Raw genomic sequence first — 43479 nt, forward strand, 5'->3', positions numbered from 1 at the left:
CCTTTTTTGGAGAAATGATGGATAACGCGTCATTTCTACAATAAAGGAGCTTTAATGCGTTTGGCTACGAGAAAACAATCATAATATTCCTTATACAGGTAATTATGGAGATCGTTTTTTTCATGTTAGGTTTGATGCATGACTAGTGACATTCTTGGCCTTCACTCCATAGCTTGGGCAGCATCAAGGCACTTTCTTGGCCTTCACTCCGCTGCTTGGGCCGCATCAAGGCACTTGGCCGGAAACGTAATTTTCAAATATACTCCTACTTCTGATTTCATCTGACACATGGACAATGGTTCTCCAGCCTGTATCGATTGTTTGCCCTAATTGCCAACTGCCCTTTACTGGTTATATCGTCATCTCACAATAAAACGTTACTCCCCTTCCCCGAGCCGCCCTGCAATTTTCGCGTCCCGATAGTATAATGAACAAAGGAAGGGGACTCGACAAATTATGAAAACATTGGTATTGGCGGAAAAGCCGTCGGTCGCGCGCGAGATCGCACGGGTGATGGGCAGCCATAATAAAAATAAGAGTTATATCGAAGGACCGAAATACGTCGTAACCTGGGCCCTGGGACATCTCGTCGGCTTGGCCGAGCCGGAGGACTACGATTCCAAGCTTGGAAGCTGGGCGCTGGAGGATTTGCCGATTCTGCCTGAGAGCATGAAGCTGAAGGTACTGCGCGAGAGCAGCCACCAGTTCAAGGCGGTGCAGCAATTGATGCGCCGACCGGATATCGGAGAGCTGATTGTGGCGACGGATGCGGCGCGGGAAGGGGAGCTGTTGGCCCGCTGGATCATAGACATGGTGAAATGGAAAAAGCCGTTCCAGCGGCTGTGGATCTCCTCACAGACCGACAAGGCGATCAAGGAAGGCTTCGCCTCGCTGAAGCCGGGCAGCCAGTACGAGCGGCTGTACCAATCCGCGCGCTGCCGCGCCGAGGCGGATTGGATGATCGGGCTGAACGTCACGCGCGCCCTGACATGCAAATTCGGCTCGCCGCTCTCCGCCGGACGCGTGCAGACGCCTACGCTGGGCATGATCATGCAGCGGGAAAAGGAGATTTTGTCGTTCCGTTCGGAGGAGTTCAGCCAACTGCGCGTGAATCTGGGCAAATTCGAGGCGTTATGGCGCGGACCGAACGGGGATTCGCGGATTTTCGATGCGGCGAAGGCCAAGGAATTGCAGGATAAGCTGTCCGGTAAAACAGGCAAAATCGTCTCGCTGAAGAAAAGCGAGAAATCGGTGCCGCACCCGCTCGCTTACGATCTGACGGAGCTGCAGCGGGACGCGAACCGTCTGCTCGGCTTCTCGGCTAAAATGACGTCGAACGTGCTGCAGCGGCTCTACGAACAGCACAAGCTGGTCACCTATCCGCGCACCGATTCCCGCTACCTGACATCGGATATGACAGGTACGCTGAAGGAACGTTTATCCGCCGTTGCTATCGGGCCGTATGCGCCGCTCGCCCGACCTCTGCTGCGCGGCCAGCTGCCGATAAGCAAGCGGATCGTCGACGACAGCAAGGTGACCGACCACCACGCCATTATCCCGACGGAGCAGGTCGTCATGCTGAATGCGCTAAGCAACGAGGAGCGGAGGCTGTACGATCTGATCGTGCGGCGGTTTATCAGCTTGTTTTACGGACCAGCCCGCTTCGATCAGGTGGCCGTGATCGTTCAAGCGGTCGGAGAGACGCTGTCCGCCAAGGGCACAACGATCAAGGATGCCGGCTGGAGAGCCGTCTACGACGGTCAATCGATGGAAGACGAGGAGAGCGACGATTCCGCGGACGATAAGGATACGCTGCTGCCTGAGCTGAGGGAGGGCGAAGCGCTTGAAGTGAAGCTGTGCCGGATTCAGACCGGCAGAACTTCTCCTCCGAAGCGGTATACCGAGGCTGCCTTGCTGACGCAAATGGAGAAGCACGGCTTGGGCACTCCCGCCACACGTGCGGATATTATCGAGAAGCTGGTCAGCTCGGATACGATCGATCGGCAGGGCAATTCGCTCCACCCGACCGGCAAAGGCAAGCAGCTCATCGAGCTCGCTCCGGCCGATCTGCGCTCGCCGGACCTGACGGCCCGCTGGGAGGCGGAGCTTGAACGCATCGCGCGCGGTCAAGGCAAAGCCGATCCGTTCCTGAAAGGCATACGCGACATGGCTCGGGAATTAGTCGGCGGAGTCAAGAACAGCAACGCTTCCTATGTACCCCATAATGTGTCTGCCAGCCACTGTCCGGATTGCGGCACGCGGATGCTGGAGAAGAAAACGAAGCGCGGACTGCTGCTCACCTGCCCCAACGACGACTGCGGCTACCGACGCTCCGGCGATCAGCAGCTCTCGAACCGGCGCTGTCCTCAGTGCCACAAGAAGATGGTGCTTAAAGAAGGCAAAGCGGGAAAATACGTACAGTGCTTGCCATGCGGGTTAACGGAGACGTTGAACAAGGACAGCACGCACATGAACAAGCGCGAGCAGCAGCGACTCGTCAGCCAGTTCTCCAAGCAGCAGGAACCTCTCGGCAATAGTCTCGGCGACTTGTTGAAGGCGGCCATGGAGAAGAAAAACGGTAACTAGGGCGTGTATGCAAACCCGCTCAGAGGTATCTTTCACCGCCTTTTCGCCCCCTGCTGCGTCACTTTTGCTTGACGTACCCCCGGTACGCCTTCCCAAAAGATCCTTGCATGGAACGAAAATTCGGCAAAATCTACTATCCTCGGAGTATGCATACACGCCCTAGAGCGGACTTAGAATTCATATACCAAGGCTTCGAAGAAATCAACAAAGCGCCCAGCAGCCCGGCTCTGAACCTTATGGTTCAGAGCCGGGCTGTTCATGTTGACCGCGAAGCCGCCAACCTTTAGCTTGACCCTCTCCCTATCCTCATGCTACCTTAATTGATAATGATTCTCACTTAAGTCAATCCGAAGGGACGATCTCCATTGTCCGAACAACTTTCTCCAGGCTTGCCCCTTTTTCGAGAGCTTAACGATCTCTGGCTCAAACTCGTCGACATCGAATGGCTGGCCCACGGACCGCTCGAGCCTCGACTGGTCGGCACCCATGCCATCCTCGCGATCGCGCAGGGGGAAGGGGATTTGACGATCGGGCTGCAAGAATTCCATGCCTCTTCGCATTTTGTTTATTTCATATCGCCCGGACAGACGATTGCCGCTCGATCCGATAACGGCGAAACGTTCTCCTTTTATTTGATTCATTTTCGTGTGAGAACAGAGAACGGATCCGACGGGGATTTTCCCGCAAGCGGAGAGCTGCCTGCCCCGTCTCGCGCAGGGAGCGACACAACTGCCGAAACGCTGCTTCGCTATTGGTCGGGAGGCGAGCCTCTGCACCGGCTTCGGGCGCAAGCTCTGTTCCAGGAGTGGCTCTACCGGCTGCTGCAGCCGATGCCTCGCAATGCGGTCGCCAATTCACGCTTGGCTCTGGAACGAACAAAAGCCTATATCGATACCCACTATCACGAAAATCTGACGATTGAGCAGCTCGCGCGGCTTGCGGAGATCAGTCCGAAATATTATGTCGATTTGTTCAAAAAAACGTACGGCCTCAGCACGATCGACTACGTTACCGAAACGCGGCTGAGCCAAGCCAAGCGGTTAATGGCGCAGTCGGATATGAAGCTGAACGAGATCGCCCGCCGGGTCGGCTATCAGGACGAGTTTTACTTCAGCCGCAAGTTCAAGCAAGCGATCGGCCTGTCTCCTTCCGCCTATGCCAAGAGCCGGCAGCGCAAAGTCGCAGCCTATATGTCTCCGGTCGTCGGCCACCTGTTGGCGCTAAATCTGATGCCTTATGCCGCTCCCCTTCATCCGAAATGGACGCTCCACTACTATAAAACCTATCGTGCGGACATTCCGCTCCACTTGAGCGCCTATCGCTTTAACCAGGATTGGGAAGCCAATCTAGCGGTCTTGACCGATAGCCGGCCCGACGCGATCGTCACGCTGGATCATCTGCATCCGGGAGAACGCGAACGGCTGGAAGACATCGCTCCTGTGCTTGTGCTTCCCTCCCGGGAGACCGGTTGGCGGGAGCAGCTGCGTTTGACCGCCAGATTCATCGGGGTCGAGAGCGATGCGGAGGCTTGGCTCGTCCAATATGAACGCAAGCTGCGCCGACTTGGCGAGAATATCCGGCAAGAGCTGGGTGACGAATCTTTGCTTGCTCTTAGCTACTATAAGGGGCAATTTTACTCCTGTCCCACGCGCGGAATGCAGGAGCTGCTGTGCGAGGAGTTGCAGCTCAATCTGTTAAAGCGGACCTACAATGTGCCGATTACGGCCGAACGGATCGCCGAGCTTGACGCCGATCGGATATTGCTTAACATTTGCCAGGAACCCGAGACGCTTTCCTTCTGGCAAGCGCACCAAGCCACACTGCTATGGCAGGACTTGAAGGCGACGCGCCAAAGCAAGGTCCACTTCGTGCCCTCCGACCCTTGGCGAGAGTACTCCGCTCATGCCGTTAGTCGAATGGCCGACGATCTGGAAAATCGCCTATGCGTAAATTATCCATTGTAAATCAGGAAATTGTCCATGTTCACATTCTCTTTTTCAGCCTATAATCCTTAATTGATAATGATTATCATTACTATTCAAAGGGAATGGAGAGTGTACAAAGAATGTTTAAAAAATTTACCGCGCTTGTCTTGTCTTGCGCGCTTGTTTTCGGTCTGTTTTCCGTTGCAAGTGCTGCTCCCGCAGCCAAAAGGGAGATCACATACAAAGGTCAGGTTTACACTGTCCCGGTCAAAACGGATAAAATCGTCATCGTCGGAGCCATGGAGTCGATGGAAGACGCGCTTGTCCTGAATTTCAAACCGCTGGGCGTGCCGTCCATCGGCGGTAAAATTCCCCCTCTGTTCTCGCGAATTACGAAAGGCGTTACGACAATCGGAGAAAAAACTCAGCCGAATCTGGAAACGATTCTGAAGCTGAAGCCCGACGTTATTCTTACAAGCACGAAATTCCCGGCCGAGACGAACGAAAAGCTGGGCAAAATCGCCGTAACGATTCCCGTCTCGCATATCTCGACCGACTGGGTCAACAATTTGAAGCTGCTCGGCGATCTGATCGGCAACAAGAACGCCTCCACCCAAGCCGTTCTGCAGTATCAAAGAGAATTGGCGCTCGTCAAGAAGACGCTAGCTCCGAAATTGAAAGACAAGACGGTTTTGGCGGTCCGCGTTCGCGCCGGCAATCTGTTCGTCTATCCGAAGGACGTGTTCTTCAACCCTTCCCTGTATAGAGATTTGGGCGCATCCGTACCGGCGGAAGTCGCCGCGGCCAAAGCGCAGCAGAATATTTCGCTTGAGAAGTTTGCCGAAATCAATCCGGATTACTTGTTCGTGCAGTTCTCGCCGGAGGAAAATGCCGACCAGCCGAAAGCGCTGGAGGAGCTGCAAAAGAATCCGATCTGGAAAAGCCTCAAAGCAGTCAAAAACGGCCACGTATACGTCAACATCGTTGACCCGATTGCACAAGGCGGTACAGCCTACAGCAAAATCGCTTTCCTGCAAGCTTTGAAGCAAACGAAGCTCTATAAAGATAAGTGAGAAGATTCGCATGAAATTCAAAGCTACTCTGCCGGCTCTGCTGCTCGCATTGTCTCCGGTCGCCATCATTATTGCGCTCGTGCTGTCAGTGATCTACGGTTCTAAAGCTATTCCGTTCGATACGATTCGCGATGCGTTGTTAAACTTCGATCCCGACAATGTCGATCATCAGATCGTCAGACATTCCCGGCTGCCCAGGGCAGCCGGCTCGTTCTTGATCGGAGCGTTCCTGGCCGTATCCGGAGCGCTCATGCAGGGGATGACAAGGAATTACCTTGCATCCCCTTCTATATTGGGAATATCCGACGGCTCGGTGTTCGCCATCACGCTCTGCATGATCATCGCCCCCAACTCGTCGATGCTGGCGATGATTTTCTACTCGCTGCTCGGCTCGGCTTTCAGCGTTATCGTCGTCTTTGGACTGGCCGCTTCGATATTCAGCCGACTGTCTCCAGTCTCTCTGGCAATTCTCGGCACCGTAATCGGCACTTTCCTAAGCAGCGTGTCCGCAGCGATGGCGACATATTTTCAGGTCTCGCAAAATATCAGCTTCTGGTACAACGCCCGCCTGCACCAGCTTGATCCGGACATGATCAAGCTGGCCATTCCGTTTGCCGTCGCAGGACTGTTGATCGCGATGCTGGTGGCCAAATCGGTTACGATGCTCTCGCTCGGAGAAGACGTCTCCACAGGCTTGGGCGTCAAAACCGCTGCCATCAAGCTGGCAACGATGGCCAGCGTCGTTCTGTTGACGGGTATTGCCGTGGCGCTTGCCGGGAAAATCGGCTTTGTCGGCCTGCTCGTGCCCCACATCGTCCGTATGATCGCGCGTGTAGTCGATTATCGCTGGATCGTGCCGCTGTCGGCAGCCTTCGGCGGGTTGTTCCTGACGCTATGCGATCTCGGCAGCCGTTTCCTGAACTACCCGTTCGAAATGCCGGTCGGCGTAGTGACGGCCATCTTCGGCGTTCCGTTCTTCCTCTATTTGATCCGTACGAAGGGGGGCGGCATGCGTGAAAGTAAAAGCTAGAGGGTCGTTTGCCGTTTTGCTCCTTGCCGGATTGGGAATGATCGCAGGGATGATCTATGTCAGTCTGACCAACGGAGAATTCGATATTACCGTCAAAGACATCGTCCGCACTTTGCTGCGCATCAACCCTAATCCCGACTACGACCTCGTCGTTTTCGAATTCCGGCTGCCGCGCATCGTCATTGCCGTCCTCGTCGGAATGGGCCTGGGCATCGCGGGCGCAGTCATTCAAGGCGTTACCCGCAACGGACTCGCCGATCCGGGGATGCTCGGCATCAATGCGGGCGCAGGTGTCGCGATTGTTGTTTTTCTCTATTTCTATCAGGGGCAGATTAGGGAAATCACCTGGTTTTCCGTAATGGCCATGCCTCTGTTCGGTTTGCTCGGAGGATTGATGGCGGCGTTAATGATCTATCTGTTCGCCTGGAAGAACGGTCGTCTGGAGCCGCAAAGACTGTTGTTGACCGGTCTTGCGATCGCTTCCGGCCTCAGCGCGATCTCGTTGTTTCTGACGCTGCGAATGAACTCCCAAGACTTCGAGATGGTCGCCGTATGGACGACAGGCAGCATCTACAACGCAAACTGGAAATATATCGCGTCCATCCTGCCCTGGTTCGCTGTGCTGATTCCCATTATCTATGCGAGGTCGCATACGCTGAATCTGCTTCAGCTGGACGACGACAGCGCTCGCAGCGTCGGCGTGCAATTGGAGAAGCAGAAGGGGATTTTGCTGCTGAGCGGCATCGGCCTGGTGAGCGCCTGCGTATCGGTCGCCGGCGGCATCGGCTTCATCGGTCTAATCGCACCGCACATCGCCCGCAGGCTGGTCGGCCAAGCTCATCAGCGTTCCTTGCCAATTTGCGCCGTCGTTGGCGCTCTGCTCGTGCTGGCGGCCGACTTCATCGGCAAAACGTTGTTTAGCCCGGTCGAGCTGCCCGCCGGCATTATCGTAGCTATTTTAGGCGTGCCTAGCTTTGTCTTTTTGCTCCATCGCCGGAAAGGAAGAGCTTAATTATGTACATCGAAGAGCGCCTGATCTCCTCCGAGGACGGTAGAACCTATCGAATTCGTATCGCCAGGCCGACGCAATCTCCGCCTCCCGCCGGTTATCCCGTATTCTACCTGCTGGACGCCAACGCCGTTTTCGGAACCGCCGTGGAAGCAGTCAGCGTGCAATCGCGCCGGGCGGACAAGACGGGGGTCGTTCCCTCGATTGTCGTCGGCATCAGTTACCCTTCGGAGGAGCTTTTTCCGTCCGAACGTCATTACGATTTCACGCTGGATTCCGATCCGCTAAAGCTGCCCGCCCATCCCGAGGGCAAAACCTGGCCTCCTCAAGGAGGAGCCCGCCGGTTTCTCGCGTTCCTGGAGCATCGGTTGAAGCCCGAAATTGCCCGCGGCTACCCTATCAATCCTGCGAAGCAGACGCTATTCGGTCATTCGCTTGGAGGATTATTCACGCTCTATGCGTTGTTCGCTTCTCCGGGAGCTTTCCGTACCTATGTAGCCGGAAGCCCTTCCATCCACTGGAACAAGGATTCCCTCCTTGCAGAGGAGGCCGTCTTCTCCGCCGGAGACGACACCGCGGAAATTCACTTGCTCGTCGCTGTCGGCTCGTTGGAAGATAACCATAAGAGCAGAATGGTCGACCATGCGAAGGAGCTTGTAGCACGTCTGTCCGTCTTGGACCGAGCCGGTCTGCATGTGGAGTACCGTTCGTTCGAGGATGACAACCACGTCTCTCTGCTGCCTGGACTGATCAGCCGGGCGATTCGTTTCGCGGCGAACTAGAACAGAAAAAGCCTTGTCCCGATGAGCCTTAGGCTGCTTATTGGTACAGGGCTTTTGACTATATCGATCTTGTTCACCGCTCACCCTTATTGAGCCGTCCAACCTCCGTCTACCAACAGCAGCGTGCCCGTTACCAGGTCCGATGCCGGGGAGGACAGGTACACGACGGCTCCGGCCACATCATTGATCGTGCCGATGCGGCCGGCGGGAATGCGGGCCAGCACCTGGTCGCGAAATTCCGGCGTATCGAGCCTCTCCGCCGTACCCGGTGTGTAGATGAACGTTGGGCCAACCGCATTGATGCAGATTCCCCGGCCGGACCATTCCAGCGCCAGCACCTTTGTCAATTGGTTAACGCCTCCCTTAGAGGCGCAATAGGCGACCCCGTCCGGAATTCCGACGACGCTAACCTGCGAGCTGACATTGACGATTTTGCCGTAGCCCTGCTCCAGCATGATTCTTCCTGCCGCCTGACAGCAGAAAAAGACGCCCTTCAGATTGACGTCGATCATGTCGTCCCAATACTCTTCCGTCACGTCCAGCGCCGCCATGCCCTCGCCCAATCCGGCATTATTAACGACGATGTCGAGTCTGCCGTAATCGCTCGCAACTTGCTCGAACACGGTCCGAATAGCCGCCACGTCCCGTACATCCAACTCGTATGCGCTCGCTTCCCCGCCCTCTGCCGCTATTTCTGCTACAAGGGCGTCCAAAGACGACCTGCTTCGTGCCGTAACTGCTACTTTTGCGCCAGCCGCCGCCAACGCCTTCGCTAATCCGTAACCGATCCCCTTGCTCGCCCCGGTCACGATCGCGACTTTTCCTTGAATGCTGAAATTAGGTTGCATAAAGCTTATCTCCTTTACCGTGTCAACTGATATAGATACTATAACAGATTGGATTTTACCTCCAATATATTGCGCACGTCCCCATTTATTGATAAACCAGTAGGACTGTAAACGCAAGAACCCGAGAGAGGTCACTTGATAAAAGCGCCATTTCTCGGGTTATGCTTCACATCTGTCTAATATTTTAGTATCCAGATTGTCTTACCAGTATTGGTTGAAGAAAATACGCCTCTAGTGATACTGATGTGTTGTACTCGAAAAGACTCCAGGAGTATTATAGCTTGAATTACCACAGGCGCAAGCATAAGTATCATACCGATACCAGTTGGTTATTGCACATTGCACACCTTGTTGACTTCCATCTTGATTTTTAATAACGTGCGAATGTGTTCCGCCCGATTGGCTGTAAGTATTCGATCCAACTTTCACATGTTGATGTTGCCCACTCGAATAGTAGTCACACGGGATATAGAACGGAGTAACCGTTCCTTCTTGCGCTGACAGTTCGTTTACTGGAGATGCCGTAGCTAAAGCCGCCCCAGACAACGAAGCAATTCCTAAAAGAATAAAAAGAGTTACTTTTTTAAGCACCCTAATCACCTCCTTTCATTTTCCAATTTAACATTTTTAAAGTAATATATCAATATATTTACATGGAAAAATTTTTGTTATAAAATCAAAATAGGGATTAATTGATTTTAAATATAAATAACCCCTTTAACCCCAAGTATTTCTGCGGAGGAAAATGATGAGAAGAAAAAATCGACTTTTTCTGTTTCCCTTACTTTTAACTCTCACTGCCTGTAATCTGACATCTGCACCTGAGAAAAAAATTACCGGAGGCGACTATCCATCCATTATCCATGATTTGACCACACCTCAAATGGGAGGGCGATTAACGGGGACAAGCGGCAATAAAAAAGCGGAGGAGTTCATTTCCGAACATTTTCAGAATATTAATTTACAGCCATATTTGGGCGATTCTTACGCTATGCCTTACGAACACGAAACCCACATTTCGGATTCCGAGTCACTGGAATTACAAATCATCTATCGAAATGGCTCCAGCGACACCTTGGTATACGGCATAGATTACCTGGAACAGAAAATGCCTTTCCATTATGAAAATTCCGGCAAACTTACATTTGATCTGAATGATCCAGAGCTTTCCAAGCGTATTTTAATTGCGGAGTCGACAGAAGGGCTGAGTAAACTGCAAGATAAATCGCCATTGATGGTTCTTGTAGTTAAGGAAACGTTTAAGAGATATCTTTTAACTCAATCCTCCGACATCCCAACTCTTCAAATCTCGAAAGAAAAATATGAGCTCTTAAAAGAAAAACAATCTGAAATAGAAAAGGTTACATTTAAATCCGATATTAAAACAAAAAAAACGGCTGAATCTAACATCGTCGGAGTAATTAAAGGGAACGGGGGCCAGGATCACCGAGAGGCTATCGTGATATCTGCTCATTTCGATTCGCTAGGCTCGGTCGGCGATCTAAAATACCAAGGAGCGACGGATAACGCCACTGGCATAAGCGCCCTGATTCAACTTGCCTATAATATCAAGCAGCATTCCGATAATCGTCCGCTGCATCCGGACATTTTATTTGTTGCTTTTAATGGGGAAGAGTCAGGCCGACAAGGAAGCAAAGCTTTTGTTAAAGAGGTTCAAGAAAGCAGTATCTACAGTCAAATCTATAACATTAATCTGGATTGTATCGGAGTTAAAGACGGAGGCTCTTATCTGCTCATTGGGAATGAACCCAACTCCGGCTTAGCGGCGACTTTGGAACGATATTTTGGCGAACATAATTTTCCGCTTCAACTACAACAGGGCGGTTTTGAGAGCGACCATAACTCATTCGCAGAGAAACAGATTCAAGCTGTCACAATCGGGCAAGAGAACGTTCCTTTTATCCATACTTCCAACGACACGGTTGATCAAATCGACTACGACTCACTACAGCAGTTTGTGACCGCCTTGTTCAATTTTGTTGTTTCCATTCATCATATAGAAGAAACTGAACAAGTGACCGATCTTGAAGCTGTACCTCTTAGCGAATCGGAAATTGCCGAGTTTGAAAAAGCTCAACAAACTATCGAGGAAGCCCAACGCGTAATGAAACTAGGGCAATATCAGATCATTGGCGATAAAAAACAGTCCTACGCCGTCGTAAATAACTATGCTGTCTTTGATCAAGTTCATGATGTCGAGCAACTGATCGAAGGTCTAAACATTCCGGAGAAGTGGACAGACTACGCTATCGACACGGTTGGTGTGAACACAAACTTCCAGTTAACCCCTGAAAAAATACAAGAGTCCGATTTCAATCAAATTTATCAATTTGATACCATCGTTCCAACGAACATCCAAGATATAGACCTTAGGTATAAGAGGAATACAACCGAATATTTACAGATTTATATCAGTCGTACGCCTTTCATTAATGAAAGTGACCACGAAAATAGTGCCCAAATTACGACAGAGTCGCTAGAGTACAAAAACAAACAATATGACGTTCATAGTGCTGATCGTTCTATATTTATCTCTACAGAAGTCGAGATCGAGGATAAGACGTTCTATGTCAAACTTATGCAAGGACGGAAAAAAAATCAGGAAGAATCTGGGGGGCTAACCTTGAGTTGGTCAATCGAAGATAAGGAATCCGCACTATCCATTGCCCACGACTTGCAACTGGAAGAGTTGCTTAGAACGATAGGTATATAATTATCCGAGCATGCAGCCGACCTTCTCAATAGAGGAAGTGGGCTGCATGTAGCGATCCCCTGCGTCATTGAATACATCTTTGCCGTCGTCCGGCCTTCTTTTTCTCCATTGACCAATGAGCGGCTTCCCACACAATGAAAGAACAGATCGAAATCGAACCAAACCCTTAAGTAAAAAACTCCCCCTACCCCTCCCGCTCGCAAAATTCCTGATATTGCCCCGGAGTGCAATTCGCATACTTTTTGAAAATACCGATGAAATATTTGTAGTCGCTAAACCCGCATTCCTGTGCAATGGTGTACACTTTACCGTCGCCCGCCTTCAGCTTCTCCATCGCCTTGTGAATGCGGTAGCGGTTCAAGAAGTCGTTAAACGTGTAGCTCGTCTCCTGCTTAAACTTCTGATTCAAATAGGAGGCGCTTATGCCCAACTGATTCACCAAGTGGTGGATGCTGATTTTGCGATGGTAGTTTTCCTGGACGTACTCGATCATTTTCGAGACGTTCTTGGAGGTTTTCAGCTTGTCGTCCAGCGCTTCGAAGCTCGGGAAAGCCTCGACGGTCTCTTCCGGACGGCTGGCGATTTCCTCGTATTTCAGCATCAACTTGACTTTGCTTTTCGCCGATTCCAGCGCCTTGATCAGCTGCTCCTCCTCAAGCGGCTTCACCAGAAAATCGGTCACGCCCAGATGAAGCGCCCGCTTCGCCAGATGGAATTCGTTGTACCCGGAGATGATAATGCTGCTGAACGTATGCAGCTTCTGCCCCTGCTCGATCATCGCGATCCCGTCCATAATCGGCATATTGATGTCGGTAAGCACGATGTCGGGCCGCAGCTCGCGAATTTTCTCCAAGCCTTCTTCGCCGTTACACGCCTCCGCGACGATCACGCAATCGATTTCCAGCCAGTCGATGCTGTATTTGATCCCGTTGCGAATCATATCCTCGTCTTCCGCGAGCAGCACCTTATACATGATTCCCGTCCTCCTCGTAAGGAATGGTTAACATCACCCGAGTCCCCGCTCCCGCCCCGCTTTCGATCCGAATCCCGTATTCTTCTCCATATTGCAATACAAGTCGGCGGTGAACGTTGTACAGACCGATATGCTCTGTCGTATTTTCCCGATCCGTCAGAATCCGCTTTACCTCGTCCAGCCGTTCCTCGCTCATGCCTTGGCCGTCGTCGCGTACTTCCATCTCCAGCTTCCCCTGAGCCGCAGACACGAGAATATCGATATGCAGACTGCTTTGGTTGCGGTAGCCGTATTTGATCGAGTTTTCGATAAGCGCTTGCAAAATCAGCTTCGGCACGTACTGGCTTCCCGCCTCTCCCGTTACGGAAAGGCTGTACTGCAGGCGCTCATTAAACCGAATTTGCTGCAGCTTCAGATAATCCCTTACATATCCCAGATCGTCCTCAAGCTTTACGTTTCGCTCATGGCTGATGCTATAGCGCAGCAGCCGCGACAGCAGCATTACGATCTCCTGCGCCTTCCCCGTGTCCATCTTAATCGCATAACGCAAAGTTTCCAGCACATTAAAAATAAAATGAGGATGAAACTGCGACTGCAATTGTTTGATTTCCACGAGGCTGCTGATCCGGGACAGCTCCTGGTTTTTATCCATCAGCTCCCGCAATCGGTCCAGCATATAGTTGTATTTCTCGCCCAGCGTCTCGAACTCGTCGCCCGTCCGAATATCGACGTATTCGTTCAGGTTGCCCACGCGCAAATGCCGGAAAGCGCGCACCAGCTTGTCGATCGATTCCGCGTTGCGGGCCGACATTTTTTTCGCCAGAAAATGAATCACGATCCATAGCAGCAGACTGGCCGCCGCAATGAAAATCGACAACGTTACGAGAGTGTCGCGTTCCGATCTTAACGAATTCAGCGCGTGGACCTTGAGAGGCGTACCGGGAACTTCTCTCGTATTCATCCCGTATTCTCCTCCGTTCAGCTGCGCCTTGCCGCTTCCGCCCGCGCCGAGCTGGAACTTGTTCAGAATTCCCTTAGTAATGTTGCTCGTCGTAGCTACAACCGTATTATGCTCGTCGGTGACAGCCGCCACTTCGTTATTTTGCAGAAAAATCAGCTTCTGCAAATCCGTCTCGAACAGCTGGTAAACCAGGTAGCCGATCGCATGACCCTCGTCCATGATCGCTTTGCCGAAAGTATAGCTCGTAATGCGATCGTGCGAGTACCGGAAGCTGTTCGTCTCGGTCAGCAGCGTCTGCTTCTCCGCAATCCGGTGCACCAGATTGCCGAAAGCAAGATCGGAGCCGAGCGAGTCCGGCGGAGCGGACGTGGCCAGAAACACCCCTTCAGGGCTGACGATATGAAAAATGCTCTTTACCTGCTGCCGATTGTTGAACTCGTAAAATTCGGCGTATACCTTCTCGCTCCCCACACGCGTGCGCACATAGTCCACTACCGCCGGGGAAGCTGCCATTCGCACCGTTTCCAGCGCATATTGCCGGTACACTTCGCCAATGGATCGACTCATCGTCTGCGTCGCCTGCGCCGATTTCTTTTCCACCGACAATCTCGTATTGACGATCGTAAACGCAAAAAACAGCACGATCAATATACCGAAAGGGATGATCGTATAGAACAGAAACAGACGGCGAGTCGATTCCTGAAAGTTGCGCTTCTTCTCCTGGCCCATACAATCCCCCTTGTCAGTCGCAGGCCTGGTGGGGATATGATGCCCCCTCGACCGGCTACGATGCCAAAACAAGTCGGTCCCCGTACGGGTTCCGACTTGCTTGCCCCACTATTATAACGTAAATTCCTTCTTCCCTGTCATCCGAAGGAACACAAGCAGCGAGATCACCGTAATCCCGGTAAGAATCGCCGAGAGCGCCGCAGCAACTCCGTAGTTGCCCCGCACGACTTCCGTGTAAATCGCCACCGTCATCGTTCGGGTTTTGCCCGTGTATAGAATGATCGAGGTACTGAGCTCGGTTATGATCGTCACCCAACTTAGAATCGCGCCGGACACGACGCCGGCAAGCATCATCGGCAGCGTAATCTTGAAGAAGGTTTTCATCTGCGACGCGCCAAGGCTGATGGCCGCCTCCTCGATGCCTCCATGAATCTGGTGCAAAATCGCCGCGCTGGACCGGATCGTATAAGGCAGCCTGCGAATGACGAAGGCCACCACCATAATGACCGCCGTTCCGCTCAGCACAAGCGGCTTGTCGTTAAAGGTGATCAGCAGCGCGATACCCAGAATAGATCCGGGAACGATGTAAGGGAACATCGTGAAAATATCCAGGGTATTCGTCAAGGCGTTACGTCGTCGTACCGTCACATAAGCGATCAGCACCGCAAGCAAAATAATAATGACGATAGCGCTCAGCGCCAGCATGAATGTGTTCTGAATCACGTCGCCGATATTGTCGAAGGCCTGCCGGTAACTGTCCAGCGAGTAGCCTTTGACGAAGATGCGACCGGAAGTTTTCAGGAACGAAGTATAGATGACGTAGAGCTGCGGCAGCAAAGCGAGCAGCGTATACGTATAGATTACGATGTGGGCCGCAATATTGCCCAGCCCTTTTTTCTTCTTCGCTTCGATCGGATTCAGCGCACTCATCGTATAGGATTTACGATTGGCGACAAACTTCTGCAGCAGGAAAATCGCGGTCGCGAACAGGACGACGATCACGCTGATTGCGGCGGCAAAGCCGTCGTCTCCTCCGACTTCGCTGATGAATTCGGTGAAGATGAGGACGGGAACCGTTTTGTAGCCTTCGCCGATCAGCATCGGCGTTCCGAAGTCGGCGAGCGCGCGCATGAAGACGAGCAATCCGCCCGCCAGCAGCGTCGGCGTAATAAGCGGCAGCAGCACCTTCCTCATTTTCGAGATGCCTTTGTAGCCCATGCTTTCCGCCGCTTCCATCAATGACTGGTCCACATTTTTGAGCGCACCGGACACGTACATGAAAATTAACGGCACCATCTGCAGCGTCAGTACGACCAGAATTCCTGTAAAACCGTAGATGTCGGGCATGGCGATTCCCAACGTATCCTTCATGAAACGGGTAATGACGCCGCTTCTGCCCAAGAGCAGAATCCAGGAGTACGCCCCGATAAAAGGAGCCGACATCGACGAGATCAGAATGAGAATCTGAATCGCGGAGCTTCCTTTGATCTTGACCGTGGACATAATATACGCGAGCGGCGTTGCGATCAACGCGGCAAGCAGCGTGACGCTTACCGTTACCTTCATACTGTTCCACAAAGCGTTCAAATAATAAGGCTTACTGAAAAACTTCGTGAAATAAGCCAGCGACAGCTCGCCTGTCGTTCCGTTGTAGAAGCTCTTGAACAGCATCGTGAACAGGGGCAGTGCCAGAAACAAAATGTAGAAAATAAATATGAGCAAGGAAAGGTTGGTCCAGACGTCGAATCTTTTGCGCGCTTGGATCATGGCCGATCGCTCCCCGTGTAGTTCAATTCTCCTCGGGCGTCGTAGATATTGATCTTATCGGTCTTCACCTTCAGGAAAATCGTCTGATTCGACTCCAACGGCCGGGCGCTCGTAGACTCTTGCGTAATCTCTACGCTCTGACCCGATTCCAGCGAAACGAAGTAATGCGTCATCTGTCCGAGGAATACGCTGTGTACGATTTTCGCCCGGATTCCCGTTCCGTCCTCGCTGATGACGAATTCCTCCGGACGGACCGACACCTTCACCGCCAGCAGCGGCTTTGCGGCATCCTCTTCGGGAATATTCACTCGCTCGACCGGCTCCTGGTACCCGCTTTCCCCGAATCGGAGCGTGCGCGTTCCCTGATTGTTCGTCAGCGCCGCTTCCAGCACGTTCGTGCGTCCGATGAAAGTCGCGACGAACAGATTGGCCGGACGCTGGTAAATTTCTTGCGGCGTGCCCAGGTGCTGAATGACGCCCGACTTCATGACGGCGATCCGGTCGGAGACGGCCATCGCCTCTTCCTGGTCGTGGGTTACGTAGACGGTCGTAATGCCGACGTCTCTTTGCAGCGCTTTGATCGCATTGCGCATGTCGATGCGGAGCTTGGCGTCCAGATTGGACAACGGTTCGTCCATCAGCAGGACATCCGGTCGAATGACGATGGCTCTCGCCAGCGCGACGCGCTGCTGTTGGCCGCCGGACAGATTTTTCGGCATCCGGTCCTTGTACTGCTCAATCTGCACGACCTTCAAAATGTCCTCGACCTTGCTGGCAATCTCGGACTTCGCCAGCTTGCGGTTCTGCAAGCCGAACGCAATATTGCCCGTTACGGACAGATGCGGAAAAATCGCATAGTTCTGAAACACCATGCCGATGTTCCGCTTGCCCGGCTCGACGTTGTTGATTGTCTTGTCGTTAAACTTGATCGTCCCGCCTTCGATGCTGTTGAAGCCTGCGATCATGCGCAGCAGCGTCGTTTTTCCGCATCCCGAGGGACCGAGAAGGGTGAAAAATTCACCCTTCTTGATCTCCACGGACAACTCCGGAATGACGGTGGCGTCTCCATATTTTTTGACAAGGTCTTGAATGGATATCGTCACGCTCATCTCGTTGTCACCCTTTCAGAAAATGCGGTTTTATTGCAGGCTGGCGAACAGATCGGTATAGGTTTCGACGATCTTGGACTTGTGCTCGCTCACATACTTCGTATCTTCGTCGATCATGTTAATGTCGCTGTACGGAGTCATATAATCGCCAAGCTGTGCGTCTTTGCGAAGCGGACGGTTCGTGAGCTGGCTGCCGAACGCGTCCTGCGCTTCCTTCGACAGGATGAAATCGATAAATTTCTTGGCGTTGTCCAGATGCGGAGCGCCCTTGATGATACCCGAAGCCGCGTCGAGGAATACCGCTCCTTCTTTCGGATAGACGACTTTAACCGGAGCGCCGTTGCGAACATAGGTGCTGGACGGATCTTCGTACGTCAAGCCGACGACATACTCTCCATCCGCTACGCTCTTGTGCACCGCGCCGGAGCCGCTGGCGATTTTGCCGTCGAGGTTTTTGATCAGCTCGCCGACGTAGTTCCATCCCGCTTCGCTCTCATAATCGCCGCCCATCGCCTTCAACATGTTCGTCAGTTGAGCGAAGGCCGAGCTGGAGCTGGCCGGGTCGGCCGAAGCGATCTTGCCCTTCAAGGCCGGATTCAGCAAATCGGCGTAGCTGTCGATCTTGATGTCGCCAACCAGATTCGTGTTCACGAGGAGCACGCTTCCGTCTGCAATGTAAGCCGTAGCGAACCCGTCTCTGCTGCGATGTCCTTCCATCAGAAACTCATCGTTCGGGGACACATACGGTTCATAAAGATCGGCGTTGGCCAGATAGCCCGCCATCGATCCTCCGAACATGACGTCCGCGTACGGGTTCGATTTCTCGGATTGGATACGTTTGATGATTTCTCCCGTTCCGGCGGTGACCAGTTCGACGGTAATGCCCGTCTGTTTCTCAAACATCGGAATGATCGTCTTGACGATTTCTTCGCTATTCGGGCTATATACGACTAGCTTGTTTTCTTTGGAAGCTTTCGAGCCGCCTCCGCAAGCGCTAAGCGTTGCCGCCAGCATTGTAAACGCTAGCAATAGAATGGAAAGTTTCTTCATTTGTATTCGCTCCTGTAGAGGATTTATTTTTGAATGCCCTTTCATTCTAGCTCGACTTCTCCAATTACTTAATCCTACGATTCGCTAACATCGTCTAAAATACGCAACTCGCACAAAAAAAGAGGCCGCCCCGTAAGGTCGCATTCGACCTAAGGGCAACCTCTGGCTATTTGGGTTAACGACTCCGACGAGTTCTCCGCGACAGCAGCCAGCTTGCAAGGAGCAGATTCGGGACCCAACACAGCCACGCAATGATGCTGTAGTAGACGTTATACGGTCCCATCCCGAATAGGACGATTGCGAGCGGAAGATAGATTCTGAGCGTCACGGCAGCCAGAGTCAACGCGTAATTCAGCGTCATCCACTTGCGGTGCTTCGCAAGGTCGCGACCTGTGCGGATCGCATTCAGGCCTTGGCCCAGCGTATACAGCCACGCCAGCGAAAGCAGCAGAAATCCCAGGCTTGATGCCCAGCCGCCCGTTGCACGGAAAGACATAAATACTCCCGCCACAGCGGACAGCAGCACGGCTACGCCGTAGATTCGCCCCAGCGTCCGGTGCAGCCCGATCGATCTCGCCCGCAGCTTCCCGACGAATTGCACCCATCCGACGCCCAGCGCAACGACACCGCCCGCAATGTGCACATACAGTGCGGAATACCATAGATCGCTTAATCCCATGATCTTCAGCTTTTCCTGCACAAATGCCGACGCGCCCGTTCCGAAACCGAAATACTGAATCGCCAGAAACAAACTGACCCCAATTGCCAGAAAGGCAATAACGCCTAGTCCTTTGCCCCCGCTTTTACTTCGCTGCGCCGTTCTCGTCACCTTGGTTCCCCCTTCACGGGATTGCCTCCAACCCCTCGGTTAAACCAAGTTTACCAAATTCCCCCTCACGGAAAATCAGACCTCAGGTGAATCTTTCCCTGTACTTAAGACGGAGTCGGACGACGATTCCGAGCTCGATTAATAAGCTCCGCGGTCGTATTCTTCCCTCGCGGCCTTGACGGCCCCGTAATGGGCTGAAGCCCAGCTTTTCAGCATTAGCATGCAGGGAATAAGCGTCTCGCCAAGGGGAGTTAGAGAATATTCCACGATGGGAGGGACGGAAGGCACGACCTTCCTGCGAACAAGACCGTCCCGCTCCAACTGCTTCAGCGTCTGAGTCAGCATCTTCTGTGAAATCCCTTCGATTCTGCGTTGGATCTCCCCATAGCGGATCGTGCCGCCTTCCAGAGCATACAAAACGAGCGCGGTCCATTTGCTCGAGACGATCTCCAGAACGCGGCTATAGCTGCAAGCTTCCAGGGAAATATCGGGCGTCGTTCCCGCCATGCTCCCGCCTCCTTTACGCACTTTCGGGTTCGTAACCGACCTCAAAGTGCCTTCTTACCAAAGTTTAGCGAATGCCTTATGGTAAGTCTATCCCAGACAGAAGGAGAGATGAACCATGCAAGCATTCGTTATTCCAGGCGAGTTCGGATTGGACCGACTTGCTCGCGTTGACCGCCCGATTCCGGCTCCCGGCCCCAATGAAGTGCTTATTCGCGTAAAAGCCGCCTCCTTAAACGCCCGCGATCTCGGAGTCATCGGCGGCTTCTATAATCCCGATCTGAAGGGTCCTCTGATTCCGGTGTCCGACGGCGTAGGAGAGGTGGTCAAGCTTGGGGAAGGAGCGACCCGGTTCGGCTTGGGCGACCGAGTGAGCCCAATCTTCACTCAAAGCTGGATCGCGGGCGAAGCGACGCAGGCGAATTGGACCTCGACGCTCGGCAGCCCGCTTGACGGACTGCTTGCCGAGTATGCGGTATTTCACGAAGAGAGGCTCGTACTCGCGCCAGGCCATCTGACCGACGTAGAGGCGGCCGCTCTGCCTTGCGCCGGCGTTACGGCCTGGCACGCCATCGTCGAAGAAGGCCAAGTTAAGGCCGGAGACACCGTTGTCGTGCAAGGAACCGGCGGAGTCTCGCTGTTCGCCCTGCAATTCGCCAAGCTGCAGGGCGCTAGGGTTATCGTAACGTCGAGCAGCGACGAAAAGCTGGAGCGCGCAATCGCTCTGGGAGCAGATCACGGCATTAACTACAAGGACAATCCCGACTGGAACGATGCGGTGCTCTCTTACACTGGGGGACAGGGTGCCGATCATATCGTCGATCTGGGCGGGGCGGCCACGCTTGCGCGCTCCATTGCCTCGCTTAGAGTCGGAGGCCGAATCAGCCTCGTCGGTCTCTTGTCCGGAGGGAAGGTCGAGGATTTCCCGATCGTTCCGGCCATTCTCCGGAAAGCGCGGCTTCAGGCGATCAACGTCGGAAGCCGCGAAATGTTTGAGGCGATGAACCGCGCTATCTCCCAGCACGCGCTGCGTCCGGTCGTCGATCGGGTCTTCCCTTTCTCGCGCTCGGTCGACGCCTTGCGCCATCTGCAGAACGAGTCCTACTTCGGTAAAATTGCCATCCGATTCAATCAAAACGAGATCCCGTCCGGCTGAAGGGAATCCAGAAATGTATGCAAGGCATGCGAGACCCACTTGCGGGGATGAATGCACGATTGCAAGCTCAAGCGGAGATCGGGATGGGAGAACGGGAGCGCGACCAGTTCCCCTCTTCCAAGCTCGGCGTCGGCGGCCAGCCGGGGCAGGATGGCAATTCCTCCTCCGGCGGCCACGCACCCTTTGACCGCTTCCGGATTGCCGATCTCCAAGCTGATTCGGTACGGAATGCCTTCCGACCTCAGCAGCTTCTCCAGCATCATCCGATAGTTGCAAGTCTCCTCCGTCATGATCCACTCTTCGCCGCTCAGCCGCCGCAAGTCCACGGCGTCAAGCCGTGCAAGCGGATGATTCGGCGCGGAGACAAGCACGAGCGGCTCTTCGCGAATTTCCGTCCATTCCAAAGCGGGATCGGTCGGTTCGCCGACGAGCATAAGGCCGAAATCGAGCTCCCCCTCCTTGACCCGATGAACGATTCGATCCTCGCGGTCCGGCTGCAGCCGGATGTTCAGCTCCGGATAGCTATGCCGAATCCGCTGTACGAACGGCGGAAGATAGTAGGCCGCAAGCGAATCGATCGTGCCGATCGTCAAGCTTCCCCCTCCTTGCCTCGCCAGCTTCTCCTTGGCCTGCTGGTGCAGCTCCAGCATTTGAGTGACGGTCTTCAGCAGCTCTTCGCCCGCAGAGGTCAGTCGCAAGCCTCGGCCGTACCTCTCGAACAATTGAACGTCGAATTCTTTCTCAAGCTTCTGAATTTGCGTCGTTACGCTCGACTGCGCATACCCAAGCTGCTCGGCGGCTCTCGTGAAGCTCTGCCGCAAGGCGACCTCCCGGAAAGTCTGATAATAGATGAGATCCACGCTGTTCGCACCACCCATCAATATTATTGATAATGGTTATTATATATTATAGATAACTATGATGGAATATGACGTGATACAGTAGGTTCAAACCGTTTGTTAAGGAGGCAATTCCATGTTGAGCCAAGCGGAGTTAAAAGGAATTTATGTCCCCGTCGTCACGCCCTTTTTGCCTGACGGGGAATTGGACCTGGTCTCTTACGAAAGATACGTCAAGCATTTGCTGGAGTTTGAAATCGATGGGCTAGTGGTAGGGGGAACGACAGGGGAAAGTCCGACAATCTCATGGGAGGAAGTCGTAGAGCTAGTAAGCATAACTCGGGACGCATTGGGAGCGCGAAGCGTTCCGATTGTCGTCGGAACGGGAACGAATAGCACAGCGGATACCGTACGAAGAACCGAAATGGCCGGTCGGATCGGCGCGGACGCCGCGCTTGTCGTCACTCCGTACTACAGCAGGCCGTCGGAAGCCGGCATTCTGGAGCACTACCGAAGAGCATCCCGGACGGGCGTGCCGGTGATCGCTTACGAAATTCCTTCCCGAACCGGCATTCGGCTGTCTGCCGAGACGATGCGAGCAATTCTCGAGCTTGACGGCGTCATTGGACTAAAAGATAGCTCCGGCAGCCTGACTTTGCTGCAGGAGCTCGGTAGTTTTGCTACTAAGCCTGTACTGTGCGGAGACGATGCCCTTCTCTACGATATGCTCCGCCTAGGAGCCAGCGGAGGCATTTCGGCTTCGGCAAACGTCTGTACAAGGAACTTCATCGAAGTCTGCCGGCAGGCAGCGGCCGGCAATTACCCGGCAGCAAGTAGAGTGTTCGACGGGCTGCGACCGCTCATCGACGATCTGTTCCGCGAACCGAATCCCGCGCCGCTCAAGTGGCTGCTTGCGAGGCAAGATCTTCTTGCTGCCGATGCCGTCCGGCTGCCGATGAGTCAGATTACGTCAGCATTGCAGCAACGGTTGTCCCGTTACTTGGTCGAATAACAGACACTCATGCTGCCGGTCAAGGAAAGCTACATTCCTTTGCCGCCCAAAGGACGCAGCTTCACCGGCTTCACGCCGGCGATCAGCGGCCGGCAGCGTTGGATGACAGCCAGCACGCCCTCGTTTTTCAGGGATGCGGCATGAGCTTCCTCGGTCTCCCACAACTCCGTAATCCAAAGAACGTCCGGTTCGTCCACCGACTCGTTGATGATGTAGAAAATGCAGCCTTCCATTCCTTGCAAAGTCTCGGCCGACTCCAGCATCAGGCCCGCCAGCTCGTCTCGCTTACCCGGGTGAGCAATCAACTGTCCCAACATGGAATATTTACTCATCCAATAACTTCCTCTCTACTGTAAGTTGAGATAACGTCGATTCGTAATATGCCGCCATTCGCGAAGCGACCTCCGCCATTCTTCGGACGAGAGGCTCGGACTCGATCTTCAACGCTGTGCCGTAGGGCATTAGGAAATAGGGAACGTAAGTGTCTAACGTAGATCGCTCCAGTCGGAACACCGCCTCCTCCGGACTGCGTTCGGCCAGCGCGTGTCCGAACAGCCAGTGCTGGCACAGCTCGTTCAGCGCCTGCTCCTGCGCTTTGATCCTTACAGTTTCAAGCTCCTGAGAGCCGGCGTCGGGAAGCAGGCTTCCAAGGAGAAAATCCTTGGCGGAGAAGGAGGCCGGACGTTCGAAGCGCCCTTCCGTCTCCCGCAACGCTATAATACGGTCTACACGGAAGCTTCGCGGCTCTCCGCGATAGCCGCAATGTCCGACGGCATACCAGCTTCCTTTCCAATATACGATGCCGTAAGGGTCGAACGATCGGGTCGACGGGCTGTCTCCCTTCCCGCGATCGTACTCCATCTCCAGCGTTCGCCCCTGGCCGGCCGCTTCCTCGAGCACCTGCAGGAAAGTTCGATATTTGCCTGCCAACGGCGGATAGATGACCGATAAACCGCCGCTATGGCGCTCAAGTCGATCCAGCTGTTTCTCGTTCGTGTAGCGCTTAAGCTTGTCCACCGCCCTGTCCACCGCCTCCGAGTGCGGATAGCCGGCTTCCCTCGCGAACACGGCGGCATGGATCAGCCCCTTCCGCTCATCCGAGTCGAACAGCAGCGGCGATTCGGAAAAGCCGTCCAAAATGCGGTAGCCTCCATTTGGGCCCGAATCGGCAATGATCGGAACTCCGCTGGCGCATAGCGAATCGATGCACCGATAAACGGTCCGCACATGTATCTCCAGCTTCTCCGCTAGCTGCTGTGCCGTCATTCGTTTTCCTGAACGCAGCATCCACAGGATCGATAACATATTGTCCGCTTTGGTCACGGCTCAAACCTTCTTTCCCGACATGGGGACTGGAAACCACCTTCATTGTACGTCAATTTAAGCGAGAGGCGCCATGCCTTTGTCGACCCAACTCTCGTAAGTCGGGCCGTAAATTTCCGGAGGCCGCAATCCGGCCTGCCTCATCAGCACCGTTATCTGTCCCCGATGATGTGCCTGATGCATCAAGGTAAACCGCAAGGAATCGCCGTTCCCCCACTCTTCTCCCATGATCGTCTGCGTCTCTTTCAGAGAGGCATCGCACCATTGGGTTCGTACAGCCTCAAGCATAGCCGAACAGATGCGGCGGTATTCCTCGGCGATCGCAACGGCGCGATCCGGTTGTTCCTGCTCCCCAGCCTCGAAGTCAAGCCCTAACGCAGTCATATAACGAAGCGAAGTCACCAGATGCCATGCCAGAGTTCCCAAGGTCCGGCGATCTGCAACGATCGCCTGTTGCAGGGAATCGTCGGTCAATGCGCTCAGCACCCGATCGGTCAGTTTCGCCTCACTCTCCCACTCCGCCGCAAAAGCTTCAATTGTCGCAAACATTCTTCTTCCTCCTTTATCGTTCCTTCATTTCAATAGCAGTATAAGCTTTGATCCCTGACAGAAACGGTCAGTCATTCGAAAATCGCGGCAAATTGCACAAATATAACTGCACCTTCGCTTGACACCCTTTCATGTCGAATTTATAATTTGGTCATTCAATCAATATTTTGATCGTTTAATCAATTAATGATAAAGGAGAAAAGAAAATGACGAACGAGACCGGTTTCACGGCATTTTTTGCCCGTCTGCCTCTATTCGCGGCCCGCATAATCAGCCTGGCAGTGATGCTGCTGGGAATCGCGGTTCTTTGGTCGGTATGGTTTTTCTATGAGGAAAGGTGGCGGCACGGCGAGCTGATCAGTTATTATGGAATACAGCCGCTGCTTATGATTGGAGGCGGAACGCTGGCGTTCATCTCGGGCTGTCTGATGATGACGAGGAGCTTGCGGGGAATCCAGCTGCTTAAGTTGGCTTTGAGCATCATTCCGCTTATTCTGGCGCTACGATTGATCATCCTGATCGTCAGGGCGATCGGGTACGCGGTGAACTGGATCGGAGATCATGCCGCAGAGTTCATGGACGGATCGATTCTGACTCGGATTGGCGACATTAACCCGCTCGGCTTTGCTCCTCTAGCCATCGTCATCCTCATCGCCATAATCGTTAAGATCGGAAAGAAGAAAAGCAGTCAGTAACCGTCTTCCATTCGATAAGGAGATCGACCTATGACCGACCATCAACCGGAGGAGAAAACGTCTTTTATTGCCGAGGCGCGGCGCGCCCAGATTTTGAAAGCCGCCATCGACACGCTGGACGAGATCGGCTTCTCCAACGTAAGCTTGGCTAAAATCGCGAAAAAAGCCGGTATTAGCACGGCGCTTATCTCGTATCATTTTAAGGACAAAAACGACCTCATGGATCATGCGCTGTTCGCCTTAGTCCAGGAATCTACCGCCTATGTACTGAACAGGACGCAGACGTCTGCTTCGCCCCTGGATAGACTGCGCGCCTATATAACAGCCAGTCTGGCCTATCAGGGGACGCACCCGAAGCAGTATGCTGCGCTGCTGGAGATTGTTTTCCACTCCCGTACCCCGGATAATGTTCCTTACTACAAAATCGATGACGACGAGGAGGAGCCCGTGGCTGCCGAGCTGCGCTCGATATTGCAGGAAGGACAAGCCGCCGGGCAGTTTGGAAGCTTTAACGTCAGCGTGATGGTTAATGTGATTCGCGGGGCGATTGGAGAGTTTCTATTCAATCAGCATGCAGCGGCCCATCTCGACCTGGAGACCTACACAAACGAGCTGCTGGCAATCGTGGAAAATGCGGTTCGGGTTCGTTAAAAGATTGGAGGACATCTTATGTTAGCCAATGTATACAAGTCGGAAAAAGGGTATGTCGCACGCTACGAGCAGGATTTGGAGCATTCTGCACATCATGCGTGGACGTGGCTGACGGACAATGGGAAGTTGTCGCAATGGTTTGCCGAGCTAAGCTCAGACGATCTTCGCTCAGGCGGAAGAATGCGCTTTGATATGGGGGACGGAACGTTCGAGAATATGACGATCACGGATTTCTCGGAGGGATCCGTACTGGAGTACGAATGGGGCGAGGATAGTGTCCGTTTCGAGATCGAGCCCCGACCGAACGGCTGTCGACTTGTGTTGATCGAGACGATTCGCCGGATTACGGAGCATACTCCGAAGGATCTGGCCGGTTGGCATGTCTGTCTGGATGTCGTGCAGGCTCTGATGGACGGCAGGCCAATTCCAGCCCGTGAGGACGAGTGGAAAACGAGATATGAGCAATATGTTCAGGCGATTCAGGCGCTTTAAGCCGAATCGCCTCTTGTCTATTCCGCCGGAGCGATGCGGACGGGAGTCCCGAAGCGCTTGGCGGATTTGGCGCGAGCGCGCGCAACTTCGATAGTCCGATCGCGCGAAGGAGCTCGGGTGACAAGCGATTCGAGCAGCCTCTGCGCGGCTTCGCTTACCTCTCTCACTGCAAGAGAGAAAGCTTCCTCATTCGCTTTCGACGGCTCGTTAAAGCCGGACAGCTTCCTCACGAATTGAAGCGCAGCCGCCTGCACTTCATCGGGCGTAGCCGGGGGATCGAAGTTGAACAGCGTCTTAATGTTTCTGCACATCGCTTCTCATCCTCTCTTTACCTTCTTGGCTTCACGACAGATATTCTCCGTGTCCAACACCTTCATTATTAATCAATAATCGTCCCCGCGCAATGAAAAGCAACCTCAGATACTTTGATAAAAAAAAGCACCTGGTCGCTGACCAAATGCTTTTTCGCTATGGAATTACGCCCAGGCAGTCCGATGATTTCAGCTTAATTCGCGAACAGCTGCTTCTTCAGTTCCTTGTTGCGTTCCATAAAGATTTCATTATGCGAGGAAACCATACCCCAGGCGTAGGCCTCCGGAGTAATGAATTGCTTCGCTTTGTTAACCGCGTTGGCCGAATCCTGAAAGGCTCCGGCAATGAGATGGAGCTTGCCGTCATGACCGAGAATATCGCCGGCAGCATACAATCCCGGCACGGACGTCTCGCTCATCGGAGTGCCCGCGATCGCCCACTCGTCCCTCATCTCGATTTTGACCTGGCTGTTCGAAAGCAAATCCTTATCCCTCTCGTACCCGTGATTGATAATGACTTCTTCTATCTCCAGCTCAACCTGCGCTCCGTCGTCTTTGTTGCGCAGCAGCACCTTCTCGATCGCTTCTTGGCCCGGAACGGCAATCAGCTTCTCGATCTCGGTATTTAGCAGACAAACGACAGAGCTGGAAAACAGTTTGGACACTTCGGCTTCGTGTCCTTTCAGCGTTTCATTGCGATAAGTCAGATACACTTTCTTCGCAATCGGTTCAAGCTCGTTGGCCCAGTCCACTGCCGAGTTGCCGCCGCCCGAGATCAGTACGATTTTGTCTTTAAAACGCGTCAGCGACTTGACCGTATAATGAAGGTTCGTAACCTCATATTTTTCGGCGCCTTCCAAATTCAGCTTGGTCGGCTTTAGAATGCCGCCTCCGACCGCCAGAATAACCGTCCTGGAATAATGCTCCGCTCCCGATGCCGTATGTAGCACGAAGATGTCGTCCTCTCCTTTAGAGATAGAGGCGACCTTCTCTCCCAATACGATCGTCGGATCGAACGTTTTCCCCTGTGCAATCAACTGCTCGATCAGCTGCTCCCCGGTGATCGGCGTGACACCGCCGACATCCCAGATCAATTTCTCCGGATAGACATTAACCTTACCGCCCAGGAAGTTCTGAAACTCGATGATCTTTGTTTTAAGCTCCCGCAATCCGCTATAGAAAGCAGAGAACAACCCTGCTGGGCCGCCTCCGATAATCGTTACGTCAAAAATATCCTTGTCACTCATCCTTTATCCTCTCCCTCATTCTCCTGACCGTCCTAGTGCCTCGGACTTATTGTATCACAAGTCATTGAGAATGAAAATCATTATTGGGAAAGAGAGATTGAATAAGGATCGACAAAATCATACTCCATGTCCTTGAGCTCGGTCAGCAAATTGTCCAATGCCTCGACCGTCCAAGGTAGCTCATGCATCAAGATGTTGGCGCCGGGATGCGCCAGGTCGACGATGTGCTGCGCCAGCGCCTTCGGATCGTTGCTGTCCGCCGTCATCTCCCAATCCCGAGAGTCAATCGAACAGGTGACGACCGCTAGCCCCGCCTTCCTCGCGATTCCGGAAATCTCATTGTTAACGCTGAGATACGGCGGGCGAAAAAACACGGGAGCCGTACCCGTAATGTCCGTCACGGCTTTCTGGACATCCCCGAGCTGCTTCGCGACAGTCTCCTTGTTTTCCGCGCTAAGGTCGATGTGATCCCAGGAATGGTTGCCGATCATATGGCCTCGCTCGTATACCCGCTTCACCAGCTCTTTGTTGTTCTCGATTTGGGGACCGTTCATAAAGAAGATAGCCTTAGCCTTATGTTTGTCCAGCGCATCCAAGATTTTCGCATTCAGCGCTTCGTTCGGGCCGTCGTCAAACGTGAGCAATACGATCTTGGCACTGCTTGTTGCCGGATCCAGGGGGATTACGGTTTGGGTAGAGGCGTTAATTTGGTAGACCTGCTCGACCGCCTTCGGATTCCCCGAAGAGCAAGCCGCTTGCAGAAACAGAAACAAGGCGAGGGCGCAGTATAAAAGTTTCTTCCCAACGTTCATTTTCAATAGCTCACTCCTCCGTACCAATCAGGTCGTCTATGCCGCATATTCCAATTCTAGCGGTATCGGAGGAGCGAAACGAGATAACAGATTAGCTATTTCTTATACAATGCAACGTTTTTTATCGATGATCGCTATAGATGTTCGGTTTACTGAACGAGCGAATGACTGCAAGCTCCTCAGCGGACAGCTCAGGGGTCTGCGACGCGGAGATGTTCTGCAGCAGTTGCTCCTTCGAGCTCGCTCCGGGAATGGCGACTGCCACCGCGGGATGACCAAGCGCGTATCGAATCGCCAACTGCGTGAGGTTTCGATCCGGGCTCTCCAGCTCTTGCAGTCGTTCTCGAAGCGCCTTGATCTCCTCCAGATCATAGTCGGGCAGGCTTCTGGAAGGCTCCCGTTTCGCCGCCAACGTCCCTTTGGCCAACGGACCTCTGGCGATCACGCTTATTCCTCGCTCCTGAAGATGAGGAAGGACCGCTTCCTCTGCCCGCCGATCCACGATGCTGTACGAATTCATCACGCTGACGATGGAGGATTTGGCAGCATATTCACGGATAACGTTGGGACGGATCGAAGAGATGCCGTACGCTCGTATTACTCCTTCCCGCTTCAACTGCTCGAACGCCTCGATCGTCTCGTCGATCGGATCGTCAAGCGTGCCCCCATGAAGCTGGTACAGATCGATGTAGTCCGTACCAAGTCTTCTTAGGCTTTCTTTGACCGCGGATAAAATGTATTGCCGGGAGGGGTCCCAGGTCCATCCGTCTTGGCCCGGAATCCGCCGGTTGCCGACTTTGGTGGCCAACACTACGCGATCTCTACGCCCCCGAATCGCTTGGCCGACGATTTCCTCGTTGCGCCCGTCGTCGTACAAATCCGCCGTATCCAGCAGATTGACGCCCCGTTCCAGCGCCTCGTGAATCAGCTCGACAGCGTTTCGCATCTCCGTCCCCAGAGACATGCACCCCAGTCCGATCTCGCCGACGAGCAAGTCGGAGCCTCCCAAGCGTTTTTTTTTCATCCGTCGTTCATCCTTTCTTCTCTAACCATTCTCGGACCAGTTCCAGCAATTGCTCCCTGGAAAGCTTGGCGCCCTTAAAGTTCGTAAGCGTATAATAGGCATCCTGATCTTCGTCGTACCAGTTCAGATACCCGTAGCTCAACGTCGCCGTCTTAACTCCGTCGTTGTTCATTTCTTTCACGATCTCTTTCTTAACCTCATTATAAACAACTTCAGTGCCGGCTATCTCGATTTTTTCGGTCGTCTGATCCTCCTGCTTCTCGGCATAGACATCCTTTCCGTTCAGATTGGTCGCGTATATGCCGATGCGGGTGCCAGCTTTAGAATAAATCCCGCTGACTCCGGATGCGCTCGACCAGGGAATCGCCTTCATGACCATATTCTCTTTGTCGGACGATTGGGAAGCTAGCCGTTCAAGCTCCTTAAGCGTGTCTTGGTATAGCTTCGTTCCCTTTTCGGGCACGGCCGGGCTTATTTCCCCGTATTCGAATTCGTAGCCGCCCATCGCTTGCGGAAATTCGCGCGATTCGATCCGTTCGATCGCCAATACAAAATCGGGATAGGACTGCAAACGCTTCGGTTTAAAATGAAATTGCATCGGGCCTAACGGAAGGTTCGCCCCATCCTTCGCGTAGACGGCGATCAACTCCCCAGGCTCCGCAAATTTCCGGGCTTTGGCGATGTACTTCTCATACGGATTATCCGTGATTCTCCCCGTATCCGGCGGAACGAATTGCACCTTCACATCTCCCGATTTATTTCGGAGCTGGATATATTCGGAGGCGCCATAGGCCGTTACGGAAACGACCAGCAGCAAGGCGAACAGGCTTGCCAACGCCGTTGAGCTTCTCATCGTTCCTCCAAACTTAATTCGGCGAGGAGCCTGGCCGGAAATACGGGACATCACCTTGTCCGCAACGTCGATCTCCGGAATTCGCCTCGGGTAGACGGCATTATTCAAATCTTCGTATTCATGGGCAGCTTCGAGTCTTTCCATGGCATGTCCTCCTTAATGTTCATGGATTTCTGAACCTTCTTCTTAATGCGCTGCAGCCTTTTCACCAATGCGTTCGGGCTTGTCTGCAAAATCGCGCCGATCTCGGCAAAGCTCTTCTCTTCGAATGCCCGCAAAACAAGCAAGCTCCGCTCCTCGGGCGTCAGCTCCGATAGCGCCTTCGCCAACGAGGGATGATACAACCGATCGTCAAGCTCCTGCTCCGGACTGGCCGCCACCGTCTCCGGTCGGAAGATTCTCATGACCTGCCGGTGAATACGGCGTCTCCTCAGCACGTTCAGGCAATGACGATAAGCGATCCGATACAGCCAAGCCTGAAAGCTGCCCGTACTTCGGTACTGGTCCAGAGATTGGAAGGCTTTAACCAGAATATCCTGCACGGCATCCTCCGCATCCTGCCGATTGGCGAACAGACGGTAGCAATAACGAAAAATCGGCTGCTGGAACGCTCTGACGATCAGCTCGTACTTCTCGGTCTCCCCCTGCCTTACAGCGTCGATCCATATTTCCAGCTCATCTGTATGGAGTGTGGGTTGCAACGATTTGGACACCTCCTGAAGCTTCGTATATCCTTATAACACTTGAGCCCTGCAAAAAGTGCCGCGGTTTGCAATAATACTGACCAGCGCCGGGAGCGGATGTGTTACGATAGCAGCATAGATCACCGCGAATGGAGTCGAACGATGAAATGGATTCGCAGTTGACGGCGTACATTACTTTGGTAAGCGTGTCGGGTATTTTCAATGTTTTCCTCGGCCTCTACGTTCTGTACAGAAGACGGGAAATTCCAGGGTCCCGCACCTTTATTCTATATATGACCGCTCTGTCCATCTACAGCTTCGCCTACGCTTTCAGCCTAGCCAGCGATACGCTGTGGAAAGTGAAGCTGTGGACGGTCGTCGAATATATCGGCATGCCTTTCTCCGCGCCGCTCGGGCTCATGATCATTCTCCGCTATCTCGGCTGGAAGACGACCCGGTGGCAGACCGCCGCCTTGTTCGTCATCCCCTCCATCACGCTGCTGATGGTCGCCACCAACGACTACCACCATATGTTCTATAAAGTCATCCAGATCAAGGAAGGCATGTCCCTCCCCTACCTCGATATCGAAATCGGCGAATGGTATATTGTTCACGGTATTTTCACGTCCAGCAGCCTTCTTGCCGCCACCGTGCTCTTGCTCGGCAGATGGAGACAGACGCGCAAATCTTATAGACCGCAGCTTGCAACTCTGATTTTCGGGCAGCTTCTCCCGATGGTTACCGCTTTCCTGTATCTTATCGGCCTGACTCCCGCAGGCATCGATCCCGTTCCGATGGTCATGTGCGTGACCTCTGCTCTGTATATTTGGGCCATTCTGTCCACGAAAATGTTAACCGTTATCCCCATCGCCAAAGAGACGATCTTCGACAGCATGAGGGAAGGCGTTATCGTCCTGGATGCAGCGAATCGTCTGAGCGACTACAATCACGCGGTCGGGCGGATGATTCCCTCCCTCGGCCCGAATCTGATCGGGAAAACGCTGGACGAGGTCTGGAATGTGCTGACCGGGTCCCCGTACCCTTTCGCCCACCGGCCTGACGGCCGGGCGGAGGAACTGGTGTGGACGACCGATGGAGCGGAGCAGATCTATCAAGTCCGTTATTCCCCTCTTCTGCACCGCAACGGAGATGCCGCAGGCGGCCTGCTTATGTTCATCAACGTCACCGAGCTGAAACGGCTCCAGCGCGAATTGGAGCATCAGGCCTACTATGACGGTCTGACGCAAATTCTTAATCGCTCCCAATTCATTAGCCGCAGCCGGACAATGCTGGAAGAATGCCGGCGGAACGGCCAACCCTTCACCGTCGTGCTGTTCGACGTCGATTACTTCAAGCGGGTGAACGACAACTACGGACACGAGACGGGAGACAAGCTTCTCGTTCATGTCGTCGACGTCTGCAAAAGAAAAATCCCCCAGGACACGCTGTTCGCGCGTTACGGAGGAGAGGAGTTCGTGCTCGCGCTTCCTTCTACGCTTCAAGAGGGATTCGCGATTGCGGAACGGTTGAGGCAGGCTCTTGAATCCGAGCCGTTGACAGCTTCCGGTGAGGAGATTGCGGTCACTTCAAGCTTCGGAGTAGCCGAAGCCGAGAGCGGTCGGAACGATGCGCTCAGCGCTCTGCTGCGCCAAGCCGACGAGGCCCTGTATGCATCCAAACGCGATGGCCGCAATCGAGTCACCCCCTACAGGGCTCCTTCCCTGCTGCGCAGCTAAGAAGCTGTACGCCCCTTCGTCAATAGCTGTGCCAGCAGCTCCAATTGGCCTTCTATGGAGATCGGATCGAAAAAAGAGAAGCTGGCCCGATCCAGCACATACGCTCTGCCCTGCTCCACGGCGGGCAGGCTTCTCCAGATCGGGTTATCCTGCACATGCCGAATGCCTTCGCCCTCGTCCGACACGAAGAGGTACTCCGCGTTCGCGGCATAGAGCGGAAGCTTCTCCAGCGGCAGATTCTGTACAATCTGCAGGCCGCTGTCGATCGCTTGCCGCTGCACGTACTCCGGGATTCCGAACCGCAATCCGCGATAGATCGGCCAGCCGCTGCGACCGTAATTGTCTCCGAATACGGAGAACTCCCGGCCTTCCCTCTCGAATCTGACAATCGCGGCAACAGGCTGACGGCCTACGATTCCGGACAGCCTCTCGCGGACTTCGGCCGCCCGAAGCTCGAATCGCGATTCCAGCTCGTCGGCGGCATGAGGCCGATTGATCAATCGGCCGATCAGCCTGACGTCCTCGAATATATTGCGCTGGCCCTCGTAAGGCAGCAGAACGGTCGGCGCTATTTTGGACATCGCCCCGTAATTGGATAGGTTGGCATCGTTCATCAGGATAAGATCGGGCTCCAATCTGGAGACGGCCTCCAGAGAAGGCTCGCAGCCGATATCCACAATCCCTTGCTCCATCTCTTGCAGAAATGTGCTGCCTCCCCACCACGTCAGATTGGCCCCGATCGGCTTCACGCCGATCGACAGCAGGACGTTGGCGTAATACAGCGCAACGATTCTCATCCCCTCCCGCGTATCCCGCACGTACTGCTTGGGGGATTGCCCAACCATCTGCTTAAACCTTCTGCTGAAATAATAGACGTCCTTAAAGCCGGCCCGCTGTGCGATCCGTTGCAAGCTCTCGTTGGAGGTGAGCAGCTGTTTCTTGGCCTGGTTCAGCCGCAGCTCGGTCATATAATCCACGGGGCTCTTGCCGGTCAGCTGCTTGAACAAGTGCGTATATTGCCGCGCGCCGATATTGGCTTGCCGCGCCAAAGCGTCCACGCTCATGTCGGCAAGGTCCAGCCGATGCAGCCGGTCTATCGAGCGTCGAACGGCTTCGCGGGACTGGAGCTGGCCACCCGGGTCTGAGCTGCTTCGGCAAAGCTCGTAAAGCAGCTCCTGCAGCCGAAGATGCTGTTTAAACCGGGCCAGCTCCTCTTCCTCGTCGCGGTGACGCAGCAGTTCTTCCAACCGGCCTGCGATCTGGGCGAACGGCTGCGCGTTCAATTCCTCGTACGGCGGGCAATCGAACGGAGCAGCGGCCGTATGCCCGCCCTCTTCTTCCGCGACCGGGGCGGCTCGGAAGGACAGCCAAACCAGCTTCAGCTCGGAGGCGTTGTCGGAGAATACGTCGAACAGCGTATCCGGGGAGAGCAGGAAGCAGCTTGCCCGGGTCAACCGACGCCTTCTTCCGTCAATGACTGCTCCGCCGCTGCCCTGTAAGGTCGCAACGAAGACGTGAGTACGAGCATGCAATCTGTCGGGATGGTCGGAAGCTGAGCAACTGATTTGCGAGATGTCAACCAGTGTGAATAAGTAGGAGCTAAAAGGCAGCGACAAGCGGCCCATCGGGGAATCCCCCTTTTTATGATTGATAATCGTTATCAATGACTAGAGTGCCTTAATTCTAGCCGAACAGAACTCCGCACGCAACAAGAGTCCGTCCCATAAGCAGGGGTTGTGTAAAGCATTGATGAAAAAATAAAGACATCTATCTCCTTGAGATAGATGCCCGCTACATTCTTTATCGATTATTTTTTCGCTAACAGATCCGCGATCAGGTCAATCTGGGCAGAGATGGAGATCGGATCGAAATAGAAGAACTTCTTGTCCAGTTCGATAACGCGATTGCCCTTGACTGCGGGAAGTCCCTTCCAGATCGAGCTGTCCTGGACGACCTCGAGCCCGACCCCTTCGTTGGATACGAACAGATAGTCGGCGTCTTCAACGTATTCCGGAAGCTGCTCCAGCGGCAGTTCCTGAACGATCTGCGCCCCGCTGTCGATGACGGCTTCTTGGATCTTCGCGGGGAATTCCAGCTTCAACCCCCTATAGATCGACCATCCGCCCCGGCCGTAATTGTCGCCAAACGCGGTGAACTGTCCGCCGTTGCCGTCGATGCGGATAATCGCAGCTTTGGCGCCGCTCTTCACTACATTCTCGATTTTGGCGCGCGCGGCCTCCGCTTTCTTCTCGAAATCCGCCCTAAGCTGGCTTGCCGCTTCCGGCTTGCCCAGCAGCTTCGCGACCTCTTCCGCATCTTCGTACACGTTGCGGTTGCCGTCGTAAGGAATAAGCACGGAAGGAGCGATCTTGGCAAATTGCTCGTAATCCTCTGCATTGTTGCTGTTCATAATAATCAGATCGGGCTCCAGCGCCGCTACCGCTTCCAGAGAAGGCGGCCCTCCAACGTCGGTAAGACCGGCTTCCTGCTCCTGCAGGAACGGACTGCCTCCCCACCAGGTCAGATTGGCGCCGACCGGCTTCTCCCCAAGCGCATACAAAATGTGGTGATAGTACAGGGCCACAATTCGCTGCGGATTCGCCGGAATCTCAACGTCGCCGTTAACCGTACTGACGATTCTCGTCTCTCCCTCGCCGGCTTCGGAGGATGCGGATGCTGAAGGAGAAGACGACGGGGTAGAGGTCGGAGATGCGGCTGGAGAATTGGCGGGACTGGAGGCGCCGCCGCTCTCCGCGGCTTTATCGTTCCCGCATGCGCCCAGCAGCGCGGAAACAACGAGAAGCAGCATCAAAGCAACGATAGCTGTAGGCTTGCGAATGACAGACATGATTTTGACTCCCTTTTTTGTAGTGATAATGATTCTCATCATGCTCCTATTATAAGGAGACTATTCGGTGCCAACAATGGAGTTTTCGGAGCAAAAACAGACCAACTTCCCTCCGAGAGGTACGTTTTATGCAAAATCTCCAATTATAGCTTCAAAGTCGACCTCGATCCGGGACGCTTTAATGAAGCGAATTCCTCTGAAACCTCGGATTAGGCAGCACGTATTATTTTTCTAGAAAGCTTGCCGCAACTGAATAGTTCCACTCCAAAGGGGAGTAGCTGTACAATAAAAGTCGTCAATACGAGAGCCGCGGCTCTCCGGCTTTATTGGCATTGCCTTAACGGTGCTGTTAGCGAGACCTTTGTCCAACAAGGCGAAGGTCTCTTCGCGTTCTTGGGAAGAATAAAGCGGTAAGCTTGTCTCTATTTGCACAAGGGGGATTGGGAATGGATTTCGGATTACTGTTGGAGTACGGATGGGTGCTGCTCGTATTGATCGCATTGGAAGGATTGCTAGCTGCGGACAACGCGCTTGTGCTCGCCATCATGGTTAAGCACCTGCCCGAGCAGCAGCGCAAAAAAGCGTTGTTCTACGGTCTGGCCGGCGCATTCGTGTTCCGCTTCGCTTCTCTGTTCGCTATTTCGTTCCTAGTGGACGTATGGCAGGTGCAGGCAGTCGGAGCGATTTATCTACTGTTCATTGCCGCTAACCACATCTTCCGTAAGGTCCTCGTAAAAAAGGGAGAAAAAGAAGCCGCGGAGAAAAAAGAAAAAAAGCAATCCGGCTTCTGGATGACGGTATTCAAGGTCGAGGTGGCGGATATCGCCTTCGCGATCGACTCGATTCTGGCTGCCGTCGCGCTGGCCGTGGCGCTGCCGACGACAACGCTGCCGAAGATCGGAGGAATGGACGGCGGACACTTCATCGTTATTTTCCTAGGCGGATTTCTCGGACTTCTGATCATGCGTTTCGCCGCCAACCTGTTCGTTAAGCTGCTGGAAAGCCGGCCATCGCTGGAGGTCGCGGCCTTCGTCATCGTCGGATGGGTCGGCGTCAAGCTCGCGGTTCATACGCTCGCGCATCCTTCCCTGCATGTCATTCCTCACGAGTTCGCGGAATCTACGGGCTGGAAGATCACTTTCTACGTCGTATTGCTGGCGATCGCCCTCGGCGGCTGGTTCCTGTCCGGCAAAAAGCGCAAAAGCGGAGAATCCGCTCACGCGGCATAATTCAGATTCGAGCCGGGCGCTGCCAAGAGCAGTGCCCGGTTCATTTTCACCTCGTAAAACCTTGACTAACCCACTTTGTTCCGCCATGTAAAATGACATGTTTGGCGATGACGGAAAACTCCACTTTTGACGTTAGCATCTGCGCAGTCTTTTCCCAATTAACTGCTCAAGCATCTCCGATAGCTCGTTGGGACGCCCAGTTACGATGTCCGCTTTAGGGATAATAAACGCTTGCAGATTGCTTATGTAGATATAGAAGCTTGTTTTCGATTCGTAGATTTGATAGACATTGTCCCAGTCCGTTTCCAATGTCGTCTTAAGCCTCGGATCCACGGTCTCGCAAAACAGGGAGCTGCGGTCGAAGCGGTAGTATATATTTTTCATGCTGGCGTATATTTTATTGGTTTTCAGATGCCTTCTGCCCGCCAACGCCAGCAACAGCAGCATTAAGAACGGCGTAACGATTGCGACTGCCCATAAGGTGTACGCGGGCGACGGTTCTCCGTCGAGAAAGGCCAACAAACCGAGAACCCCCGAAACAATTGGCGGTAAATAGGCAATGTACCATTTCCTGCGGAAAAGATGAAACCGATTAAATCTGTAATACTCCTTCCCTCTATTCTCCGTTCTCACTTCGAAAAATTCCGGCATTGCTTCACCTCTGGAATCATGTTTTCAGAATCGTCCCTATGAACTTGGAATGGCAGGGCCGCTTGCAGAAAAAACTGTGTCTCTCACTAATTCTGCTAAGCCTGCCGCTTCTCCTTTTTTCTGTAATTCCACCCTGATCTCCCTAACTTTGGGTATGTATCCACGCAAAAGTAGGACAATTCGCATTAGCTATCTTACACTACCGAATCGCAAAGGAGCTGCTTCATTAATGGGGTGCAACTGCTCGTCTTCCGCTTTATCTTGCTGCCCGGAAAAGGAATACGTCCAAGATAAAGTGTGCAGTCCGTGGTCCGGGGCGAATACGGCAACTTTGACTGTGTACACGAACAATCTAAGCCAAAATATTGTCGGAACCGGTTATTTGCGGTTCGAATCTGGCCCAGGCACGATTACGCTCAACATCCTTGACAGCGCAGGCGGAACGATTGCGACTTTCGCCGCCATTGCCGCAGGAACAAGCATCTCGTTTACTTATCGCCGATTCGCCACGATCCAGGTAGTCACCGCCGCGACAGTCGGTCAGTACGAAGGAGAGTTCTGCATTACCACCCGATATCCCGTGAGCTAGTCCTACTATTATCGATAAAGGTGTTGATTAGAATTGGCCTCTAACTGCGCGACCTCGGCGCTAAGCTGCTGCCCGGACCAGGAATACGTGCAGGATAAAGTGTGCATCCCTTGGACGGGAACGGTGACGGCGGATGATGATGCTCCCGTCCCGATCGTCGTCTATGTCAATAACATGGGTCTGAATCTCTACGCGACAGGCTACTTACAATATGCATCCGGACCCGCGAACGTCACCCTCCAGCCCATCGACTCGGGAGGGAACAATATCGGAGCTCCGATCGCAGTCTCGCCGGGAACGACGACCTCATTTACTTTTCGCCGATTTGCTCAATTGCAGGTCATCCTTCCGGAATCCGATGCAGGGGCGAACGACGGCACGTACTCTGGCGAGCTCTGCGTCACGGTTCGTTACCCTCTAGCCTGATTTGCGCTCTCCCAGTCTGAAGAACGCGGTCACGATATATTTTCCTTCGGCGACTCCCGGCTTGCTGCCCGTCAAGGCCACGTGGATCGATCCGATATTCCGATCTGTATAGGTTCCGGTAGTTCCGGGTTCTATTTGCATGACGAATGAGGATCGGTCTCCGGCAATCGTCATTTGGATACTGCCGCTGCTGGAGGTATCGTTAAATAATGAAACTTGGGTTAACTCTGCCTGTAGGCCTGGGGACATCGTCCACAGCAGCTGCGGGCTTGTTTGGTTTTCCTGAATAAGAAAATTACCGCAGCACTCCTTCTCCGTCAGTTGGGAGGCATTCTCGACTGGAGGGGAGCGCGTTCCTGGATCCAAGATGTTTTCGACCGACGCAGTTCGCGTGCTCGGATCCCACAGGACGGTAGAGTTATCCGTCGAGCGCCACACGACAGGGTGCGACAGCTTCCTCCGCTGCTTCGGCCTGCAAGTCGGCCTTCTGGATCTGCAGGGTTTCCTGTGGGTCGGCCTTCTGCGGATAGGGCAGCGTTTCTGACGGCGGCGGGGCTTTCTCTTTGATTGGCAGCAGGGTTGGCGGTCGGTTGCTCTGGAGGCTTTTGCGGTTTTGGCGGATCTGGTGGGAGGTTTGATTGATTTGATGGGTTTGGCGGCTTTAGCGAGACACAGAAGAGAACGCAGTAAGATGGGGTATAGTTGATTTTTTCCCGTTTTGTATCTGCCTCGCCTATATTGGCTCCGCTTCAATTCCAATCGCCCCCCCCTCGCACCCCTACCTTACTTGTATTAGATGAATGAGGCGGGCAATTGGTTAGCCTATTCGGGTCGATAGAGTCAAAAGAGGGCGCTTGCCCAACATTTAGTTCAAAAGCGACTAAGCGATCTGATGAATGGACCAGACAATGCCTTCGTTCTCGACGCCGCCCAGCGATATGTTGATCGTTAGCGTATCCGCCGCATACACCAACACGACCGTATCCCCCGCATTCAGCTCGACGTCTCCCGCCAGCGTAATCTCGCCGCTGCCGAGAATTACCCTGAGGGTTAGAAGCAGCGCAATGTTGACATTCAACAGTGGAAAAATACCGGTTATAAGTTCCGTGACGACGGGAGAGGTTCTACGCACTCTAAAAGAAGGATACACGCCGGCGCCCAACTGGACGCTCAGAGCGGCGACGGTAGTGTAGTTGATCGTGGCCTTCACCGAATATCTACCCGTTGCCGGAACGGTGAACACGCCTGTTGTCGCGTTAAAGGCCGCATTCCCATAGTAAGGGCTGGCCGTGGACCAGTTTGTCAGAGTAGCATTGGCACTGACGCTAACATTGTTGATTCTCGCGGAAAAACCATTGGTTGCAAAGTTGGGACCCGTCGGGCCTCTGGAGCCCGTCGCACCTCTTGGGCCGGTTGGACCCGTGGGACCTTTTGGACCGGTCGCACCTCTCGGACCGATCGGGCCAGTTGCGCCTGTAGGGCCAGTTGGGCCCGTTGGACCTGCTGCGCCGGTCGGGCCAGTTGCGCCCGTGTCGCCCGTTGGCCCCGTTGGACCTGTTGGTCCCGTTGGACCGGTTGCGCCTGTTGCGCCTGTTGGACCCGTTGGGCCTGTTGCGCCTGTTGGACCCGTTGCGCCTGTTGGTCCCGTTGGACCGGTTGGACCTGTTGCGCCGGTCGGGCCAGTTGCGCCCGTTTCGCCCGTTGGCCCCGTTGGACCTGTTGGTCCCGTTGGACCGGTTGCGCCTGTTGCGCCTGTTGGACCCGTTGGGCCTGTTGCGCCTGTTGGACCCGTTGCGCCTGTTGGTCCCGTTGGACCGGTTGGACCTGTTGCGCCGGTCGGGCCAGTTGCGCCCGTTTCGCCCGTTGGCCCCGTTGGACCCGTTGCGCCGGTTGGGCCGGTTGGACCTGTAACGCCGGTTGGACCCGTTGGGCCTGTTGCGCCTGTTGGACCCGTTGGGCCTATTGCGCCTGTTGGACCCGTTGCGCCTGTTGGTCCCGTTGGACCGGTTGGACCTGTTGGTCCTGTTGGACCCGTTGGGCCTGCAACGCCAGTTGGACCTGTTGGACCCGTTGGCCCGGTCGGACCCGTTGGACCCGTTGGCCCGGTCGGACCCGTTGGACCGGTTGGGCCGGTCGGGCCGATAGGTTCGTCCGTACCGTCGCAAAACAATGGAGGACAGCAGGGGGCGCATTGCTTTTTATGAGAAACACCGTAAACAACACCACTCTCGTTCTCGCAGCTGGAGCAGCAGTCGGAGGTGCTTCCCGTTTTACCGCAGCATGACTTCATTCCGTCCGCCCCCAATCGCCATGCCCGATGTACAGGCTCTTACTAACTATTCAATGTTCCTTTCTTTCATTTTGATTGCGCTCCTGCCGCTGCCTGCTAGATTGATTCATTTATCACGTTACGGACATTGGCCGCAGCTACCTGTCCATTACATCCAAGTCTATCGTCGCTTGAAATGATTGGCCGCCTACCTCCGCCCCCCCACGCTAGCTCAATTGATCCTCGCCCGTTTTATAGTACAGGTCTATTTCGATGGACGCATCCGGCGCAACGTACGAACGTGAAGTCGTTATGGGGGAGGAGGACTTCCGGAGGATTCGATTCAGGAGGACATAATCCGGCTGGCATGACCCGGCGCCACCCCTTTGTTTGTTGCAATGACGAGCCGCGCTTGGTACACTGGCAGTAACTTGGGAGGTGCCGGTTTTGACCCATTCCATCCGTTTAAGATAGTGCAAGAATGAATGAGCAGCTCAGCCGTTTTTTTGTGAAAATGGCATGAGTTTATTGGCGTTTCATTTTTCGCGCAATGTATAAACGAAGGGATGGTTTTTTATGGCGACCAATTGGAAAAAGACATTCACGATTCTGTTCTCTGGACAGATTTTCTCTATACTAACCAGCTCCATGGTGCAATTCGCGATCATCTGGCATTTGACGGCCACGACGGAATCTGCCGTTGTGCTGACGATGGCCGGATTGGTCGGTTTTCTGCCGCAAGCGATTCTCGGTCCTTTCATCGGCGTATGGTTGGACAGATGGAACCGCAAGCTCACCATGATCGCAGCCGACAGCTCGATCGCCCTGTTCAGCCTCATTCTGGGGTTGTACTACTATTTCGGCGACCCTAGCCTAGGGTTTGTCTATGTCATTTTGCTGATTCGTTCAATCGCTTCCGCCTTTCACGCTCCTGCGCTGCAGGCGGCCATACCGTTGCTTGCCCCTGAAGATCAACTGACCCGGGTCGCAGGCTGGCACCAAATGGTGTTCTCGGTATCGACGGTGATTGGTCCGGCTCTCGGCATTGCCGTATACTCAGCCGCTTCTCTAGGCGTTGTGCTGTTCTTGGACGTTGTGGGCGCGTTGATCGCGAATCTCATGCTCCTATTTGTTCCTATTCGTCAGTCGAAGCCCGAAGTTCAGGAGGCTCCCCATTTTCTCAACGAGTTTAAGCTGGGATGGAAAACCTTCGTGCAAGCGCGTCCCATCGTCATCATCACCGCAGCTACCGCGGTGTTCAGCATCGTCTTCATGCCTTTGGCCACATTGTTTCCATTCATGACGCTGTCCCATTTCGGACGCGGCGGATATAGCGCCAGCCTGATTGAAGCGGTGTTCAGCGTAGGGATGATTCTCGGCGGTTTACTGCTGGCCGTCATGGCTTCTAAATGGAAGGATATCACCTATATTTGCTGGAGCTTGGTCATTATCGGATTAACTTGCTTGGCAAGCGGTATGATCGGCCCCGGCGCTTTCGTTGTTTTTATCGCTCTATCGTTCCTGATGGGGGCGGCCTCTCCGTTCTTCAACGGCCCTTATATGGCGATGATCCAAAAAGCGTACGCTCCGGAAATGCTAGGGCGGGTCATTTCGCTGGTCACCAGCGTCATGCTCCTGGCTTCCCCGATCGGGCTGCTGCTGGCTGGTCCGCTCGTCGATAAATATGGCATACAGTCTTGGTTCTTCTGGTCGGGAGTCGTAACGGTACTGACCGGAGCGTTACTCTTAGCGAGCTTCAAGAAACTGCAGGTTTCCGATCCCGCTCCCCAGTCGTAAATATGCCCGTTGTCCGTTGTCGGACTCAAAGTGACAGGGAAGATCTCCCTCCAATGCTATACGCCCCTGAAATCGGAATGGGGAAACCCAAAGTGATTTCAGGAGCGTATGAGGGAGTGTCTACTAGCTATGATTGATCCACAGTAACTCGAATCAGGCTCAAACAGCGGAAGTTTTTGTAGGGAAAATCGTTACTACTTAGGTACCCTGGGGGAAAGCGAAGTTGTCTTGGAAAATTGCAATGAGCGACGGAAGGACAGGAAGACCTTGTTTGCGCAATGTGGAAATAAATCCATGAGCGCGCGCAAATTGATGCGCCCCCTCCCAAGTACGGAATGAGCCGGATACTTTTTGCTTCACCTTGGTCATCCGCAAATC

Annotated in this window: 41 protein-coding genes and 1 pseudogene; 17 read left to right on the forward strand and 25 right to left on the reverse strand. The window is 53.8% G+C overall.

All coding sequences use genetic code 11. The features are described 5' to 3' along the window. The first annotated feature begins 456 nt into the window (after nucleotides 1-456). The 6 genes from DFP98_RS36620 (at nucleotide 457) to DFP98_RS36650 (ending at nucleotide 8405) form a co-directional block, all read left to right on the forward strand. A complete protein-coding gene (locus DFP98_RS36620) occupies nucleotides 457-2586 on the forward strand; it encodes a DNA topoisomerase 3 (RefSeq protein ID WP_116065593.1) in 2130 nt (709 codons plus the stop codon). A gap of 365 nt (nucleotides 2587-2951) precedes the next feature. Continuing rightward, complete coding sequence (locus DFP98_RS36630; RefSeq protein WP_116065595.1) at nucleotides 2952-4550, forward strand: AraC family transcriptional regulator; 1599 nt, start codon at nucleotides 2952-2954, stop codon at nucleotides 4548-4550. Nucleotides 4551-4651: 101 nt separating this feature from the next. Further along, complete coding sequence (locus tag DFP98_RS36635; RefSeq protein WP_116065596.1) at nucleotides 4652-5584, forward strand: ABC transporter substrate-binding protein; 933 nt, start codon at nucleotides 4652-4654, stop codon at nucleotides 5582-5584. Nucleotides 5585-5594: 10 nt separating this feature from the next. Then, nucleotides 5595-6614, forward strand: a complete 1020-nt coding sequence (locus tag DFP98_RS36640) for a FecCD family ABC transporter permease (protein ID WP_116065597.1) — start codon at nucleotides 5595-5597, stop codon at nucleotides 6612-6614. Nucleotides 6615-6651: 37 nt separating this feature from the next. Further along, nucleotides 6652-7626 carry a FecCD family ABC transporter permease gene (locus DFP98_RS36645; RefSeq protein ID WP_116065631.1) on the forward strand — a complete coding sequence of 325 codons (975 nt, stop codon included), beginning with the start codon at nucleotides 6652-6654 and terminating at the stop codon, nucleotides 7624-7626. A gap of 2 nt (nucleotides 7627-7628) precedes the next feature. Beyond that, on the forward strand, nucleotides 7629-8405 hold the full coding sequence (locus tag DFP98_RS36650; protein WP_116065598.1) for an alpha/beta hydrolase: 777 nt from the start codon (nucleotides 7629-7631) through the stop codon (nucleotides 8403-8405). An 86-nt stretch (nucleotides 8406-8491) separates the two neighbouring features. Here the strand turns inward: DFP98_RS36650 and DFP98_RS36655 are convergent, their stop codons facing one another. After that, nucleotides 8492-9253 (reverse strand): SDR family NAD(P)-dependent oxidoreductase, encoded by a 762-nt coding sequence (locus DFP98_RS36655; protein WP_116065599.1) that lies wholly within the window; start codon nucleotides 9251-9253, stop codon nucleotides 8492-8494. Nucleotides 9254-9484: 231 nt separating this feature from the next. Next, a complete protein-coding gene (locus DFP98_RS38790) occupies nucleotides 9485-9844 on the reverse strand; it encodes a hypothetical protein (protein WP_147310334.1) in 360 nt (119 codons plus the stop codon). 157 nt (nucleotides 9845-10001) lie between these two features. On the opposite strand from DFP98_RS38790, the gene DFP98_RS36660 reads away from it, so the two are divergent. Continuing rightward, nucleotides 10002-11987: a M28 family metallopeptidase gene (locus tag DFP98_RS36660; protein ID WP_181918161.1), complete on the forward strand. Its 1986-nt coding sequence runs from the start codon at nucleotides 10002-10004 to the stop codon at nucleotides 11985-11987. Nucleotides 11988-12171: 184 nt separating this feature from the next. Here DFP98_RS36660 and DFP98_RS36665 read toward each other — a convergent pair whose 3' ends face one another. The 7 genes from DFP98_RS36665 to DFP98_RS36695 all read right to left on the reverse strand — a co-directional run bounded on the left by DFP98_RS36665 (nucleotide 12172) and on the right by DFP98_RS36695 (nucleotide 19912). Then, nucleotides 12172-12960: a response regulator transcription factor gene (locus DFP98_RS36665; protein ID WP_116065601.1), complete on the reverse strand. Its 789-nt coding sequence runs from the start codon at nucleotides 12958-12960 to the stop codon at nucleotides 12172-12174. Then, nucleotides 12953-14650: a sensor histidine kinase gene (locus tag DFP98_RS36670; RefSeq protein WP_116065602.1), complete on the reverse strand. Its 1698-nt coding sequence runs from the start codon at nucleotides 14648-14650 to the stop codon at nucleotides 12953-12955. Before DFP98_RS36670 ends, DFP98_RS36665 begins: the two co-directional genes overlap by 8 nt. A gap of 111 nt (nucleotides 14651-14761) precedes the next feature. Continuing rightward, nucleotides 14762-16417: an ABC transporter permease gene (locus tag DFP98_RS36675; RefSeq protein ID WP_116065603.1), complete on the reverse strand. Its 1656-nt coding sequence runs from the start codon at nucleotides 16415-16417 to the stop codon at nucleotides 14762-14764. Beyond that, nucleotides 16414-17526, reverse strand: a complete 1113-nt coding sequence (locus DFP98_RS36680; RefSeq protein ID WP_116065604.1) for an ABC transporter ATP-binding protein — start codon at nucleotides 17524-17526, stop codon at nucleotides 16414-16416. The genes DFP98_RS36675 and DFP98_RS36680 overlap by 4 nt, the downstream gene beginning before the upstream one ends. Nucleotides 17527-17556: 30 nt before the next feature. Then, nucleotides 17557-18576 carry an ABC transporter substrate-binding protein gene (locus DFP98_RS36685; protein ID WP_116065605.1) on the reverse strand — a complete coding sequence of 340 codons (1020 nt, stop codon included), beginning with the start codon at nucleotides 18574-18576 and terminating at the stop codon, nucleotides 17557-17559. Nucleotides 18577-18751: 175 nt separating this feature from the next. Beyond that, nucleotides 18752-19405 (reverse strand): DUF2306 domain-containing protein, encoded by a 654-nt coding sequence (locus DFP98_RS36690; protein ID WP_116065606.1) that lies wholly within the window; start codon nucleotides 19403-19405, stop codon nucleotides 18752-18754. 138 nt (nucleotides 19406-19543) lie between these two features. Continuing rightward, complete coding sequence (locus DFP98_RS36695) at nucleotides 19544-19912, reverse strand: winged helix-turn-helix transcriptional regulator (RefSeq protein ID WP_116065607.1); 369 nt, start codon at nucleotides 19910-19912, stop codon at nucleotides 19544-19546. 115 nt (nucleotides 19913-20027) lie between these two features. On the opposite strand from DFP98_RS36695, the gene DFP98_RS36700 reads away from it, so the two are divergent. Next, the gene (locus DFP98_RS36700) at nucleotides 20028-21065 is read left to right on the forward strand and encodes a zinc-dependent alcohol dehydrogenase family protein (RefSeq protein WP_116065608.1); all 1038 of its coding nucleotides are present in this window, start codon (nucleotides 20028-20030) and stop codon (nucleotides 21063-21065) included. Here the strand turns inward: DFP98_RS36700 and DFP98_RS36705 are convergent. Continuing rightward, nucleotides 21041-21925 (reverse strand): LysR family transcriptional regulator, encoded by an 885-nt coding sequence (locus tag DFP98_RS36705; protein WP_116065609.1) that lies wholly within the window; start codon nucleotides 21923-21925, stop codon nucleotides 21041-21043. The two genes, DFP98_RS36700 and DFP98_RS36705, sit on opposite strands and share 25 nt — an antisense overlap. Before the next feature lie 115 nt (nucleotides 21926-22040). Here DFP98_RS36705 and dapA point away from each other — a divergent pair, with 115 nt between their 5' ends. After that, entirely contained in the window at nucleotides 22041-22916 is an 876-nt protein-coding gene (gene dapA, locus DFP98_RS36710; RefSeq protein ID WP_116065610.1) for a 4-hydroxy-tetrahydrodipicolinate synthase, read from the forward strand. A 29-nt stretch (nucleotides 22917-22945) separates the two neighbouring features. Here dapA and DFP98_RS36715 read toward each other — a convergent pair whose 3' ends face one another. The 3 genes from DFP98_RS36715 to DFP98_RS36725 are packed head-to-tail and all read right to left on the reverse strand — an operon-like array spanning nucleotide 22946 to nucleotide 24788. After that, nucleotides 22946-23248 carry a putative quinol monooxygenase gene (locus DFP98_RS36715; RefSeq protein ID WP_116065611.1) on the reverse strand — a complete coding sequence of 101 codons (303 nt, stop codon included), beginning with the start codon at nucleotides 23246-23248 and terminating at the stop codon, nucleotides 22946-22948. After that, nucleotides 23241-24239 (reverse strand): helix-turn-helix transcriptional regulator, encoded by a 999-nt coding sequence (locus tag DFP98_RS36720; RefSeq protein WP_116065612.1) that lies wholly within the window; start codon nucleotides 24237-24239, stop codon nucleotides 23241-23243. The genes DFP98_RS36715 and DFP98_RS36720 overlap by 8 nt, the downstream gene beginning before the upstream one ends. Before the next feature lie 57 nt (nucleotides 24240-24296). Continuing rightward, complete coding sequence (locus DFP98_RS36725) at nucleotides 24297-24788, reverse strand: DinB family protein (protein WP_116065613.1); 492 nt, start codon at nucleotides 24786-24788, stop codon at nucleotides 24297-24299. Nucleotides 24789-24994: 206 nt separating this feature from the next. On the opposite strand from DFP98_RS36725, the gene DFP98_RS36730 reads away from it, so the two are divergent. Genes DFP98_RS36730 through DFP98_RS36740 form a run of 3 tightly spaced genes read left to right on the forward strand, consistent with a single transcriptional unit; the run spans nucleotide 24995 to nucleotide 26626 of the window. Further along, nucleotides 24995-25483, forward strand: coding sequence for a hypothetical protein (locus tag DFP98_RS36730; RefSeq protein ID WP_116065614.1), 489 nt, complete (start codon nucleotides 24995-24997; stop codon nucleotides 25481-25483). Between the two features lie 30 nt (nucleotides 25484-25513). Further along, entirely contained in the window at nucleotides 25514-26134 is a 621-nt protein-coding gene (locus DFP98_RS36735) for a TetR/AcrR family transcriptional regulator (protein WP_116065615.1), read from the forward strand. 18 nt (nucleotides 26135-26152) lie between these two features. Further along, nucleotides 26153-26626 carry an SRPBCC family protein gene (locus tag DFP98_RS36740; protein ID WP_116065616.1) on the forward strand — a complete coding sequence of 158 codons (474 nt, stop codon included), beginning with the start codon at nucleotides 26153-26155 and terminating at the stop codon, nucleotides 26624-26626. A gap of 17 nt (nucleotides 26627-26643) precedes the next feature. On the opposite strand, the gene DFP98_RS36745 is transcribed toward DFP98_RS36740, so the two are convergent. The 6 genes from DFP98_RS36745 to DFP98_RS36770 form a co-directional block, all read right to left on the reverse strand. Beyond that, nucleotides 26644-26937 (reverse strand): DUF2277 domain-containing protein, encoded by a 294-nt coding sequence (locus DFP98_RS36745; RefSeq protein WP_116065617.1) that lies wholly within the window; start codon nucleotides 26935-26937, stop codon nucleotides 26644-26646. 194 nt (nucleotides 26938-27131) lie between these two features. Further along, nucleotides 27132-28184, reverse strand: a complete 1053-nt coding sequence (locus tag DFP98_RS36750) for an NAD(P)/FAD-dependent oxidoreductase (RefSeq protein ID WP_116065618.1) — start codon at nucleotides 28182-28184, stop codon at nucleotides 27132-27134. Between the two features lie 80 nt (nucleotides 28185-28264). Then, nucleotides 28265-28996, reverse strand: a complete 732-nt coding sequence (locus DFP98_RS36755; RefSeq protein ID WP_246017120.1) for a polysaccharide deacetylase family protein — start codon at nucleotides 28994-28996, stop codon at nucleotides 28265-28267. 121 nt (nucleotides 28997-29117) lie between these two features. Beyond that, nucleotides 29118-30020: an aldo/keto reductase gene (locus DFP98_RS36760; protein WP_116065620.1), complete on the reverse strand. Its 903-nt coding sequence runs from the start codon at nucleotides 30018-30020 to the stop codon at nucleotides 29118-29120. A gap of 7 nt (nucleotides 30021-30027) precedes the next feature. Beyond that, nucleotides 30028-31017, reverse strand: coding sequence for a hypothetical protein (locus tag DFP98_RS36765; RefSeq protein WP_116065621.1), 990 nt, complete (start codon nucleotides 31015-31017; stop codon nucleotides 30028-30030). Next, on the reverse strand, nucleotides 30978-31574 hold the full coding sequence (locus tag DFP98_RS36770) for an RNA polymerase sigma factor (protein WP_116065622.1): 597 nt from the start codon (nucleotides 31572-31574) through the stop codon (nucleotides 30978-30980). The genes DFP98_RS36765 and DFP98_RS36770 overlap by 40 nt, the downstream gene beginning before the upstream one ends. Nucleotides 31575-31723: 149 nt before the next feature. Between DFP98_RS36770 and DFP98_RS36775 the strand changes: the two genes are divergently transcribed. Beyond that, nucleotides 31724-33292: a histidine kinase N-terminal 7TM domain-containing diguanylate cyclase gene (locus DFP98_RS36775; protein WP_116065632.1), complete on the forward strand. Its 1569-nt coding sequence runs from the start codon at nucleotides 31724-31726 to the stop codon at nucleotides 33290-33292. Here DFP98_RS36775 and DFP98_RS36780 read toward each other — a convergent pair. Together DFP98_RS36780 and DFP98_RS36785 are read right to left on the reverse strand one after the other, a co-directional pair. Beyond that, nucleotides 33289-34917 (reverse strand): helix-turn-helix domain-containing protein, encoded by a 1629-nt coding sequence (locus tag DFP98_RS36780; protein WP_116065623.1) that lies wholly within the window; start codon nucleotides 34915-34917, stop codon nucleotides 33289-33291. The genes DFP98_RS36775 and DFP98_RS36780 overlap by 4 nt on opposite strands. 182 nt (nucleotides 34918-35099) lie before the next feature. Beyond that, nucleotides 35100-36140 (reverse strand): ABC transporter substrate-binding protein, encoded by a 1041-nt coding sequence (locus DFP98_RS36785; RefSeq protein WP_181918162.1) that lies wholly within the window; start codon nucleotides 36138-36140, stop codon nucleotides 35100-35102. A 446-nt stretch (nucleotides 36141-36586) separates the two neighbouring features. On the opposite strand from DFP98_RS36785, the gene DFP98_RS36790 reads away from it, so the two are divergent. Next, nucleotides 36587-37369, forward strand: a complete 783-nt coding sequence (locus DFP98_RS36790) for a TerC family protein (protein WP_116065625.1) — start codon at nucleotides 36587-36589, stop codon at nucleotides 37367-37369. Nucleotides 37370-37501: 132 nt separating this feature from the next. Here DFP98_RS36790 and DFP98_RS36795 read toward each other — a convergent pair whose 3' ends face one another. After that, the gene (locus DFP98_RS36795; RefSeq protein WP_116065626.1) at nucleotides 37502-38020 is read right to left on the reverse strand and encodes a YcxB family protein; all 519 of its coding nucleotides are present in this window, start codon (nucleotides 38018-38020) and stop codon (nucleotides 37502-37504) included. A 229-nt stretch (nucleotides 38021-38249) separates the two neighbouring features. Here DFP98_RS36795 and DFP98_RS36800 point away from each other — a divergent pair, with 229 nt between their 5' ends. Together DFP98_RS36800 and DFP98_RS36805 are read left to right on the forward strand one after the other, a co-directional pair. Continuing rightward, nucleotides 38250-38609, forward strand: a complete 360-nt coding sequence (locus DFP98_RS36800; RefSeq protein ID WP_116065627.1) for a DUF3992 domain-containing protein — start codon at nucleotides 38250-38252, stop codon at nucleotides 38607-38609. Nucleotides 38610-38642: 33 nt separating this feature from the next. Beyond that, nucleotides 38643-39035, forward strand: coding sequence for a DUF3992 domain-containing protein (locus DFP98_RS36805; protein WP_116065628.1), 393 nt, complete (start codon nucleotides 38643-38645; stop codon nucleotides 39033-39035). Here the strand turns inward: DFP98_RS36805 and DFP98_RS36810 are convergent. Together DFP98_RS36810 and DFP98_RS39575 are read right to left on the reverse strand one after the other, a co-directional pair. Continuing rightward, nucleotides 39027-39401: an S-Ena type endospore appendage gene (locus DFP98_RS36810; RefSeq protein ID WP_147310335.1), complete on the reverse strand. Its 375-nt coding sequence runs from the start codon at nucleotides 39399-39401 to the stop codon at nucleotides 39027-39029. The genes DFP98_RS36805 and DFP98_RS36810 overlap by 9 nt on opposite strands. Nucleotides 39402-39915: 514 nt before the next feature. Further along, nucleotides 39916-40245, reverse strand: a complete 330-nt coding sequence (locus tag DFP98_RS39575; protein ID WP_220377224.1) for a hypothetical protein — start codon at nucleotides 40243-40245, stop codon at nucleotides 39916-39918. A gap of 1635 nt (nucleotides 40246-41880) precedes the next feature. On the opposite strand from DFP98_RS39575, the gene DFP98_RS36820 reads away from it, so the two are divergent. Then, on the forward strand, nucleotides 41881-43101 hold the full coding sequence (locus DFP98_RS36820; protein WP_116065630.1) for an MFS transporter: 1221 nt from the start codon (nucleotides 41881-41883) through the stop codon (nucleotides 43099-43101). Nucleotides 43102-43299: 198 nt separating this feature from the next. On the opposite strand, the pseudogene DFP98_RS39580 reads toward DFP98_RS36820, so the two are convergent. Continuing rightward, nucleotides 43300-43479 (reverse strand): annotated as a pseudogene (locus DFP98_RS39580) (hypothetical protein); the annotation flags it as partial.

Origin of the sequence: Cohnella phaseoli (assembly GCF_003386235.1) — a bacterium.
Classification (GTDB): domain Bacteria; phylum Bacillota; class Bacilli; order Paenibacillales; family Paenibacillaceae; genus Cohnella; species Cohnella phaseoli.

Excerpts from the sequence above, each read along its gene's own strand:
- DFP98_RS36620 (WP_116065593.1), top strand. The coding sequence starts at position 457 with ATGAAAACATTGGTATTGGCGGAAAAGCCGTCGGTCGCGCGCGAGATC.
- DFP98_RS36635 (WP_116065596.1), top strand. The coding sequence starts at position 4,652 with ATGTTTAAAAAATTTACCGCGCTTGTCTTGTCTTGCGCGCTTGTTTTC.
- DFP98_RS36640 (WP_116065597.1), top strand. The coding sequence starts at position 5,595 with ATGAAATTCAAAGCTACTCTGCCGGCTCTGCTGCTCGCATTGTCTCCG.
- DFP98_RS36645 (WP_116065631.1), top strand. The coding sequence starts at position 6,652 with ATGATCGCAGGGATGATCTATGTCAGTCTGACCAACGGAGAATTCGAT.
- DFP98_RS36650 (WP_116065598.1), top strand. The coding sequence starts at position 7,629 with ATGTACATCGAAGAGCGCCTGATCTCCTCCGAGGACGGTAGAACCTAT.
- DFP98_RS36655 (WP_116065599.1), bottom strand. The coding sequence starts at position 9,253 with ATGCAACCTAATTTCAGCATTCAAGGAAAAGTCGCGATCGTGACCGGG.
- DFP98_RS36660 (WP_181918161.1), top strand. The coding sequence starts at position 10,002 with ATGAGAAGAAAAAATCGACTTTTTCTGTTTCCCTTACTTTTAACTCTC.
- DFP98_RS36665 (WP_116065601.1), bottom strand. The coding sequence starts at position 12,960 with ATGTATAAGGTGCTGCTCGCGGAAGACGAGGATATGATTCGCAACGGG.
- DFP98_RS36670 (WP_116065602.1), bottom strand. The coding sequence starts at position 14,650 with ATGGGCCAGGAGAAGAAGCGCAACTTTCAGGAATCGACTCGCCGTCTG.
- DFP98_RS36675 (WP_116065603.1), bottom strand. The coding sequence starts at position 16,417 with ATGATCCAAGCGCGCAAAAGATTCGACGTCTGGACCAACCTTTCCTTG.
- DFP98_RS36680 (WP_116065604.1), bottom strand. The coding sequence starts at position 17,526 with ATGAGCGTGACGATATCCATTCAAGACCTTGTCAAAAAATATGGAGAC.
- DFP98_RS36685 (WP_116065605.1), bottom strand. The coding sequence starts at position 18,576 with ATGAAGAAACTTTCCATTCTATTGCTAGCGTTTACAATGCTGGCGGCA.
- DFP98_RS36695 (WP_116065607.1), bottom strand. The coding sequence starts at position 19,912 with ATGGCGGGAACGACGCCCGATATTTCCCTGGAAGCTTGCAGCTATAGC.
- DFP98_RS36700 (WP_116065608.1), top strand. The coding sequence starts at position 20,028 with ATGCAAGCATTCGTTATTCCAGGCGAGTTCGGATTGGACCGACTTGCT.
- dapA (WP_116065610.1), top strand. The coding sequence starts at position 22,041 with ATGTTGAGCCAAGCGGAGTTAAAAGGAATTTATGTCCCCGTCGTCACG.
- DFP98_RS36715 (WP_116065611.1), bottom strand. The coding sequence starts at position 23,248 with ATGAGTAAATATTCCATGTTGGGACAGTTGATTGCTCACCCGGGTAAG.
- DFP98_RS36725 (WP_116065613.1), bottom strand. The coding sequence starts at position 24,788 with ATGTTTGCGACAATTGAAGCTTTTGCGGCGGAGTGGGAGAGTGAGGCG.
- DFP98_RS36730 (WP_116065614.1), top strand. The coding sequence starts at position 24,995 with ATGACGAACGAGACCGGTTTCACGGCATTTTTTGCCCGTCTGCCTCTA.
- DFP98_RS36735 (WP_116065615.1), top strand. The coding sequence starts at position 25,514 with ATGACCGACCATCAACCGGAGGAGAAAACGTCTTTTATTGCCGAGGCG.
- DFP98_RS36740 (WP_116065616.1), top strand. The coding sequence starts at position 26,153 with ATGTTAGCCAATGTATACAAGTCGGAAAAAGGGTATGTCGCACGCTAC.
- DFP98_RS36745 (WP_116065617.1), bottom strand. The coding sequence starts at position 26,937 with ATGTGCAGAAACATTAAGACGCTGTTCAACTTCGATCCCCCGGCTACG.
- DFP98_RS36750 (WP_116065618.1), bottom strand. The coding sequence starts at position 28,184 with ATGAGTGACAAGGATATTTTTGACGTAACGATTATCGGAGGCGGCCCA.
- DFP98_RS36755 (WP_246017120.1), bottom strand. The coding sequence starts at position 28,996 with ATGAACGTTGGGAAGAAACTTTTATACTGCGCCCTCGCCTTGTTTCTG.
- DFP98_RS36760 (WP_116065620.1), bottom strand. The coding sequence starts at position 30,020 with ATGAAAAAAAAACGCTTGGGAGGCTCCGACTTGCTCGTCGGCGAGATC.
- DFP98_RS36765 (WP_116065621.1), bottom strand. The coding sequence starts at position 31,017 with ATGGAAAGACTCGAAGCTGCCCATGAATACGAAGATTTGAATAATGCC.
- DFP98_RS36775 (WP_116065632.1), top strand. The coding sequence starts at position 31,724 with ATGGATTCGCAGTTGACGGCGTACATTACTTTGGTAAGCGTGTCGGGT.
- DFP98_RS36780 (WP_116065623.1), bottom strand. The coding sequence starts at position 34,917 with ATGGGCCGCTTGTCGCTGCCTTTTAGCTCCTACTTATTCACACTGGTT.
- DFP98_RS36785 (WP_181918162.1), bottom strand. The coding sequence starts at position 36,140 with ATGTCTGTCATTCGCAAGCCTACAGCTATCGTTGCTTTGATGCTGCTT.
- DFP98_RS36790 (WP_116065625.1), top strand. The coding sequence starts at position 36,587 with ATGGATTTCGGATTACTGTTGGAGTACGGATGGGTGCTGCTCGTATTG.
- DFP98_RS36795 (WP_116065626.1), bottom strand. The coding sequence starts at position 38,020 with ATGCCGGAATTTTTCGAAGTGAGAACGGAGAATAGAGGGAAGGAGTAT.
- DFP98_RS36800 (WP_116065627.1), top strand. The coding sequence starts at position 38,250 with ATGGGGTGCAACTGCTCGTCTTCCGCTTTATCTTGCTGCCCGGAAAAG.
- DFP98_RS36820 (WP_116065630.1), top strand. The coding sequence starts at position 41,881 with ATGGCGACCAATTGGAAAAAGACATTCACGATTCTGTTCTCTGGACAG.